We start from the raw sequence: 57,671 nt of genomic DNA, 5'->3' as shown, positions 1-57,671 counted from the left end.
CGAGGCCCGCTACCGAGCGATGCGCGAGACCGTCATGGGCGAGGCCGAGGCGACGGTCGACTCGCTGCGCTCCGGGGCGTCGTCGCGTCTCGCCACCGCGGACGCGGTGATGGCCCCGCTCACCGAACGACGACCTATCGCTGTGGCCGCCACCGAGACCGGTCTGCGCGGTGCACCCAGCGAGCAGCGTCTCACACTCGCCGCGATGATCAACCGAACTCTCACCGACATCATGACTGCGCGACCCGACGTCCTCGTGTTCGGCGAGGATGTGGCCGTCAAAGGCGGCGTCTACGGCGTTACGAAGGGCTTGCGCAAGAAGTTCGGGGCAGCACGAGTTTTCGACACTCTGCTCGACGAGCAGACCGTGCTCGGCACCGCCCTGGGTGCTGCGCTCGCTGGTTTCGTTCCGATACCCGAGATTCAGTATCTGGCGTACCTGCACAATGCCGAGGATCAGCTGCGCGGGGAGGCCGCGTCGCTGAAGTTCTTCTCCGATGCGCAGTTCACCAATGGGATGGTGGTGCGCGTCGCCGGCTTGGCCTATCAACGCGGTTTCGGCGGGCACTTCCACAACGACAACGCGGTCGCCGTTCTGCGCGACATCCCGGGCATCGTGGTAGCGGTTCCGAGTTCGGCGGCCGAGGCCGCCGGCCTCCTGAGAACCTCTGTGGCACTGGCTGTCGAGGAGGGGCGAGTGTGCGTCTTCTTGGAGCCGATCGCGCTCTACCACCGAGTCGATCTGCACGACGGCGATGGGGCTTTGCGATGCGTCGACGATTCGGAGGCCCCGTTCGGCACCGTCGGGCTTCATGGGGACGGCGGTGATCTTGCAATCGTCACGTTCGGCAACGGCGTCGTGATGAGCAGACGCGCCACATCCACGTTGCGCGGGCGCGGGATTGCGGTGACGGTCGTGGACCTACGCTGGATTGTTCCGCTACCTGCCGAGGACCTGTTGCACCGGCTCGCGCACTTCGATCGAGTGCTGGTCGCCGACGAGACCCGACACGACGGGGGAGTCGGCGAGGGCGTCGTGACCGTTCTGGTCGAGGGCGGCTACGACGGTGCCATCGGCAGGGTCACGAGCAAGAACTCGTTCGTCCCGCTCGGCGGTGCCGCCGATCTCGTCCTCCTCTCGGAGGACGAGATCGTCTCTGCGGCTGTGGAGATGGTCGAAACCGGGTGACTCAGTGCACCGGCTGGACCGGGGTTGGCTCATCCTGGTCACGACGAGCCGGGGCGCGGATGAAGAACGACGCGGCCACTGCCACCAGTGACACGGCCCCGCCGCAGAGGAATGCGGTGTGGATACCGGCCTCGGAGCCGACCACAGCCGTTGCGCCGTCGTCGATGCGGGCGGCTGCGGTGGTGGACATCACGGTGACGAACAGTGCGGTACCGGCAGCACCGGCCAACTGCTGAACCGTACTGAAGATTGCACTACCGTGCGAATACAGCTGAGTGGGTAGTGATCCCAGCGACGAAGTCATGAGCGGCGTCATGATGAGAGCGAGACCCGCCGAGAGCAACATGTGGATACCGATCACGATCGGCAGTGCGGTCTGCGCGTCCAGCACTGTCATCGACCACAGTGCAGCGCTCACCACGACGGCACCGGGAATGACCAACGGACGCGGCCCGATTCGATCGAAGATGCGTCCGACGAACGGGGCGAGCAAACCCATCAGCAGTCCGCCGGGGAGCAGCATCAGTCCGGTGTCGAGAGTATCGAGGCCGCGGACGTTCTGCAGATACATCGGCAGCAGGATCAATGCGCCGAACAGGGCCATCATCGAAATCGCGATCATGCCGAGTCCGATGCTGAAGGTGGGAGTGCGGAACGGACGCATATCCAGCAGTGCGCCGCCGCGCTCCTGACGCGAGATCTGCCGGAGGACGAACACCACGAGGGCGACGGCACCGACGACCATCGGCAGCCATACCGGCATCACGGACTCCTCGGCCGAGTGGCCCAGGCTGCTCAGACCGTAGACGATGCCGCCGAAAGCCAACGCGGACAACACGACCGACGCGGGATCGAACGACGGCCGACTGGTTTGGGTCACGTTCTTCACCAGAGCGGTCCCGATAGCGAACGCGACGAGTGCGATCGGTAGGACGAGCCAGAACATCCAACGCCAGTCGAGCGAATCGAGGATGATCCCCGAGATCGTCGGACCGATCGCGGGTGCAACAGCGATGACGATGGAGATCACCCCCATCATTGCGCCGCGCTTGTGCGCCGGAACCACGGTGAGCACCGTTGTCATCAACAGCGGCAACATGATCGCCGTGCCGCTGGCCTGGGTAACGCGCCCGAGCAGGAGCAACTCGAAGCCCGGAGCGGAGGCAGCGAACAGAGTGCCGACGGTGAACAGCGTCATGGCCGCCACGAACACCTGACGCAGAGTGAAGCGCTGGAACAGGAAGCCGGTGATGGGAATGACCACCGCCATCGTCAACAGAAATCCGGTGGTGAGCCACTGCGCCGTCGTCGCGGAGATGTCGAGGTCGACCATCAGGGTGGGTAGCGCCACGCTCATGATCGTTTCGTTGAGGATCATGACGAACGCCGCGATGACGAGGATGCCGATCAGTAACTTGCTGCCCGGCGCGAGTTGCGCGTCGGGAGCGTGGTCGGTCTCGGATGTGGTCATGTGTCGAAAACCTTCGCGTGTGGGCTCGAGGTGGGAGCGGACGTCTATGTAGACAGCTTGAATCATTGTGACAGTTACTGTCAACTTGACCATTGCTGGTAAGTTGACACCGTTAGTGCGTAGGAGCGGCCGATGGGTGGACGATGATGAGCGAACAAGTACCGGATCTGCGGGAGCGCCGTCGCCGAGAAACCCTCCTCGAGATCACCCGTGCTGCTCTCGATCTGTTCGAGACGCAGGGCTGCGCCACCACGACGGTGGACCAAATCGCACGCCGGGCAGGAGTGTCGCCCAGTACGTTCTTTCGTAGCTTTGCGTCGAAGGAAGAATCGGTTCTCGGCCTCGCCCCGGAGTTCGAGCTGGACATCGACGCCTGGCTGGCATCGACGGCACCCGAGGACATCACCCTCACTGCGATCGAAGCACTGTACGAGCGATCCGTCGAACGATTTTCCGCTGCACCGGACGAGGCGCGAGATCGTCTGCTGCGTACTAGGCGGCTGATCGGGCGCGACGACCACCTGCGGGCCGCTGCCTTCGCGACCGACGCCATGACGCTGTGCCGCGTCACCGATTCGGTGGCCGCCGCGCTCGGTGGCCACGAAACACGTTCTTACGCACGGTTGCTGATCGAGGGTGCCGGGATGGCCATGCGGATCACCTTCGACGACTGGGCCGAACGGATCGACGCCGGGCAGGACGCCGACCTGGTGGACATCTACCGAACCACGCTGCGGGATCTGCGCCGCGTCGTGGCCGGCTGAGCGTGTCGTTGTGAGTGGAACTTCGTAGCAGGGGTCGAGTTTTCGTGCACGTGGCGCGAAGCGCCTCTCACCCGAAGCGGCTGGGCGACAGGTCCGCGTCGTCGAGTCCGCGGTCGGTGACGTCGACCGGAAGTGGTTGCCGCCGTACCAGAGACGCGCCGACCCGGGCCAGCGCCGCGCACGTCTGAATGCCGTACCCGCCCTGCCCGGCGCACCAGAAGAAGCCCTCGATGTTCGGGTCGAACCCGACGACCGGGGTGCGATCGGGAACGAAACTGCGCAGGCCTGCCCAGGACGATCGAACATGCCGCCCGGTCAACGTGGTCGCCTCGGCGATGTCGTCGAACGCCCGCGCGATCTCCAACTCGTCGGGGCGGGCGTCGCTCGGCTCGGTGGGCGTCTCGTCCGCAGGCGAGCACAAGAGCTGCGCGCCTTCCGGTTTGATGTAGAACTTCTCGTCGATGTCGCTCAATGTCGCGAGGTGCGCTGTGTCGAGGTCGTCGGGTGCGCCGACCATGAACACCGACCGACGCATCGGAACGAGCCCGATGGGCTCGGCTCCCGCCATCGCCCCGAGGGCATCTGCCCACGCGCCCGCTGCGTCGACGACGAGGGGAGCACTGTGCGTCGACCCATCCGTGGTGTGGACGTGCCACAGTCCGTCGACGCGCCTCAGTGCCTTCACCCCGGCTCCGGTGTGGACTCGTCCGCCCCGTGCGCGCAGTCCCCGCACGAAGCCCTGGTGCAGTGCGTGCACGTCGACCTCCATCGAATGCGGCTCGTACAGAGCGCAATCGATCAGTTCGGGGCGAAGTGGAGGAAAGAACGTGCGCGCGTCGGCAGGGGAGACCAATTGGGCATCCGGCGTCAGCCGGCTGACGTCTGCGTACGTTTTCTCGAGCGCCTCACCGCGCCCGGTGGACGCGAACTGCAGGAGGGGGCGCGAGGTGAGTAGTTCGGATCGGAAGTGCTCCGGCGGGTGCACCAGGAATTCTCGGCTGGCTGTTGTCAGGGCGCGAATGGTGCTGTTGCCGTAGGTCTCCAGGAACAGCGCGGCCGAGCGGCCGGTGGTGTGGAAGGCCAGTGTCGCTTCGCGCTCGAGCAGTGTGACGCGTCGGTCGTTCGCGAGTTCGTAACCGAGCGAGACACCCCCGATTCCGCCGCCGATCACGATGACGTCGGTGGAGTTCTGTTCGCGCTCGGACGTAGTCATGGATTGCTCCCGTTCGTTGTCTCTGCGGTCCACTGCGCGCCGGGGCCGATCGCCTCGTCGAAGATCAGCCAGGTTCGCGTCGACAGTATCCCGTCGAGTCCCTGCAGCTTGTCGAGCACCAGATGGCGCAGGGCCGAGGTGTCGGGCGCTCGCACCAGGACGAGTGCGTCGAAGTCGCCGCCCATGAGGCTGACGTGTTCGACGAACGGGAAGGTGCTCAGATCGTCGGCGACCGCGCGCCAGGAATCCTGTCTGATGGACAGCGCCACGTACGCGGACGCTCCGAAGCCGGCCTTCTCGTATGCGATCCGCGCGGTGAACCCCTCGATGACACCTTCGTCGAGAAGACGATCGACGCGCACGTACGCGTGCGCTCGGGAAATATGCGTGGCCTCGGCCAAGGCACGCATGGACATACGGCCGTCGCGGCTGAGCTCGGTGACGATGCGTCGGTCCACGTCGTCGAGCTGGTACTCGGTCTGTGCCATCCGTCCACTCCAGGTTGTTCGAGAAGGGCCTGCGTGGACGAATTGTCACATTGTTTCCGTCTCTGAGCCATCGTTCTTCGATTGCGCCCGCGATTTGAAAGCAGGTCCATGTGCCTGCACTCTGTGTAGAACACATCGATCCGTGACGAACACACAGGAGAGGTACCGGATGACCACGACCGACACGCTCGATCACGTCACGACCTCGGTCGCACGACGCGTTCGTCGGGGATACGAAGCGGATTTCGTGGACTGGACCGACCGCGGGATGAAACTGGTCCGAACCTCTCCCGGATTCCTCGGTGGTGGTTGGCTGGGCGGTTCCGGCGAGTCGAACGACTATCACGTGGTGTACCGATTCGAGACCCACGACCACCTCGACGCATGGTTGCGTTCGGATGCTCGACGCGATTGGCTCGGCACTGGCCGACCGATTGCCGACGACGTTGTGACGCATCGGCTTTCGGGTGTGGAGGGATGGTTCGAGCCGCAGTCCGACCGCACCGACGCGGTGCGGGTGATCGGTGGCCCGCCGCCGCGGTGGAAGCAGGCAGTGTCGATCGGCGTGGCCTTCTACGCCGTCAGCCTGCTCGTCAACATCGTCCTCACGCCGCACCTGACGGACCTGAACGTGGCTGTGCGCACCGCTGTGGTGGTGATGATGTGCACGCCGCTGATGGTTTACGTGGTGATGCCGTTCGTCACCGCCCGGCTACGTCGATGGCTGGCACCACGCTCGTAGCACCACCTTCGATAGGCTCGAGTCCATGCCCGACGCCCGAGTACACGATCAATTCGCTCTCGACGGAGCGTGGAACTTCCGCGACCTCGGTGGTGTGCGAACCACGGACGGGGCGACGGTTCGGCCCGGTTTGTTCTATCGCGCATCCGAATTGAGCGCGCTGTCCGAGACCGGCCGGCGTTCTGTCGGCGACTTCGGGATCCGCACGGTGTTCGATTTCCGTAGCGGTTCGGAGATCGATCGAAGTGGTGCAGACCGAGTTCCCCCGGGCGTGGAGTCGATCTCGGTTCCCTTCGAGAGCGTTCGAGCCGTGCGCGCCCCACACGAAGCACCCATGCAGGACGAGCAGAGCCAAGTGGAATACATGATGCGGGCTTACGCGTCCTTCTCGGCCCTCGACGGTGCATCGCACGCGATCAAGCGTGTGGTCGACGCAGTAGTCGAGAGGCGCGGTGGCGTTCTGGTGCACTGCGCTGCAGGCAAGGACCGCGCAGGGTGGACCGTTGCGACGGTGTTGCGGGCGGCCGGTGTCGGCGAGGACGACATCGTCGCGGACTACCTACGCAGCAACGACGGGATCGAGCCCCTACTCGCACATGTCCGTCGAACCTGGGTGGGAGCGGCCGACGCGGAGGTCCGACCCACCGAGGCGATACTGGGCGTCCGTGCCTCCTACCTGGAGCACGGATGGGCCGCGATGGAGTCGAACCACGGATCGTTCGACGGATATCTGACGCATTTGGGAATCGATGGGGCGTTGCGTCGTCGACTGACCGCCTCCCTCGTGGAGGAGTGAGCGGTAGCCTCGCCCCATGCGAATCGGACAGACGGCCCCGGATTTCGAGCTCCCCGATCATTCGGGTGAATCCCGTGCGCTCTCCGAGCTGACGGCATCGGGCCCGGTGGTGCTGTTCTTCTATCCGGCGGCCAACAGTCCCATCTGCACCGCCGAGGCCTGCCATTTCCGGGACCTCGGAACAGAATTCAGCAGATTCGGTGCGCGGCGAGTAGGGATCAGCACCGACACCCGCGACAAGAATCAGCATTTCGCGCTGCAGAGGTCCTTCGACTTTCCGTTGCTGTCGGATTCCGACGGGGCGGTTGCGGAGCAATTCGGAGTACGGCGAGGTGGGTGGTTCACCCGGCGGCGTCGGCTTCGTGAGCTCGAACGCGGGCGGGCGCATGCGGCCAACCGTGGTTTACTGCGGCAGTTGCTGTCCGTGAAGCGGACGACATTCGTGATAGATCGGCACCGAGTGGTGCGGATGGTGGTGCAGAGCGAACGCGGTCATGTCCATGCCACCAAGGCTCTGGAGTACCTGCGCTACCTGTCGTGAGGGCTATTCGTTGGCGCCGCTGAAGAGGGCGGTGTAGACGGCAGGCTTCGAAGCCTCGGCGTGCGCATCGGTCGATGCGTCGTCGGGATGGCTGAAGAGCGCCTCGTTCTTGTCTTTGTGTTCCATTCCCCGAGCATGCCCCTGATCGACCGCAATAGCCACTCGCCGCGCTGGCTCTGCTGGGACCCGCATCCCCTCGTGCGCGTTTTGCGTAGGTCCACCTACGCAAAACGCGCACGACGGGGTGGAGCCTGCGGAACGACTGCGAAAGTTCACATGCAGCCGGGTGGGATACTGCTCGAGTGCCCGATGAATCCCTGTTCGACGCCCTGCGCCGCGAGCCCGACGCCGAGGCACCCAACCTTCATGCCGTCGACGCTGCAGACCGTCTCGTCCTCGATACCGTCGACGAGCGTTCGGGAATCGACAGAACGGCACCCATCGCGGTGATCGGCGACCGATACGGGGCTCTCACCCTCGGTGCCGTCGGGCTCGGGTTCACGAACGTGCGAGTCCATCAGGACGCCGTGACGGGCGTGCGGGCGCTGGAGCTGAACGCTGCGCGGGTTGCCATGACCGGCTCGTACACCCAGCACGCACTCGGAGCCGACCTGCTCGACGGCGTCGGCGTGGTGCTGATGCAGCTGCCGCGGGGCTTGGCCGAACTCACCGAGATCGCCGAGCACACCGCCGCGCACGCGTCGGCGGATGTCGTCGTCCTTGCCGGGGGCCGCGACAAGCACATGACCCCCGCCATGAACGAGGTCCTGCGACGATCGTTCGAGACGGTCACGGCCGGCCGCGGCCGGCAGAAGGCCCGAGTGCTCACCGCAACCGGGGCGGTGGCGTCGGGCATGACGTATCCGGTGAGCAAGCGAATTGCCGACCTGGATCTGACGGTGGTGGCGCACGGGGCGGTGTTCGCGGGTGCAGGTCTCGACATCGGGACCAGGTATCTACTCGGGTTCGTTCCGAAGATGCTCCCACGAGCCCGAGTAGCCGTCGACTTGGGTTGTGGCACAGGGATTTTGGCCACCGAGCTGGCCCGAACCAGGCCCGATCTCGAGGTGATCGCCACCGACCGATCGTCCGCAGCGATCGCGTCGGCGGCGGCCACGGCGGAGGCGAACGGAGCGCGTATCTCGGTGACGATCGACGACGCCATGTCGACTTTCGAGTCCGAATCGGTCGATCTGGTGGTGTGCAACCCGCCGTTCCACGAGGGCACAGCGGTGCACACGGGAGGCGCAAGCAAGCTGTTCTCGGCGGCGGGTCGAGTGCTGCGGCCGGGCGGACAGATGTGGACGGTGTTCAACACTCATCTGAACTATCGGCGCGAACTGGCGGACGCGGTCGGCCCCACCGATCTCATGGGAAAGAACGGCAAGTTCACCGTCGCTCGCTCGGTACGTCCGAGCGAGCAACGGTAGGCGGTCAGGTGACCGGGCCGCCGTCCTCGGGTGTGCCGTCGATCTGACCCCGGTTGCGTCCGAGATCCTCGACGAGAGTGCCCTCGACGATCTCGGCCTGGCGCTGGCCTTCCGCGTAGTCGACGTCGGGGTCCTCGTCCGACTCCTCGATGACGTGGTCGACCAGTTCCTCGGTCAGCTCGTCGTCCGGGGTCTCGGTGATCGGGCGGTCGAGATCGTCCTCGACGGCGATGTCGGGTTCTTCCTCGCTGAGCTTGAGATCCAGACTCTCGCCCACGGCGGCCTCGCGGGCCGTGGTGCCGAAGCTGTTGGCCTCGCTCCAGTGATCGGGAGGATCGACCACGGTGTCACCGTCATCGTTGCGCACCTCGTCGGAGTCGACGCTTTCGCTGGGGTCCAAGGTCTGGTCGGGTCCGTCTTCGATTGCCATTTCCTCATAGTGCCCGTTTCGATTCGGTGTCACACACGCAGTCGTCTCCGCGTGTCGAGCCCCTACCCGGTAGAGTCCGTTTTGTCCGTCGTAGAAGTTCTCCGCTTGGGAACTTTTGTCCGGATGTCAGACGTTCTACTGGTGACCGACGGGGAGATCCCCGGTGGGGATCAGAACTTACGAAGGGAAGAGACACGGTGCGCACCTCCAGCAACCCGGTGTTCCGCAACCTGCCCAAGCAGCAGGGCGGCGGCTATGCCACATTCGGATCTGCGACGGCTGGAGCCTCGCAGGCCGCAACCTTCGGCCAGCATCCCGGAACGCAGGCCGATCCGTACACCACGCAGCCCGCGCAGCGGGCCATGACCATCGACGACGTCGTCACCAAGACCGGCATCACCCTCGGTGTGCTGAGCGTCACGGCGATCATCTCGTACCTGCTCGTCCAGAACAACAACGACCTGGCCGTGCCGTTCGTCATCGGCGGTGGCCTGATCGGCTTCGGTCTGGTCATGTTCGCCACGTTCGGTCGCAAGATGGACAACAAGGCGATCGTTCTCGCTTACGCGGCGGCCGAGGGCATCTTCCTCGGAGCACTGTCCTTCCTGTTCACCTTCCCCATCCAGGGAGTCGGAGCGGGGACACTCATCTCCCAGGCCGTCCTCGGCACGTTCGGCGTGTTCTTCGGCATGCTGATCGTCTACAAGACCGGTGCCATCCGCGTCACCCCGCGCTTGACCCGTATGGTCGTCGGTGCCCTCATCGGAGTCGTCGTCCTGATGCTCGGCAACCTGGTTGCCGGCTTCTTCATGGACGGTGGACTGGGGCTGCGTGACGGCGGACCCATCGCCATCATCTTCAGCCTCGTCTGCATCGGCATCGCGGCGTTCAGCTTCCTGCTGGATTTCGACCAGGCCGATCAGCTGATCCGCGCACAGGCACCGGAGAAGGCAGCCTGGGGCGTCGCCCTCGGTCTGACCATCACCCTGGTGTGGCTGTACATCGAGATCCTGCGTCTGCTGAGCTACTTCAACAACGACTAGTACTCACGCGAAGAGCCCCGCCACTCCTTTCGGAGGGCGGGGCTCTTTTCGTCTGTAGCAGTCAGGTCAGCTGAGGCGTTCGAGCACCATGGCCATACCCATGCCGCCGCCGACGCACATGGTCTCGACACCGAACGTCTTGTCCTGTGTTGTCAGGTTGTTCAGCAGCGTGGTGGTGATGCGCGCACCGGTCATGCCGAAGGGGTGGCCGATCGCGATGGCACCGCCGGAGACGTTGAGCTTGTCCTCCTCGATGCCGAGGTCGCGCGCCGATCCGAGGACCTGTACCGCGAAGGCCTCGTTGATCTCGAACAGGTCGATGTCGGAGATCGACATGCCCGCGATCTTCAGCGCCTTGCGGGTGGCCTCGATCGGTCCGAGGCCCATGATCTCCGGAGACGTGCCGGTGACTCCGGTGGAGACGATGCGCGCCAACGGCGTCAGGCCCAGTTCCTTGGCCTTGGTGTCGCTCATGATGACCAGCGCCGCTGCACCGTCGTTGAGCGGGCACGCGTTGCCTGCGGTGATGGTGCCGTTGGGTCGGAAGACCGGCTTGAGCTGGCTGATCTTCTCGTACGTGGTGCCGGCGCGAGGGCCGTCGTCGGTGTTGACGACGGTGCCGTCGGGCAGGGTCACCGGGGTGATCTCTCGCTCGAAGAAGCCTGCGTTGATGGCTTCCTCGGCGCGGTTCTGGCTGCGGACGCCCCAGTGGTCCTGATCCTCGCGGGTGATGCCGGTGAGCAGCGCGACGTTCTCTGCCGTCTGGCCCATCGCGATGTACGCGTCGGGGAGTTCGCCGTTCTCGCGGGGATCGGTCCAGCTGTCCGCGCCCTCTTCCTGTGCCTTCTTGGTGCGGGCCTCGGCGTCGGCGAAGATCGGGTTGTGGCTTTCCGGAAGCGAGTCGGAGCTGCCGTGGATGAAGCTCGACACGCTCTCGACACCGGCGGAGATGAACACGTCACCTTCTCCGGCCTTGATGGCGTGCAGCGCCATGCGGGTGGTCTGCAGCGAGGACGAACAGTAGCGCGTGATCGTCGTTCCGGGCAGGGAGTCGTAGCCGAGCTGCACTGCGACGATGCGAGCGAGGTTGTTGCCCTGCATGCCGCCGGGCAGACCGCAGCCCAAGAGCAGGTCGTCGATGTCCTTGGGGTCGAGCGAGGGCACCTTGGCCAGCGCAGCGGCGACCATCTGAGCGGTGAGGTCGTCGGGACGAATGTCCTTGAGCGACCCCTTCATCGCCCTGCCGATCGGTGAGCGCGCGGTGGCGACGATGACTGCCTCTGGCATGAGATCTCCTTCGAATCGATACTGCTTACCTGCTCTGTTACCGCCGAGTAGGCGATGTCTCCTGACCGAACTTACAACCCCGCCCGACCGCCGCCGCCACGACGTACGAGATCCTCCGACGCCGTGACGATCTCGGCGTCGAGCTCGGCGGTTCTTCTGCGCAGGAAGCGGTCGAGTGCAGCGGTGGCGCGGGGGATGGCCTTGCGCGATTCGACGGCTGCGGACACCGTCGGCAGCTCAGGTAGTGGACCGCCGTGCCACACACCGAGTGCGGACGCGAGCACCGGCAGAATCTGCTGTGCGGCAAGCTCGTACCCGGCGGCCGACGGGTGGAAGCGGTCGGCCGAGAACATGGTGTCGGGGGCCGCCAGGAATTCGGGTGCCAGTAGATCCGCCAGAGCGACCGGATGGCCGCCTGCGCTGAGAGTCCTGGCCGTCTGGGCGTGTGCGAGGCGTCGACCCCAATTGCGGACGACGGTACGCAGGGGTTGTGGAATGGCCGTCACGACACCGAGGTCCGGACATGTTCCCACCGCGACGACGCAGCCCTTGGCTGTCAGTCGCTCCACCGCATCGCCGAGCCGCGCCGCCGAAGCCGGGATGGAGAACTTCTTGGTGACGTCGTTCGCGCCGATGAAGATGACCGCAGCGTCGGGCGGCGGACCCGCGACGAACATGGCATCGACCTGGCCTTCGAGGCCCTTGGAAGTGGCACCGGCAATTGCTTTGGTACTCAATCGGATTCGTTGTCCGGTTTCCTCGGCCAGGCCGCGGGCGAGTAGTACGCCCGGGACTTCGTCGGCGACGACGCAGCCCACTCCCGCGGCCGTGGAGTCGCCGAAGATCATCAGATGAATATCTGCTGAACTTCCCAGTCGCCACCGTTCCGGGGCCGCGCAGCCCGCGGTGTAGACGCCGTCCGCCTCCGGTGGCTTGGCGGTGGTACGCCCGATGACGCCGCGGGCCGCGGCGGCCTGCCCCATCAGATGTCGGTAGGCGGCCCAGGACGCCGTCCCTGCTCCGGAGCCTGCCAGCACTGTCGCGGCGCTCGCTTTCGCAGCGGTACGCCATCCGCCTGCCGTCACAGATCGATCCCTCTCCTCATGCCGTCCACACCATCGTATGCGGGTGTCGACGGCCGTGACCGCGAGTCGATTACCTGCATCTGGGAAGATGGAGCGATGCGCATCGCTCAGCACATTACCGAACTCATCGGCAACACCCCGTTGGTGAAGTTGTCCACCGTCATCGGCGACGGCGGCGGCACGGTCGCGGCCAAGATCGAGTACCTCAACCCGGGTGGTTCGTCCAAGGACCGCATCGCCGTCAAGATGATCGACGCGGCCGAGGCATCCGGAGAATTGAAGCCCGGCGGCACCATCGTCGAACCCACGTCCGGCAACACCGGCGTCGGTCTCGCGCTCGTTGCGCAGCAGCGCGGCTACAAGTGTGTGTTCGTGTGCCCCGACAAGGTCGGTGAGGACAAGCGCAACGTGCTGCGCGCGTACGGAGCCGAGGTCGTCGTCTGCCCGACGGCCGTCGCACCCGAGGACCCCAACAGCTACTACAGCGTCTCCGATCGACTCGTGCACGAGATCGAGGGAGCCTGGAAGCCCAACCAGTACTCCAACCCGGCCGGACCGGCCAGCCACTACGAGACCACCGGGCCCGAGATCTGGGCCGACACCGACGGAAAGATCACTCACTTCGTCGCAGGCGTCGGCACCGGCGGCACCATCTCCGGCACCGGCAAGTACCTCAAGGAGGTCTCCGGCGGCAAGGTCAAGGTCATCGGCGTCGACCCGGAGGGCTCGGTGTACTCGGGCGGCACGGGTCGCCCGTACCTCGTCGAGGGCGTCGGCGAGGACTTCTGGCCGACCGCCTACGACCCGTCCATCCCGGACGAGATCATCGCCGTGTCCGACGCCGATTCGTTCGACATGACCCGTCGCCTCGCCCGCGAGGAGGGCCTGCTGGTCGGCGGCTCGTGCGGTATGGCCGCTGTTGCCGCGATCCAGGTCGCCGAGCGTGAGGGTCCCGACGCTTTGGTCGTCGTGCTGCTCCCCGACGGCGGACGCGGCTACCTGGCGAAGATCTTCAACGATTCGTGGATGTCGTCGTACGGATTCCTCCGTTCACGCCTCGACGGCAAGACTCACGAGACCTCGGTGGGCGAGGTGCTGCGCGGAAAGTCCGGTGCATTGCCCGATCTGGTGCACACTCACCCGTCGGAGACCGTGCGCGACGCCATCGAGATTCTGCGCGAGTACGGCGTCTCTCAGATGCCCGTCGTCGGGGCCGAACCGCCCGTCATGGCAGGCGAGGTTGCCGGCAGCGTCACCGAACGCGATCTGCTCAGCGCCGTCTTCGAGGGGCGCGCAGCGTTGGCCGACCCGGTCGCCAAGCACATGAGTGAGCCGTTCCCGCTGATCGGTGCCGGGGAAACCGTCTCCGACGCCACCAAGGCACTCGGCGAATCCGATGCGCTGATGGTCGTCGAGGAGGGCAAGCCCGTCGGCGTCATCACTCGCCACGATCTGCTCGGATTCCTCAGCAAGGGTGCCTAGCCCTCGTGCGCGTTTTGCGTACCCTGAAGTACGCAAAACGCGCACGAGGACGGACCCCAATGCACTACGTCGAATCCGGAGACGGTCCGGAACTGGTGTTTCTGCACGGCAACCCGACATCGTCGTATCTCTGGCGCAATGTGACCGGTGTCGTCGCACCTGCCGGCTATCGCTGCATTGCCGTCGACCTGGTCGGAATGGGTCGTTCCGGTGCATCGTCGTCCGGCTACCGTCTGGTCGACCATATTGCCCACGTCGGTGAATTCCTCGACGAACTGAGTCTGTCCGACGTCACTCTCGTCGGCCACGACTGGGGCGCGGTCATCGCCCTCGCTCTCGCCCGCGCTGACCCGGACCGCGTGTGCGGCGTAGCGGTGATGGAGGGTCATATTCATCCCATCGATAAGTGGGACGATTTGGACGACGGCGCAAGGGAGCTGTTCTCGGCGTTGCGCACCGCGGGTGTGGGTGAGCGAATGGTGTTCGAGGACAACGTGTTCGTCGAGGCCGTGCTCCCCTCTGGAATTCTGAGGACCCTGAGTCCCGACGAGATGGATGCCTACCGTCGTCCGTTCGTGAATCCTGCCTCGCGCGCGCCGATGCTGGAATGGGCACGTGAAATTCCGATCGCAGGGGAGCCGTCGGCAGTCGTATCGATCGTGACGAGCAATCAGCAGGTGTTCGCGGACGAGACGATGCCGACCTTGCTCATGCACGGGTGTCCCGGTGCGGTCATCGGGCACATCGAAGTCGAGTGGTGCCGGATCCACGGACGCGCGATGACCATCGTCGACGTTGGTAGCGGCACGCATTTCCTCCCGGAGGATCAACCCGCCGCGACAGCCGAGGCTCTACTGGGCTGGCTGGGCACCTAGGCCTCGTGCGCGTTTTGCGTATCTGTGGCTACGCAAAACGCGCACGACGGGCGGCGCCCTACCGCACCGCGCTCGAGCCGGTCAGGGCCTGCCCGATCACCAATTGATGCACCTCGGACGTGCCCTCGTAGGTGAGGACGGATTCGAGGTTGTTGGCATGGCGGAGCACCGGGTATTCGAGCGTGATTCCGTTGGCCCCCAGGATCGTTCGGCATTCGCGAGCAATCTTGATTGCTTCACGCACGTTGTTGAGCTTTCCGAGGGACACCCGCTCGCCCGGCAGCTCGCCCTTGTCCTTGAGTCGGCCCAGGTGCAGCGCGAGCAGCTGCCCCTTACCGAGCTCGAGGGCCATGTTCGCGAGCTTGGCCTGGGTGATCTGGTATCCGGCGAGTGGCTTGTCGAACACCGCGCGGGTCTTGGAGTACTCGATCGCGGATTCGATGCAATCCCGAGCTGCGCCCATCGCACCGAAGACGATGCCGAAGCGGGCCTCGTTCAGGCAGCTCAGCGGTCCGCTCAGGCCACGGGCCTCGGGCAGCATTGCGTCGGCGGGCAGCCGTACGTCGTCGAACACCAGCTCGCCCGTGATCGACGCACGGAGCGAGAGCTTCTTCTTGACCGTGTTGGCGGTGAATCCTGGGGTGTCGGTCGGCACGACGAAACCGCGGATCTTGTCGTCGGTCTGCGCCCATACGACGGCGACGTCGGCGACCGGTCCGTTGGTGATCCACATTTTGCTCCCGTTGAGGATCCAGTCGTCACCGTCGCGCTTGGCGCGGGTGAGCATGCCGCCGGGGTTGGATCCGAAATCGGCTTCGGTCAGACCGAAGCAGCCGATCAGCGAGCCCTCGGCCATCCCCGGTAGCCACTGCTGCTTCTGCTCCTCGGAGCCGTACTTCCAGATGGCGAACATCGCCAGCGAGCCCTGAACCGAGACCAGCGAACGGATGCCGGAGTCGATCGCCTCGAGCTCGAGGCAGGCCAGGCCGTACGCCGTCGCAGAGGTTCCGGCGCAGCCGTAGCCCTCGAGATGCATACCGAGCAGGCCGAGCGAGCCGAGTTCCTTGGCCAGCTCACGCGCCGGCACCGTGCCCTCGTCGAACCAGTCGGCGATGTGCGGACGGATGCGCTCGTTGCCGAACTTGCGGACGGTGTCCCGGATCTGGCGCTCCTCGTCGTCGAGGAGTGAATCGATCGCGAACAGTTCGTCGACGCTCTGGGAGTTGGCCACGGTGCCTCTTTCCGCTGGGGGTTGTCTTCGCAGGTTACCCACGCCCCCGCCGGGCGACGCAGGCCGATTAGGGTGGAGGCCATGAGTGAGCAGCGCAGCAAGGCAGACAACACGTCCTGGCAGGGCTTTTCCACCAAGGCGGTCCACGCCGGTTACGAGCCGGATCCGCTGACCGGCGCAGTGAATGTGCCGATCTACGCCAGCTCCACCTTCGCTCAGGACGGCGTCGGCGGCATGCGCAGCGGTTTCGAGTACGCGCGCACCGGCAACCCGACGCGTCGGCCGCTGGAAGCCAATCTCGCGGCGATCGAGTCCGGCACCTACGGGCGGGCGTTCTCCTCGGGCATGGCGGCGACGGACTGCCTGTTGCGTTCGGCGCTGCGTCCCGGTGACCACCTCGTCATCCCCAACGACGCCTACGGCGGCACGTACCGGTTGATCGACAAGGTCTTCACGCAGTGGGGTATCGAATACTCGGTGGCTGCAGTGTCGGATGTCGACGAGGTGCGGGCGGCGATGCGTCCGAACACCAAGCTCGTCTGGGTCGAGACGCCCACCAACCCGTTGCTCAACGTCGGTGACATCGAGGCGCTCTCGGGTGTGGCCCACGAGGGTGGAGCCAAGCTTGTCGTCGACAACACGTTCGCGTCGCCGTACCTGCAGCAGCCCCTGAGCCTCGGTGCCGACGTGGTGCTGCACTCGACCACCAAGTACATCGGCGGACACTCCGATGTGGTCGGCGGCGCGTTGGTGACCGACAGCGAAGAACTCGATACGGCGTTCGCGTTCCTGCAGAACGGCGCAGGCGGCGTTCCCGGCCCGTTCGACGCGTTCCTGACCTTGCGCGGCATCAAGACCCTCGCGCTGCGGATGGAACGGCACAGCGACAACGCCGAGAAGATCGTCGAATTCCTCGACGGGCACCCGGCCATCTCGCAGGTCATCTACCCCGGACTCGAATCGCACCCGTCGCATGCGGTCGCCGCGAAGCAGATGCGACGCTTCGGCGGCATGGTCTCGGTGCGCCTGGCCGGCGGCAAGCAGGCGGCACTCGATTTCTGCGCGAAGACCGAAATCTTCACTCTCGCCGAGTCTTTGGGTGGCGTCGAATCGTTGATCGAGCACCCCGGTGCGATGACGCATGCGTCGACGGCGGGTTCGTTGCTCGAAGTGCCCGACGACCTGGTGCGGCTGTCGGTCGGTATCGAGGACGGTGCCGATCTGGTCGGTGACGTCGAGCAAGCTCTGGCATGATCGTCGCACTGATCGACTCGGGCCTGGGAATGGTTCCGACGGCTGCGCGGCTGCGCAGTCTGCGTCCCGAGCTCGATCTGGTGCTGATGATGGACCCCGACAACGCACCGTGGGGCCCCAAGCCCGACCGATGGGTCATCGACCGGGTGGTCGGTACCGCACAGCATGCCGTCGAGCTCGGTGCCGAGGTGGTGGTACTGCCGTGCAATACCGCGAGCGTGACGGCGCTGAGTCACGTTCGGGCTGCACTGGGTGACGCGGTTCCGGTGGTGGGTACCGTGCCGGCGATCAAACCCGCTGCGGCGGTGAGTGATCGGATTGCGATCTGGGCGACGGCAGCGACGACGGCAAGTGCTTATCAAGCGCGCTTGATCGAGGAGTTCGCGTCGCATCGGACGGTGACGAGCGTGGCGTGCCACGGTCTGGCGGACTCGATCGATCGTGGCGACGAACGTGGAATCAGTGCAGCCATCGCCGCTGCAGTGGCGTCCACTCCCGACGACGTCGAGGCGATCGTGATGGGCTGCACGCATTACCCGTTGGTGCGGAGCGAGATCGTTGCTCAGCTGCCCACCGAGGTGACGATGTTCGACAGCGCCGAGGCCGTGGCCAACCAGACGATCCGACGGGTCGACGAGGTCGAGTCCGGTAGTTCCGGCACCGGACGCGTATCGGTGTGGCTCAGTGGGGTCGAGGGTGAATTGCCTACGAGTGCCCAGCGGTATCGCGAGGGACAGGTCCTGCTCGACGTGGCCGGAGCACGCCGACTCTGAGTCCTCGGGAATGCACCAACTTCCTAGGCGTTGTCTTTCACTTAGGTAACGGTCGCGGCAGTGGAGGGACAACATATGGTCGACGTCGAAGTGCGGGGTAGTGCCGGGAAGGCTGCGGCGAGGATGCCGCATCGGTACGCCTTCTGGGTTGTCGGCGTTGCCTTCATCGTTCTGATGGCGTCATCGGCGGCACCGTCCCCGCTGTATCCGGTCTATCAGCAGGCCTGGGGCTTCAGCGCGATCACGCTCACGGTCATCTTCGCCGTCTATGCCGTCGCGTTGTTGTCGACACTGCTCACCGTCGGTAGCCTCTCGGACCACATCGGGCGCAAGCCGATTCTGATCGCATCTCTTCTGCTTCTCGTCGTCAGTCTGATCCTCTTCATGGTGGCCGACAGCGTCCCGATGCTCATCGCAGCTCGCATCGTGCAGGGAATCGCGGCAGGGGCGGCGACGGGTGCGATGAGCGCGGCCGTCATCGACCTGCAGCCGAACGTATCCACCGGGCCGCTGCTCAACAGCATCGCGCCCTCCCTCGGACTGGCAGGCGGCGCGCTCGGTGCCGGATTGCTGGTCCAATTGGCACCTGCCCCCGACGTCCTCGTGTTCGCGCTGTTGATCGTCGCGGCGCTCGTCCTTGCGGTGGCACTGCTGTTCGTGCCGGAGACGTCGGCGTTGCGCGGCTTCGATTCCCGACGCCACCTCGCGTCGACGCTGCTGCCGCGGGCGTCGATCCCCAAGTCGGTGCGGGCACCGTTCTTCCTCATCGCTCCGGCTCTGTTCGCCACCTGGTCGCTCGGCGGCTTTCACCTCTCGCTCGGACCGTCGATCATCGGCGGCGTCTTCGGCATCGACAACCACATCGTCGGCGGTCTGGAGATCTTCGCGCTGTTCGCCTCGGGTGCGGTGGCAGCTGCCGTGGTGCGCAACGGGTTTCCCCGCACCGTGATGATGGTCGGGGCGACGGTGTTGGCGGCCGGTGTCGCAACCACTCTGGTGTCGGTACAGATCGGGTCGATCGCGGCGTATTTCGTCGGGGCCGTCATCGCCGGATCGGGCTGGGGAGCAACGTTCCTCGGTGCGATGCGCACCCTCGGCGCTTTGGTCCCCGCAGCGGAACGGGGCGGGGTGTTCGCCACGACCTTCGTCATCAGCTACCTCGCGTTCAGCGTGCCCGCAGTGATCGCCGGACTGGCTGTGCACCGGTTGGGTCTGAGCACGACAGTGGAGGTGTACGGGGCATTCGTCATCGCACTCGCGCTCATCTCGGTTCTCGGATTCTCGGTGGCGCAGCGTCGAGATCGCTAGTGCAGCAATCTCGGTCGAGTGACCCCTACCGAGGATGAGCGAGTACCCCTGCCCGATCGGGTAGTTCGAAGCGTCGTTGGCAGAGTTCGCCCGGCTGGGTGTTCCCATCGCGGTGCCGGGCAGTGGAGTGTGGTCATCAGTGAGACGCCGATCACAGAGGAAGGCGTCTTCGACTCACACTCACCGAGGAGACACCGATGGTTATCGAGCTCAATCAGATCTGGGAATTTCCCATCAAGGAGTTTCATCCGCTGCCGCGCGCCAAGCTGGGAGTCGGTGCCCACGACATGATCGGTGTCGAGGCCAAGGAACTCGGGTTCAAGCGCTCATTGCTCGTCACCACCGGACTGCGCGGTTCCGGAATCATCGAGGAACTGATCGGCAAGATCGAGTACCAGGGCGTCGAGGTGGTCCTGTACGACAAGGTGGAGTCCAACCCCAAGGACTACAACGTCATGGACGGTGCCGCCCTCTACCAGAAGGAGAAGTGCGACAGCGTCATCTCGGTCGGTGGTGGCTCGAGCCACGACGCAGCCAAGGGCATTCGCGTCGTCGTCGCACACGACGGCCGCAACATCAACGAGTTCGAGGGATTCTCCAAGTCCACGAACAAGCAGAACCCGCCGCACATCGCTGTATCGACCACTGCCGGAACAGGTTCGGAGACGTCCTGGGCATACGTCATCACCGACACCTCGGATATGGAGAAGCCGCACAAGTGGCTCGCCTTCGACGAGGCGTCGACACCGACTCTGGCACTGGACGACCCGCTGCTCTACTACACCTGCCCCCAGCAGTGGACCGCGTTCTGTGGCTTCGACGTCCTTGCCCACGGTGCCGAGCCCTACGTCTCGCGTCTGGACTTCGCACCGTCGCTGGGTAACGCGATCTACTCGATCGGCCTGGTGTCCAAGCACCTCCGCGAGGCCGTGTACGACCCGGGCAACCTGAAGGCCCGCGAGGGGATGATGAACGCCCAGTACATTGCCACGCAGGCGTTCAACTCCGGCGGCCTCGGTGTCATCCACTCCATCTCGCATGCGATCAGCGCGTTCTACGACAGCGCTCACGGTCTCAACAACGCCATCGCTCTGCCACGCGTGTGGGAGTACAACCTGCCCTCGCGCTACGAGCGCTACGCGGAAATCGCTGTGGCCATGGGCGTCGACACCAAGAACATGACCACCGTTCAGGCCGCCGACGCTGCCGTCGAAGCCGCAATCCGCCTCGCCAAGGACGTCGGCATTCCCGACAACTTCGGATCGATTCGCTCGGCGACATACGACAAGAACCGGATGAACACCGGCAAGTACGCCGGCAAGGGCGACGTGATCAAGGGCGACGAGAAGTCGGTTCTGAAGATCTCCGAGCACATCCAGGAAGACTGGTGCACCCCGGGCAACCCCCGTGAGGTCACCGTCGAATCGATGATCCCCGTCGTCTCGCACGCGATCAACGAGTCGTACTAACCGCCACCCATGTGAGCGGAACTTCGTAGCAGGGTACGAAGTTCCGTTCACGTGCGGCGAAGCCGCCTTCCGAAGGGAAACACATGACCTCGCTGTCGACAGTGCGTAGCGACGACACCGGCACCGTTCGATTCACCGACGCGGCCGATCTGCAGCGCGCGCTCGGGGAGCAGAACTACATCGCCGACGACGACCTCGCCACCGTGGTGCATCTGGCGACAGCGCTCGATCGCCCGCTGCTGCTCGAAGGCCCCGCGGGCGTCGGCAAGACCGAGCTGGCCAAATCCCTTGCTGCAGCGAGCGGTCGGAAGCTCGTGAGGTTGCAGTGCTACGAAGGTCTCGACGACAACCGAGCCCTGTACGAGTGGGACTACGCCAAACAGCTGCTGCACGTGCAAATGCTGCGCGAACACATCGGTGCGCTCACCCAGCACGTCACCGACATCGACGACGCCTCGAAGATGCTGGCGGCCAAAGACTTCGGCCTGTACTCCGAACCGTTCCTGTCGGTACGGCCCCTGCTGGAGTCGGTGCTGTCCGAGGAGCCGGTCGTTCTACTCGTCGACGAGGTCGATCGCACCGAGGAATCCATGGAGGCACTGCTGCTCGAAGTGCTCGCCGAGAAGCAGGTGACCATTCCCGAGGTCGGTACGTTCACAGCACGCAGCGATCCGTGGGTGATATTGACCTCCAACGACACTCGTGAGCTGTCGTCGGCCCTCAAGCGGCGCTGCCTGCATTTCCATCTCGATTACCCGACCGCGGCGCGGGAACGAGAGATCGTCACCGCTCGCGCTTCCGAGGTGACCACACAGATCGCGGCCGACATCGTCCAGCTGGCACATGAATTGCGCGAACTACCGCTACGCAAGAGCCCGTCGATCTCGGAAGTGATCGACGCGGCTCGTATCGCGTCGGTCCTCGGCCACACCGACGAGACGCGCAAGTACCTTCTCGCTGCGCTGGTCAAGTACTCGTCGGACATGAAGATCGCGCTGGCCGGACCGGTAGCAGAAGAGCCCTCTGCACCGACATCGCTCGGCGCGGTCGTCAACACGACCGCGACGGCCTTTCGTGGGCACGGCGGACGCGACAAGGGTGGCATCGGAATACGACGATGACTGTGCACCGGACGTTCTCGGCATCGGTGGTGCTGGATGTGTTGGCGGCGGTCTTCGGTCGAATTCTGCGTCGCTACGGCGTTGCCGCGTCGCCGGCCGAGGTCATCGAGGTACGACGCGTCCTCGGTCTTCTCGGGGCCCGTGACCTGGCGGTTCTGCGCGCGGCGTTGCGCGCGACGTGTGCGAAGTACGACCATGAACAGCGTGGCTTCGATCTCGCGTTCGAGTCGATGTTTCGGGACGCGGCAGAAAGCATCGTGGACGAGCATCGTTCGTCGGTCGGCGCGCAAGTGGCCGGCGGACTTCCCACGGACCTGGACGTGGGAGCGGACCAGGAGGCGGCGAAATACGCCGAGTACAACGAGCGTGCCGTCGAGATCGGGGATCTGCTCGACACGCCCGAGGCCGACAAGGGATTCAACCCGCACAAGGACGACGACGACATCAGTCTGTCGTCCGAGGATCATGATCTGTCCATCGATACCGACGGTGACATGGGCCGACGAGGCGTCACCTACACCGTGGACCTCGAGCGTTCCGGGTCGACGGCGGCCGGGGAGTTGGCGTCGAGTACCAGTGGAGCGGTTGCAGGACAGCTGAACTGGGAAGACCCGGCCGGAATCCTGGCGTGGTTCGACGCCTACGATCCGCGCAGCGTCTACGGTGACGGCAATGATTCCGGCGAGCTGAGTGCCGCAATGCTGGACCGGATCACCGATGCCGTCGAGGCGTTCGTGGCGGCGCTGGGGGATGTGACCGGGACGATGTCGTCGCCGGTGCCGGTCGACGGCGCGGCGCAGGCGCTCGGCCGGCATGCCGAGATCGAGCGTGCGAGCCACGAAGTGCTCAGACACATGCGGGGAACTCCTCGCCCGCGGCCGCGCGAGCATTCACGGGGTCCGCTCGACATGCGACGCACCGTCCGTTCCAGTCTGCGTACCGACGGAATTCCCTTCCGTCTGGTGACGAAAACACCTGTACCCGACAAGGTCCGACTGCTCGTACTTGCTGATGTTTCGCTCTCGGTGCGGCCGATCACCGCATTCACGCTCAGACTCGCGCAGGCCATGCATTCTCGCGCGCACCGGTGCACGGTGATGGGGTTCGTGGACGCGCCGGTGGATGTGACGACCACCTTGCGCGGTAGCACCGGCGACGGCGCACTGGCTGCCGTACTAGCGGACGCCCGCCTGGACCTCGAAGCCAGCAGTGACTACGGCAAGACCTTCGCAGGTCTCCTGGACTCGCACGGGGACGTGCTGAACAAGCGCACTGCCGTGATCATCGTGGGAGACGGTCGGTGCAACGGACGGCCGCCCGGACTCGACGCGTTGGCGAAGATTCGGTCCAAGGTGCACCGCATCGCATGGATCACCCCCGAGGCCCGCCGTTACTGGGCGCAAGCAGCGTGCTCGATGGAGGACTACGAGCAGATCTGCGACCGGGTGGTGGTCGCGCGGGACGGAGACCAGTTGACGGCGCAGGCGGCCGAACTGGGGCACGCGCTGTCCTGACCTGATCGCACCGGTACCTACCCGGTCGGGTAGGTACGAACCTGGCCCGGCGCTGGTGGGATCGCACCCGTCACGCTCGTAAGGTTGTAACCTGAATCACAGGTCCGGATGGTGTGGACCGAAGACAGCGAGGGTGTGAACGGTGGACCAGGCAGCTACGGCGAACGTCGGCAAGGCGCTGCACGACCTCGATGCGCAGCGCAGCAGAGCCGAGACACCACGAGTCCTCAAGTTCCACGCGCCCGAGATCGTGTTCGGTCCGGATTCGCTGGGCGAGGTCGCGCACGCGACGCGCCGCCTCGGCGGGGTACGGCCGATGCTCGTCACGGACCAGGGTTTGATCGACAGTGGCTGGGCAGGGCAGCTGGTCGATCTACTGGTTGCGCAGGGACTCGAGCCCCAGGTCTGGAGTGCGTTGACACCCAATCCCAAAGATGTCGAGATCGAGGCCGGGCACGGCTGCTACGCAGACTTCGGCTGTGACGTGTTGGTGGCCATCGGCGGCGGGTCGGTCATGGATGCGGCCAAGGGGATTGCCATCCTTGCGGGCAACGGCGGCCGAATCCTGGACTACGAGGGGGTCGATCAGGCCACTCGGCCGATTCCGCCGCTGGTGATGGTGCCGACGACATCCGGCACTGGAGCCGACGTCTCGCAGTTCTGCATCGTCACCGATACCGCACGCTCGACGAAGATCACCATCCTCGGCCGGGCGCTGGTTCCGGACATCACCGTGATCGATCCGATGTTGCTCACCACGATGCCCGAATGGCTCAACGCGGCAACCGGTTTGGATGCGCTGACGCACGGAATCGAGGCATTCGTCTCGCTGGGTCACAACCAACTCACCGACCACCATGCTCTCCGAGCCATAACCATGGTGATGTCACAGTTGGCTCGCACGATCGACGAGCCCACCGACATGGTTGCGCGCGGATCGATGGCCCAGGCAAGTCTGGAAGCGGGCCTGGCCTTCACCAACGCCATCCTCGGTGCCACACATGCCATGAGCCATCAGGTGGGGGGACTGCTCGACCTCCCACACGGCGTGATCAACGGGGTACTGCTACCGCACGTCATTCGCTTCAACGCCGCAGAGGATCCGTTGCCGTACGTGGCCATTGCGACGAGTCTGGGGCTGGCCGAAGGCCGCGCACGGCCGGAGGAGGCAGCGATGGCCGTGGCCGATCGGGTGGACCGCCTCGCTCGTCAGGTAGGTGTTCCCGCTGGCCTGGCCGAGATCGGCGTCAGCGAGTCCGATCTCGATGTGTTGGCCACCAACGCCTTACGCGATGCCTGCATGTCCACCAATCCTCGCTCCGCGACGCATCGCGAGATGGTCGATCTGTTCAGGAGTGCGCTGTGACGTCCGGACCCGACCTCTCGTTGCTGACGGGACTGCGTTCGGGCAAGAACACGTTCTACCCCCAATACCGCGGCGCAGCCGAACGTTTGGAACGTGTTGTCTACGCACTGGAACTCATCTCACGAGCGCTGGTGCGCACGGTCGACGGTCCGGAAACACTGGTGTGCGCTGTGGCCGAGGCCGCGCGCGCTCATCTGAGTGCACGCTGGGTCGTCTTCGCTCTTGCCGATGGTGCCTTGCCGGACGCAGGGCCTCGTCGGCTGGTACTCGGTCCCGACGCGACGCCGTTTCTGGTGGACAACGTCGAGGGGCCACCGCTGCCGGACGATGTCGTCGACTGTCTCGAGTCGATCCGGACGTCCACCTGCGGCGACGGACTTACTCCGGTCATCTCTGCTCATCATGCCTTCGTACCCATCGCGTTCGACGGCGGTGTCGTCGGTGCGTTCGCGGCGTGGACCGGAGAACAACGAGTGCTGGACGCCACCGACGCCGCGGTGTTGAGCATTCTTGCGAGCCAAACTGCGGTGGCTCTACAGAATTCGGCACTTTTTCAAAGTCGGCGGCAACTGCTCGAGCGTACCGAGAGTGCCTATGCCGAGGCGAACCGGACAGCGGCCGATCTTGCGGCCCGCAATGCCGAACTGTTGCTGACACAAAGACAACTGGGTGCCGCGCATCGCCATCAGGTGCTCGACGACGAACGTCATCGCATCGCTCGTGAACTGCACGACAGCGTGACTCAGGCCGTGTTGTCCGCGGGTATGCAGATCGAAGTGTGTCGCAGCGAGATCTCGGCCGAAGAACGTAGTGACAGGTTGGATCTGGCCAAGGACTTGACGCGTCGGGCGGTGGACCAGCTGCGGTCGGCGATCTACGCCCTCAATCACCCACAGGACGCCGACCGTACGTCGCTTCCCGAAATGCTCGAACAGCTTTCCGTGGTCCACATGCCCGACGAGTTACAGGTGTCGCTGCGTGTGGAGGGAACTCCAGTGGAGTTGAGCAGCGAGTGCGAGCATGCTTTGCTTCGCATCGCCGGCGAAGCGCTGTTCAACACAGCGGTGCACGCGCATGCCTCGCGAGCAATTCTGCGTCTGACCTATTCGCCCGATCAGATGCAGCTGTCGATTGCCGACGACGGTGACGGCGATCCCGCCCACCTGCGCATGATGCTGCACTTGGCCGAATCCACAGACGTCGACGGCCGTCACCGCGGACTGGCGAACATGGCGGCCCGCGCCCGCGAACACGGCGGGGTCCTCGAGATCCGCCGAGCCCGAACCGGTGGAGTGCGGGTGGCGGTGCGCATTCCACTCCGAGAACGATCCGAGAAGGGCGAAACACAGTGAGTGTTCCGACGGTTCACACAGGCGCAGGGCAGTTGGCGGCACCCACGGTCCGCATCGTGCTGGTCGACGACCACGCAATTCTTCGCGACGGGCTGCGTTCGGTACTCGAACGCGAGTCGGATCTGACGATCGTGGGGGAGGCGTCCACCCGGGAGGAGGGTTTGGCCGTCGTCGCGCGGGTCGAGCCCGACATCGTGTTGATGGATCTCAAGCTCTCGGCCAGCTCGGACTACGAGGGCTTGGCTCTGTGCGCACAGTTGGCCAAGGCGCACAGCGGAATCGGGCTGCTCGTATTGACGACGTTCCTCGACGACCGGCTTGTGGTGGAGGCCGTGCACGCAGGTGCCCGAGGATATGTGGTCAAGGACGTCGACACCACAGAGTTGGTTCGTGCGATCCGCGCCGTCTCGCGCGGGGAGAGTGCCTTCGATTCACGCAGCGCCTCGGCTGTCGTTCGATCACTCAACGGCACACCGAGCAGTATCGAGCGGCTCACCGAGCGCGAACTCGAAGTGCTCCGCCTACTGGCAACGGGTCTGTCCAACAACATGATCGGAACCCAACTGTTCATCTCGGCCACGACAGTGAAATTCCACGTCAGCAACATCATGCGCAAACTCGCGGTGTCGAGACGAGCCGAGGCGGTGTATGCCGCGAGCAAACAGGGGTTGATCTGAGCGACGCGCGTACGGCACCGAGCGCAAAGTAGTCGGCGCTCAGCGTCCTGTCGGATGGGTCTGCGAGGTGCAGGCTTCGGATAACACACACCAGTGATGTCCACGCCGAGGAGCCACCCATGACGACCGTTCAGGAAGACACGCGCCCACACGACGCTCCCGAAGACCGCCCGACGGAGCTCACCGTTCTCGGTGCCTGCGGCCAGGATTGTCCCGATTCGTGCTCGATGGTGGTCACCGTCGCGGACGGTGTGGCCACGAGCGTGAGCGGAAGCAAGACCAACCCGTACACCAACGGTGGGCTGTGCGTGAAGGTGGACAACTACCTGGACAAGGTCTACAGCCCCGAGCGAGTTCTTTACCCGCTCAAGCGATCCGGACCCAAAGGCTCGGGAATGTTCGAGCGGATCTCGTGGGACGAGGCCGTGGCCACCATTGCCGAGAAATTCACCTCCATTGCCGACGAGTTCGGTCCCGAGGCAATCATGCCGTGCAACTACCTCGGCACTCAGGGGATCACGCAAGGCCTGAACGTGGGGGATGCGTTCTTCAACCGGCTGGGGGCGACCGTTGCCGAGCGTACGTATTGCGACGCGGGCTCCTGCACTGCCTACGCGATGACGGTCGGCGACACGGCGGGTGTCGATCCCGAAAGCTTCGTCCACTCCAGGTTCATTCTGATCTGGGCGTCGAACATCATGAGCACCAATCTGCACCTCTGGCCGTACGTCGCCGAGGCCAAGAAGCGCGGTGCCAAGGTGGTGGTGATCGATCCGGTCAAGACCAGAACCGCGAAAGCTGCCAGCTGGTACATCCCCATCCGTCCCGGCACCGACGGCGCGCTCGCCCTGGCGATGATGCACGTGATCATCGACGAGGGTCTGACCGACGCCGACTACATCGAGCGTCACACGATCGGCTTCGACGAGTTGGCCGAACGGGTGAAGCAGTACACCCCGCAGTGGGCATCGGAGGAGACGGGCATTCCCGTCGACGACATCTACACCCTGGCACGAGAATACGCGCAGAGCCAGCCGGCTGTGATTCGCATCGGTGTCGCGATCGAGCGAAGCGCGGGAGGCGGGCAGAGCGTCCGAGCGATTTCCTGCCTGCCGTCGTTGGTGGGTGCCTGGCGCAAGCCCGGCGGCGGAATCCTGCAGCTACCCCTGTGGGCTTTCCCGGTGAACTGGCCCGAGTTCCTGCAGACGGATCTGCAGACTCCAGGCACGCGCGTGATCAATCTGTATCAACTCGGCGAAGCGCTGACCGGCGGGCTGAATCTGGACACGCCCCTCAAAGGTCTGATGGTCTACAACTCGAATCCGGTGGTGGTGTGCCCGGATCAGAAGCGAATGATCGACGGCCTCAGCCGCGAGGATCTGTTCACCGTCGTCAGCGACCATTTCATCACCGACACAGCCGATTACGCGGACATCATTCTGCCGGCCACCACTCAGCTCGAACAGGACGACATCAACTTCTCGTGGGGCCACCTGTTCGTCACCTACAACAATCGTTCGATCGAGCCCCTCGGAGAAGCCGTTCCCAACACCGAGCTGTTCCGGCGACTGGCCGCGGCGATGGGATTCACCGAGCCGGTGTTCTCCCGAACCGACGAGGAACTCATCGCCCTCTCCTACGACTGGAATGCCCCGGCGATGGAGGGCATCACGATCGAGTCGCTCAAGCGGCTGGGCTGGCAGCGACTCAACCTTCCCGGGCCCGACGAGTACGCGCCGCACGCGGACGGCAGCTTCAGGACGCCGTCCGGGAAGACCGAGTTCCTGTCCTCGGCCGCGGCGGGTGGCAACTTCGTGCTGCCCCTCTTTCGGCAGGGGTCCAACGATCACCAGCCGGGGCAACCCGTCGATCCGCTACCGCACTACATCGCACCCCGCGAGTCGCTGCGAACCAATCCCGAACTGGCGCAGAAGTATCCGCTCAACCTGCTCACCCCCAAATCGCACGCGTACCTGAACTCGAGTTTCGGAAATCTCGACATGCATCGCAAGGTGCAGAAGGAGCCGACGCTGCTGATCAACCCTGCCGACGGCGAGCGTCGGGGAATCGCCTCGGGCGATGTGGTGAGGGTCTTCAACGATCGCGGCGAATTCACCGTCGTTGCCAAATTGGACAAGTCGGTCATGGAGGGCGTCACGGTCTGTGCGATGGGCGCGTGGCGCAAGAACATGCTGTCGCTGTCGACTCCGGCGTCGCTCAACCCGACCGTGTTCGCAGACCTCGGAAACGCCCCGACGTTCTCCGACACACTCGTTCAGGTCGCAGCGCTCGAGGTCTGACAACTACTGTTACTTCTACGAATACGAGGATTTCGACATGGCCTACGTCGTTACCGAAGCGTGCATCGACCTGCTGGACAAGGCGTGCACCGAAGAATGTCCCGTCGACTGCATCTACGAGGGCGCTCGGATGATGTACATCAATCCCGACGAGTGCGTCGACTGTGGAAAATGCATGCCCGCCTGCCCCAACGACGCCATCTTCTGGGAACACAAGATTCCGGACGAGCAAAAGCGATTCGTCGATATCGCAGTCGAATTCTGCGAGGACGCCGACGCGTCGGGCGGGGCCGAGGACCTCGGCCCGGTCGGCCACGACCATCCGACCATCGAGGAAGTGGCGAAGAAGTGAGTGACTCAACGGTTTCCGAGTGCGACCTGATCATCGTCGGCGCTGGTCCGGCAGGTCTCTACGGTGCCTACTATGCAGGCTTTCGAGGGATGACGGTCACCGTCATCGATGCCCTACCGCACCCCGGTGGCCAGTTGGCTGCGTTGTATCCGGAGAAGAAGATCTTCGACGTGGCCGGCTTCCCGGCGATCAAAGCGCAGCATTTGGTCGACGCGTTGGTAGAGCAAGCCGAGCAGGCGAAACCGACGTATCTCATGGGACACGTCGCGACAGAGCTCGAAGAATCCGACGACGGCGTTCGGATCACGACGGACAAGGGTGCCACCGTTGTCGGGAAGGCCGTACTGGTGGCAGCGGGGATCGGGAAATTCACGCCGAGACCGCTACCGACGGGATCGGAATTTCATGATCGTGGGCTCCGTTACTTCGTGCCGAGGCTGAACGATCTGGCCGACGAACATGTGATGATCGTCGGGGGCGGTGATTCGGCGGTGGACTGGGCGCTGAGTTTGGAGCCGATCGCGAAGTCGGTGGTATTGGTACACCGCCGCAACGAGTTTCGGGCTCATGCTCACAGCTTGGGACTGTTGGAGCGGTCGAGTGTCGATGTCCTGACTCCGTACGAAGTCGAGGAGATCGCGGGATCGGGCACCGTCGAATCGGTGACGATCGTCGACGGTGCCGGAACCGAACGCCGTCGACTGGCAGTATCGAGTGTTGTTGCTGCATTGGGGTTCAAAGCAGCGCTCGGTCCGATCGGGACATGGGGGCTGGACAAACACCAGCGCGATATCGCCGTCGACCGAACGATGCGAACCAACCGGCGACGGGTGTTCGCCGTCGGTGATGTTGCCGGACATCAGGACAAGGTCAAGCTGATCGCGGTCGGGTTCGCCGAGGCGGCGACCGCGGTCAATCACATAGCACCGCTGGTGGACGGTTCGGCACCGATCGTGCCGGGCCATTCGAGCGACTCGATCCACTGAGCCGAGTCGCTCGTCGGGTCAGTACCGCTGTTCTCGGTCGGTCGGTCGCGTCGAACGCGTCACCGCACGTGGGTCGTCGGACCGGGCGCAGACACTGGCTCGGTACTGCCGCGGACTCATCCCGTATTGCTCCCGAAAAGCGCGGCTGAACACGGCGAGGTCCGCGAAGCCCCATTGCCGACTGATCTGCCCGAGAGATCGGTCGAGGGTGATGCTGCCGATGATCTCGCGGCGACAGCGCTCGAGTCGTTTGGTTCGGATGGTGCGGGCCACCGTCGTGCCGCTCGAGGCGAACACTCGATGCAACTGACGGGTCGACACCAGCATCGCCGACGCGACCGACGTGGGTGAGAGCTCGGTGTCTGCGAGGTGGTCGTCGATGTATCGCTGCGCTGCTCGCACCAGTGCCACGCCGGGTGAGCCGATGGTCGGATTCGTCGTGGTGTTGCGGGCGATCACACTGACGAGGTCGCCGACCTCGTCGGCTATGGCCTGCGCTCCGGTGATGTCCAGCGACGACCGTGTCGAACTCAGGTCGTGGAGGAACCGGCCGAGGAGCCCGCTGAATCCGGCAGATCCGTCGAACGCCATCGCCGTCATGTCGCTGGACTCGCGCGCATCGAGCCGAAGCATGTGACGGGGCCAGGTGAAGACTTCCAGTTCCCACTGATCGTCGTCGGGATGGCCGTCGATGATCCAATCGAACGGGCGCGAGGTGTCGTAGATGGCGAAGTCGCCGCGTGAGAGCACACATTCGCGCCCGTCCTGCACCACGATCGCGCGGCCTCGACGGATCATCCCGATCTGAACGTATTCGATCCGGTCCTTCTCGATGAGCGAGTCGGTGCGTGCGATGCGTTGTGTCGTGGACCGAACACTCGAAACCTGAAGGTGGGCAAGAGACATCGAGCGAACTGCGCCGGTGAACCGGCTGTCGGCAACGTCTGCGACATCGAGTGCCACGAAATGCTCGTTCAACATGTCGCACCAGTCGCCTCGGCTGGTCGTCCGAGTCGGGATGGAAAATCCGGAACGAGACAGCATGGGGACCCCTTGTCGTAGACGCTCACGGCGATGCAGGAGCTTTCTTCGAGATTAACCCGCAATGTTTCCGGTTGATGCGCTGTTCGTAACAATGCCGGAAAGTGCGATCACATCTGCATGCGGCAGTCTCTGCAGGTCAACTAACGGTCGCTGGCGGTCAAGTGACGTGCACATGTCTCGACCATCCTGAGGTAGGACGAACGAAAGGGGTGCGCCGTGGGCGAAGTCGACACTGTCCTACACAGCGACGAGAAAACGAACGGCAGCGAATCCCGTGCGGCTGACGTGCGTGTCGCCGTGACCTCCGACGAGCTGTCGGTCGAGGCCGCGATCGAGTGGGCAACACTGCCGCGGTGCGGAGCCCTGGTCACCTTCACCGGGGTGGTTCGCGAGTACTCGAAGGACATCGCGGGTCTGCGTGCAGACGGGGTCGTGGCGATCGACTACCAGTCCTACGAGTCGGCCGCTCGTGGGCGGCTACTGGAGATTGCGGAGGTAGCCCAACGGCGTTGGCCCGGAATCGGACGCATCGCCCTGCTGCATCGGATCGGATCCGTCGCAGTCGGTGAGGCCAGCGTCCTGGTCTGCGTGTCCTCGGGCCATCGCGTGGACGCATTCCTGGCGGCCCAGTTCTGCATCGACGTTCTCAAGGCGTGCGTTCCGGTGTGGAAGCTCGAACAGCGCGCCGCTGCCCAGTCTTGGGTGGAGTCAGGTGTGCAGATCGAGACTGTCGAACAGGCAGCCTCGCAGTGGTCGCCGCTCACGTGCGGTGTCGCTTCGTGAGTGACGTCGGGCCCGGCACGAGAGACGTTCGAGGGCGACCACTTCGGGATCTACGTATTTCCGTCACCGACCGGTGCAACTTCCGCTGCGTCTACTGCATGCCCCGGGCCGAATTCGGTCCGGACCACGAATTCTTGAACAAAGGGAAATTGCTGTCGTTCGACGAGATCGAGAGAGTCGCCCGCGCCGCCGCCGCCATCGGTATTCGTAAAGTGCGCCTGACCGGTGGCGAACCTCTGCTGCGCGCCGGAATCGTCACGCTCGTCGAACGATTGAGTGCCATCGACGGTATCGATCTGGCGATGACCACCAACGGTTCTCTGCTCGGTGCCCACGCAGCAGCCTTGGTCGACGCGGGTTTGGGGCGCGTGACCATCAGCCTCGATTCGACGGATCCGGCAACGTTCGCTCGGATGAGTGACACCCGGGTACCCGTGCAGACCGTGCTCGACGGAATCGACACGGCGGTGCGGGCCGGAATGTCGCCGGTGAAGGTCAATGTCGTGGTGCGTCGCGGAGTCAACGAAGGTTCCATTCTGGCTCTGGCCGAGCGGTTCAGAGGCACCCGCGTCGTGGTGCGCTTCATCGAGTACATGGACGTGGGGGCAACGAATCGGTGGGAGTTGTCCGAGGTTGTCGACGTCGACTCGATAGTGGAGACGATCGGACAGGTCTATCCGCTGGCACCGGTCGATGCGGAGTACGACGGCGAAGTGGCGACTCGGTACCGGTATCTCGACGGTGGCGGCGAGATCGGTGTGATCGGGTCCGTCTCGGAACCGTTCTGCGGATCCTGCACTCGTGCACGGTTGTCCGCGGATGGAAAGGTGTACACCTGTCTGTTCTCCTCCACCGGCACCGACCTACGTGCGTTGCTGCGCTCGGAGGCGTCGCAGGACGACCTCGTCGAACGCCTGTCCACGCTGTGGCTGCAACGCGATGATCGCTATTCGGAACTCCGAGCGGGAACGAACGACGGGCCGGTGCGAGATCGCATCGAAATGTCCTACATCGGTGGATGATCGGAGACTGGTGATCGTATGGCCGAATTGGTGATGTTCGCTGCGGCACGTCAGATAGCAGGTGAGGCGTCGCGGGAGATTCCCGGATCGTCGGTTCGAGAGGTGCTCGACTCCGCCGTCGGAAGATACGGCGCATCCTTTGCGGATGTGCTGGCCGTGTCCAGGATCTGGATCAACGGGCAGTCTCTCGCGCGGGCAGAGGATTCTCCGTGCTGCGATACCGATGAAATCGCGGTCCTACCCCCGATCTCCGGCGGATGATGTCGACGACGGTCGACATCGTTCCTGCCCCTCTCCGAACGGTGGACCAACATCGTTGTGCGATAGGGAAACTGGGAATAGCTGCGAAGGCACGTTCCGTGCCGATCGGCGACGCGGTGGGTGCGGTGCTGGCCGAGGATGTCGTTGCCGACCGCGCACTGCCGGCATTCGACAATTCGGCGGTCGACGGATTCGCCGTTCGTGCTGCCGATGTCGTCGGTCCGGAACGTCTGCCCGTCCGGTTGCTCGTCTCCGCGTGCAGTGTCGCAGGGAGACAACCGGCACCGCTACACGTTCGTTCGGGCGAGTCGGTACAGGTCATGACCGGTGCCGTAGTCCCGCTGGGAGCAGACATGGTCGTTCCGGTCGAAGTGACCAGCGGGTTCGTCGAGGCGTTCGGAGTAGAGGAGGTGACGATTCACTCGGTCGACTCCAAGAGCAACGTCCGCAGTCGTGCGTCGGACTTCGAGGTCGGCGACCTTGCCGTCAGGGCCGGCACGGTGGTGACTCCCGCGCAGGTCGGTGTGTTGGCTGCCCTCGGCCGCACTCGTGTGCTGGTCGAGTCGGCCCCGGTCGTGGCGGTGCTCTCGACAGGATCCGAGATTCGAGCTGTCGGGACAGAACTCGAGCGGGGCGAATGCCACGACGTCAACTCGGCGATGCTCGTCGCCGATCTGCTTCGGTGTGGTGCCGACGTTCACCTCGAACCGGCCGTTGCCGACGACGTGAACGCGTGTCGGGCGGCACTGGCCCGATGCGCCGAGGTTGCCGACGTCATCGTCACCACCGGCGGGATCAGTGCGGGTACCGAAGAGGTGATTCGGCTCGCACTGCGGGGCCAGGAGGTCGAATTCGTCTCGGTAGCAGTGAAACCGGGCAAACCTCAGGCGTGCGGGAAAGTCGACGGAACGCCGATCGTGTGTCTGCCCGGAAACCCGGTCAGTGCGTTGGTCTCGTACGAATTGTTCGTCCGGCCGGTGATCGTGGCGGCATTGCGAAACCCACAGGCGGACAGAACGATGAGAACGGTCAGGGTGGATGGGGAGACGGTTCCCGCCTCGCCGATACCTCGGGTGATGTTGGGCGTCGTCGACGGTGAAAGCACCGCGATCATTCGATCGCACTCGGTCGGTGCGCTCGCCCATGCCAACTGTGTGATCGTGGTCCCGCCCTCCGACGGCGGCCTCGGCCCTCCGGGCGAGTATCCCGCATGGATGCTGGACTCGGTCGCGTCGACGCGGCGAGGTACCTGCATCTGAAGGCGCGGGGAACCTCTCCGCGACTCTCGCGTCGGTGTGAGGAGAGTGCACGAATTTAGTAACGCAAACGCCTCGGATGGCTTACGCCCAAGGCCTACCGTGGGTGCACTCGAACCTAGCGCGGAGTGCATCATGACGTCATATTGGACAACCAGGGGACTCGGTCCGGCCGATCAGATGAGCTATTGGGCCGACGTCCTCTGCCAGGCATTCACCCCGCTGGCGCCGTGGCGATCCCGGGACCACGTCGAACGCAGTTTCTCGAGCTCCGGACTTCCCGGGTGGGTGCGCTCGGCGGCGATCGGGGGTGGCAATGCAGCGGAGATTGCTTCCTGCACACAGCGAATCGACCACGGAAAACGTGAGGTTGCCCGAGCCGACGAGGACGTCGTTTTTGTCAACCTGCAATTGGACGGGCAGTGCACGACCACTCAGGACGGGCGGCAGTGCACCGTCTCCCGAGGCGAATTCGCCATCGTAGATTCGACTCGCCCGTACCGGCTCGAGTTCGTCGAGCCGGGTAACGACGAACTGTGGCGAGTGCTGTCTTTCCGACTGCCGCGCCCTCTGCTGGCAGACGTGGTCGGCCCGTCGGCAGCGACTACTGCGCGGCGTTTTTCGAGCTCGTCGGGCTCGGCTCGCTTGCTCAGCTCGTTGATGGTGGAGACCTGGCAAACCGATTCCTCGCTGCAACCCACCGAGCGACAGATGGTCGGTGCCGCCCATGTCGATCTGCTCCGTGCGGTGCTGGGAGGGACGGCCGAACGGGGTGCCGGATCCTCTGTGCAGACCGACGAAGTACTCCGGGTGTCCGCAGTTCGATACATCGATTCCCGGCTTCCCTTCGGCCGAGTTCCCGCCACCGAGGCAGCCCGCCACGTAGGGGTATCGGTTCGCACCCTTCATGCCCTGTTCGAGAGGGCTGGAACGACTTTCGGTGCTGTCGTCCGTGAGCATCGGGTCGAAGCGTGTCGTCGTGAGCTTGCCGATTCACGTGACGATCGATCGATCGGCGCGATCGCTGCAGCGTGGGGATTCTCGGATTCGGCGCATCTGGCCAAGACCTTTCGATTGCGCTTCGGATGCAGCCCGGTCGAATATCGCGCGTCGGTGAGGACAGGGGAAGTACTGCAGCTGGCTCAGGGATGACGCTCTGTCCGAATGTGCAGAACGGTACCGATCATGGCGCAGTCCGATACAAGACCCGGACACGTCGGCCCATGAAACATGGTGTGCAGGGCAGCGTCGCCCGATTCCGTTCTTCACCCCACCAGGACAGACATCGAGGAGTCTCACATGACCCTGAGTTTCGAGCTCAGCCCCGAGCAGATGGCCGTGCGCATGCAAGCGCGGCAAGTGGCAGACGACATCCTGAGCGAAGTGGCGGCCGCTATCTCATCCTTGCCGCGGCCGGAGGATCGCTTCTACGCACTGCAGCCGGTCTACAAGCAGTTGGCAGGTCTCGGATTCGTCAAGGGACTGGTTCCCGATCAATACGGCGGCGCGTACTTCGACAACCTGACCTTCGCGCTCGCGGCCGAGGAACTCGCTCGGGTCGACATCAACACTCCCACTGCGTTGCTCGGCACCGGATTGGGACTCAACCCGATCATCAATTTCGGCACCGAGGAACAGAAGAATCGCTGGCTCCCGCTGTTCTGCGACGGCGAGCCTCGACTGGCCGCGATCGCATACACCGAGGTGACCGGTGGGGCCAACTACGACTCGGAGGACCCGACCGTCGGAATTCGGACCTTCGCGCGACTCGAGGGCGACGAGTGGGTCATCAACGGTGCCAAGCACTACACCACCAATGCTTCCGGCTGGGACGGTCAGGGTGCCGACTTGATCAGCGTGGTGTGCCGCACCGATCCTGCGCTGCCACCGTCGGAGTCGCTGGCCGTCATCGTCGTGGAGAAGGGAACGCCAGGGGTCGAGATCACCGACATGATCGACACCATCGGACACCGCGCCACCAACTCGCCGCGGGTGGAATTTCGCGACGTGCGGGTGCCGGTCGGCAACCTCATCGGCAAGCCGGGCGACGGGTTGGACATCGTCGCCACCGCCTTCTCCTGGACCTGCTCGTCCATTGCTGCCGCGTGCGTGGGCAGGATGCGAGCTGCGTTCGACTGTTCTCTGCAGTTCGCCAAGACCGACCATCGGTCAGGTCCGGTACCGGTCATCGAGTATCAGAACGCCGGATACATGTTGGTGGACATCAAGACTCGCATCGAGGCGGTCCGCTACTTTGCGTGGAAGGCAGCCGATCATTTCGACCGTACCGGCGGGCGTGACCGCGAATTGGCCAACGAGGTAAAGATCTTTGCATCCGAGACGGCCGTGCAGGTGGTGTACGACGCCATGCGTCTCGTCGGCGTCGATGCATACACGAACCTGACACCGATCGCTGCGATCATGGAAGACGTCCTGTGTTTCCCGGTGTACGACGGAGGCAACATGGGCGTCCGACGGCGCAACGTCCACAACCTGCTCAAGGCAGACGGATTCGACTCACTCGCCGCAGCCGAGAATCGACTGTCTGTACCCGAGCACGCCTAGACCGATGGCGATCGTGGTGTCAGGATCCGATCGATCCTGACACCACGACCTGTCTCTCTCTCGGATCCGGGCCGATACAACCACCGGTGAAAGATCGACTGAGCCTGTACTTCTCGGTTATCTCTGTTGGGATCTTCGCGAGCGTGCGGGACTCCAGGATCTTGGGTGGACACTGTGGTGGTTAGTCGGGGGAACGAGCACGCGAACGATTGCAGAGCAGACGCTGAACGAGGTGGGCAAGGCGACGGGTACCTCGCGTATGGCCCGCCTGTTCGGGACGGCCGTCGATGTGATCGATGTAGAGGCTCAGGTCACGACGTTCTGAGTTCGACCTCGGCTGATTTGTCCTGCTCGGGGTGGTGAGTAAGACCTGCCGAGTCTGCGCTTCCGTTTCTGTCGGTGGCCCGGGTTAGTCTTCTTTCAGTTCGAACGCACGTTCTGAAATGTTGCTCACCGGGGGGTGAAAGATGGGTGCACTGCCAGCTGTGTCACTGGAGGCGTTGACCGCGGCCGCGCGTGAGGAGAATCGGCAGGCGGCCCGCAAGATCTCCGCCTGCTACGACGTCCATCGGAGTTGGATCAGCCTCGACACCAAGCACAAGCATTACAGCCGATACGGGCGCACCGAAATGGCCATCGCATTGGGATGCTCCGCAACTGTCGCCGAATCGTACGTCTCCGTCGCCGTCGCCTTGCACACCCGACTCCCGCTGCTGCGGGCGGCGTTCGAGACCGGTGAGGTCGACCTTGCGCGGGTGCGGACCGCATGCCGGATCCTCGACAACCTCTCCGACGAGATCGTCAGGTCGGTCGAGAACGAAGTGGTCGAGGCGGCCCGCCGGTCGTCACCGGGCCCGCTCGAGAAGGAGATCTGGGACATCCTGGTGCGGGTCGCGCCCGAGGAAGCAGCAGCGTTGCGGGAGTTCGCGAACAAGTTCCGCACCGTGACCTACACTCCTGCTGGGGAACTCACCCGGATCCGAGCCGAGCTGACTGGACCCGAAGCCGCCGCCGCATGGCAACTCCTCGAAGAAATGGCCGACACCCTGTGCCCGAAAGACCCCCGCGGTAAACAAGAGCGCCTGTGTGATGCGTTCATGGCGCGCATGCACGGTGAACCCCGACTGGAATGCCTGTGCCAACGGGAGGATTGTCCGAAAAAGGATGTGGCATTGCCGGATCGTCGGGTGCCGTTGACGATGATCACCGTCGATATCGCCACCCTCATCGGGCTGCTCGCGAACCCGGCGTATCTGGCCGGTCATGGTTCCATCGACCCCGACCTCGCCCGAGAACTTGCACGCAACAGTCAGTGGCAGGTCCTGCTGACCGAAGCGATCACCCTCGCCGAGAAACTCGGACTGGCTGTTCAGAACCCGGAAACGGGGGATTGGGAACGGACACCGAGAGATCCCAAGCAGGAGTCGGACTCGAGGTCGGATCCGGACGAAGATGCTGATGCGGCGACAACGAACGCGGACACGGACACGGACGCCGACTCGGCAACGGCATCAACGACGAGCACCGACTCGACAACACACGAGGCAACGGACCGCACGATCACCGACACCGGTTCGCCCGAGACGCGGGCAACGGTCACCGAGACCGAGGCCGGGTCCTGCGCAACCACGGGCACCGAGACCGATACCGGTGCGAGCACCATTCCGAATGCGGAACCGGCGAGCGAATCCGCCACCGCAGCATCGCCTACCCCTGCGCCCTCTCCGACAGGCGCGCTGGTAGCGAGCGCGACCACCTCACCCTCGCCCTCGCCCTCGCCCTCGCCCTCGCCGACCAGCGTGACGGCAACCGCATCCACGCCTGCATCAGCACCGCCGACGGCAGCGGGATCTGCGTCCGACCCGGGAACAGATCCCGACCGTGGCTCCGATCCAGCACCATCGCATGCAGCATCGGCGCGAGGTGCGGTCGGCGCATCGAGTTCGACACCCGTCCCGACCGGCGAATCACATCGAACACCGGATCCTGCACAAGCACCTGCGTCGATACCGATGCCGGAGACCGGTAGATCATCCGATCGAACCGAAACACGCTCTGCTTCAGATCGACCCGAGCAAACCAGGACGGTCCCGTCGACAACTGGACCATCACCGACTTCAAGCCCCACTCAGGGAACAGTTCTCGCGCCGGAACCGGAGACAACGCCGTCACCGGATCCGATGAAGGGCCAGACGGAGGACACCCCTGCCCATTCAGCGTCCGATCCAGCTCCACCCGAGACCGGAGGATGCGCAGACAGTCCACGACGAACACAGTCACTGACCTCCGCCGCAGCCTTGTTCTGCACCCACACCCCAGTCGGCAGGGGCACACGGCACAGCTCTGCCCTCGACCTCTCGACACGGACCCGCGCCGCCCTGAACCGCCCTGCGCTGAATCACGCTGGCCTTGGGCGTTCAGGCAACCGAACCGGCTGCACCGCCTCCGGCATCTACCTCGGCACCGCCTCCCTCGCCGCTGCACTCGAAGCCGCCATCGCCGCCGACCCCACCCTCGGCACATCAGTACCCCGCGACCCCCTCACCGACCGGGCCCTGATCTACCGACCCGATGCCCTCACCACCGCAGCAGTTCGCCTCCGCGACCGACACTGCCGCTTCCCCGGCTGCCACCGCCCCGCCGACCGCTGCCAGCTCGACCACATCATCGCCTTCGACCACGCCAACCCGTTAAGCGGCGGCTGGACCACCGTCAACAACCTCCAGTGCCTCTGCGAGTTCCACCACACCGGCAAAACCGCCGGCTACTGGAAAGCCGTCATGCTCCCCGGCGGCGCAATACTCTGGCGATCCGCCTCGAAGACCACCCGAATCACTCTGCCCGCCAACGGAACAGTCGTACCCATCCTCGGCAACGACCTGAGACCACACATCCCCACCACACCGAGACGATCCGGCATCATCGCCTACCCCGACCCGCCCGAGAGCCCGGAGCCGGAAACAGGACCAATCGCCGAAGAAACCGATGAGCCGCCGTTCTAGGTTCGTTCGGGTGCGACGCCTGGGCGCGAAGCCTGTTCAGGCCAACTGGGGTGTCGAGGCCTTGTCGATCACGAGCCACCCGCCGTGGTGCTCCGATGTCTCGAACCGCGCACCGGACGAGCGACCGAGCTCGATCAACGACGTCTCGTCGAACGTACGGATGTGTCCGTGACAGGCGGTTGTCTCGGTCTCGAAGGGCACGGCGACCACGACACGAGTGCGCGCGATGCGTAGTGCTTCTTCCACTATGCGGGAGCCGGTCTCGGCGTCGACATGCTCGAGGAGGTGTAGTGCAGTCACAGTGTCGACACTGCCGTCGGCAACGGGAACATCTGCCGCGTTGCACACCACCGTGTCGAGTGTGATTCCGAGATGCGGGGCCACGACGGCGAGCAACCGCATGGTGCCGGCGGAGAGGTCCGTCGCAGTCACCGAGTGGCCCTTCATTGCCAGTCGTAGTGGAAAGAAGCCGAAGCACGATCCCATGTCGAGCACTGATCCGACGATCAGGTTCTCCGCGTGTTCGTGGACGGGAGCGAAATCGGCGGCGCCGGAGAGCAGTTCGTCCAGGGAATTGCGATAGTAGGTGGTCCAGGCGTCGACCGGATCGGCGACGGTGGTGCGGACGATCCCGACCAACACCAACTCGAATTCCCGCTGTGAAAGACCCACATGACGTGCCTGCGCGGTCACGATCGGAACGAGGCGTTCACCGATGTCTCGAGACGTCAGGCCATGGCACACCTGCACGGTCGATCCTGTTCGGACCGCGTCGAACTCCAGTCCGGGAAGACGCCGAACGACCACGTTCTCGTGAGCCCACACTCCATCCGGGCTCGGTGCCAGTGCATCCAGCTCGGTCATCGAAAGCCATTCTGTTCGTCGGACGCCGGGAGTGGCGGCCCCTTCGGTGAGGTCGAGCGTTCCACACATCGGTGGACGAATCGGCCGCTCCCGAGCAGGTCGGGCCGCCCGGACGCTGTGGACCCCGCATGCCGGACGGGACGATACCTACCCATTTGGACGGTTGATCGCGACGGCCGACCAGTTCCTCCCGGCACGCCGGTGCCGAGTCGTGATCGGCCGCTAGCGTGGTGATCCGAGACACAACCAATCGGATTGTGACCGAGCATATTTCGTAGGAGGTTCCAGATGTCGAAGAAAAATGAGAATGCTGTGGTCGGCACGGCTGTCGTCGAGTCCGATCTGGTCGAAGAGTCGTTGGTCGAGGAAGTGTCGATCGACGGCATGTGCGGCGTGTACTGATCATGACCACTGCAGTACGCGACGACCTCGACGAGTTCGATCTGGATGCGCCGTGGGCTCTGCATCCGCAGGTGGCGTTGCGTCCGGAATCGTTCGGGGCGTTGTTGTATCACTTCGGAACTCGCAAGCTCTCGTTTCTGAAGAACCGCACGATCGTGGCGATCATCGAATCGCTGCCGGAACACCCGGACATGCGTTCGGCGATCGCGGCCGCAGGGATCACCGAGTCGCAGTCGGCCCCATACGTGACAGCGCTCGCAACGTTGGCCGACTCGAGCATGATCACCCGCCCGTAAAGCCTCACCCATTAGTAGAAGAGGACTTCCGCCCATGACCTCCACCCTCGAAAGACCCGCTCCGGTAGGCAAACTGGTCGACCAGTTCGAACTCGGACTCGACGCGCCGATCTGTCTGACGTGGGAGTTGACCTACGCATGCAATCTGTCGTGTGTGCACTGCCTGAGCTCGTCGGGTCGCCGCGACCCTCGCGAACTCAGTACCGAGCAGTGCAAGTCGATCATCGACGAGCTGCAGAAGATGCAGGTTTTCTACGTCAATATCGGTGGTGGGGAGCCGACGGTGCGGTCGGACTTCTGGGAGCTCGTCGATTATGCGACGGCGCATCAGGTGGGTGTGAAGTTCTCCACCAACGGAGTCAAGATCGACAAGAAGGTGGCCGCGCGGCTGGCGGCGTCGGACTATGTCGACGTCCAGATCTCCATCGACGGCGCAACTGCCGAGGTCAACGATGCGGTCCGCGGACCGGGTTCGTTCGACATGGCGTGCCGAGCGTTGGAGAACCTGAAGGAGGCCGGTTTCCGGGACGCGAAGATCTCGGTCGTCGTCACCCGGCACAACGTGAGTCAGCTCGACGATTTCAAGGCATTGGCCGACAAATATGCTGCGACACTGCGTATCACCAGGTTGCGGCCGTCGGGTCGCGGCGCGGATGTATGGGACGATCTGCACCCCACGGCCGGTCAGCAGCGAGAGCTCTACAACTGGCTCGTCGCCAACGGTGAAGGTGTGTTGACGGGGGATTCGTTCTTCCACCTGTCCGCGTTCGGGGACGCCCTGCCGGGGCTCAACCTGTGCGGCGCGGGACGGGTGGTGTGTTTGATCGACCCGATCGGCGACGTGTACGCCTGCCCGTTCGCCATCCACGAGAACTTCCTCGCCGGCAACATCGTCCGAGACGCCAAAGACGGCATGGGTGGTTTCCAAGCGGTGTGGCAGACATCGGAGTTGTTCCAGGAACTCCGGTCACCTCAGACCTCGGGCGCGTGCACCAAGTGCGCCCACTTCGACGCGTGCCGCGGCGGCTGCATGGCGGCGAAATTCTTCACCGGACTGCCGATGGATGGTCCGGACCCCGAATGCGTGATCGGTAACGGTGAGATGGCGTTGGCGACGGCGGGGGAGATCCCCAAATCGAGTGTCGATCATTCACGTACCGGTCAGCGCAAGACCCCTCGAAAGTCGGTGCCGCTGACGTTGATGATGCGTCCGCCGGCAAAAATCTGCGACGAGAACCCGCTCGCAGGAATGGAACAGGAATAAGAGCTATGGCGAAGAGTGCGTGGTTCGAGACCGTTGCCGAGGCGCAGCGGCGTGCGAAGAAGCGTCTACCGAAGTCCGTGTACGCCGCGCTGGTGGCCGGCTCGGAGCGCGGACTGACGATCGATGACAACATGGCGGCGTTCGGTGAACTCGGATTTGCCCCGCACGTGGCTGGGTTGTCGGACAAGCGGGATCTGTCGACGACGGTGATGGGGCAGTCGCTGTCGTTCCCGGTGATGATCTCCCCGACGGGTGTGCAGGCGGTGCATCCTGACGGTGAGGTCGCCGTCGCGAGAGCTGCGGCAGCACGGGGCATTCCGATCGGGCTGTCCTCGTTCGCGAGCAAGTCCGTCGAAGAGGTCGCGGCGGCGAACCCGCAGACCTTCTTCCAGATGTACTGGGTCGGATCGCGGGAGATCTTGCTACAGCGGATGGAGCGGGCCCGCGCTGCAGGTGCTGTCGGGTTGATCATGACCCTGGACTGGTCCTTCTCCAACGGCCGCGATTGGGGTAGCCCCTCGATCCCGGAGAAGATGGACCTCAAGGCCATGGTGCAGTTCGCACCCGAGGGCATCACCCGTCCGAAGTGGTTGTGGGAGTTCGCCAAGACCGGCAAGATCCCCGATCTGACGACGCCGAATCTCACCCCACCGACGGGTGGTCCTGCTCCGACGTTCTTCGGGGCGTACGGGGAATGGATGGGTACTCCGTTGCCGACGTGGGAGGACGTGGCGTGGCTGCGTGAGCAGTGGGGCGGACCGTTCATGCTCAAGGGCGTGATGCGCGTCGACGACGCGAAGAGGGCTGTCGACGCCGGGTGCACGGCGATCTCGGTCTCCAACCACGGAGGCAACAATCTCGACAGCACCCCGGCTCCGATCCGGGCTCTTCCTGCTATCGCGGAGGCGGTCGGCGATCAGATCGAGATCACCCTCGACGGCGGAATCCGGCGGGGTAGTGATGTTGTGAAGGCGCTGGCTCTCGGTGCGCGGGCGGTGTTGATCGGGCGGGCATATCTGTGGGGTCTGTCCGCGGGTGGTCAGGCAGGTGTGGAGAACGTGCTCGACATTCTGCGCGGCGGAGTCGATTCCGCTGTCCTGGGGCTCGGGCACACCTCGGTGCACGATCTGTCGCCGTCGGATGTAGTCATGCCGGCCGGGTTCGACCGCAGGCTCGGCGTCTAGGGCGCTGTGTGTTCACCGAGTCGGGGTGGTTCGAGTCCGTTGCGCAGGCCCAGCGGCGCGCGAAGAAGCGGCTTCCGAAGTCGGTGTACGCCGCTCTGGTCGCGGGATCGGAACGCGGAATCACTGCCTCGGATAATACGGCTGCGTTCGCTGAACTCGGGTTCGCCCCGCACGTGGCGGGTCTGTCGAACGAGCGGGAGTTGTCGACGACGCTGATGGGGCAACCGCTGTCGTTTCCGGTGATGATCTCGCCGACGGGTGTGCAAGCCGTGCACCCGTCGGGTGAAGTCGCGGTGGCGAGGGCTGCAGCGGCGCGGGGGATCTCGATGGGATTGTCGTTGTTCGCGAGCAAACCCATCGAGGAGGTCGTCGCGGCGAACCCGCGGACGTTCTTCCAAGTGCACTGGGTCGGATCACGGGAATTGTTGGCGCACATGCTCGATCGCGCACGCAGTGCGGGTGCCGTCGGGTTGATCGTCACCGTGGACTGGTCGTTCTCCGAGGGCCGCGACTGGGGGAGCCCGGTGATTCCGGAACGCCTCGACGCCAGGGCGATGCTCCGATTGGCACCGGAAGCACTGGCGCGGCCGCGATGGCTGGCCCGGTGGGCGCGCTCGGGTACCCTCCCGGATCTGACTGCGCCCAACCTCGCTCCACCCGGAAAGCCCGCGCCGACGTTCTTCGCCGCATATCGCGAGTGGAAGTCGACCCCGCTGCCCACGTGGGAGGACATCGCCTGGCTACGCGAGCAGTGGGACGGTCCGTTCATGCTCAAGGGCATCTCGCGGGTCGACGACGCACTGCGGGCCGTCGACGCCGGTGTCACCGCGATCTCGGTGTCCAATCACGGGGGCAACAATCTCGACGGTTCCCCGGCCTCGATTCGGGCGCTGCCCGCGATTGCCGAAGCAGTGGGGGATCAGGTCGAGATCACCCTCGATGGTGGTATCAGGCGGGGAAGCGACGTGGCGAAAGCGCTCGCGCTCGGTGCGCGAGCAGTGCTGATCGGGCGGGCATATCTGTGGGGTTTGGCGGGCGACGGTCAGGCCGGCGTCGAGAACGTGCTCGATATCCTGCGCGTCGGCCTGGATTCCGCGGTGCTCGGACTGGGGCACGCATCGGTGCACACGCTCGGACCATCCGATGTCGTCGTGCCACCTGGCTTCGCTCGCGCCGATCGACTCGCCGGTCCGGTACACCCGACGCCAGATCGGAGCAGTGAATTCGTATCCGAGAAGCTGATTCGCGCCCGGCCATCTCGCGAGGGGTAGTCGAATCGGTGGTCACCAATCGGACAGGTGAGTGTGACCGTCCTGCAGTGCGCGGGCGAACAGGGCTGCCTTCGTCGGGGCGTTGCGGCCCACTGCCGCGTATTTCTGTCGGACACGGGTGATGTGCGTGTTGATCGTGCCCACCGAAATGTAGACGGACCGAGCCGCAACCGTCTTCGAGTCCGAGGCGAACCAGGCGATCATGACCTCGATCTCGCGGGCGCTCAGCGCGGGCTTGGGGCGATGCGGGTCGGGCGGTGTGGGGAGTGCCCCGGGTGCCGACTGTCTCGGCCTCCGGAACGAGTGATGTACCGCCGATGCCGACGTCTGCTCGAGCACGAAAATTTCCCCCTCGTATATCCATCCATCCCTGACCTCAGCGTCCATCGTCGAAGGAACGGCGCTGCGGATCCAGCTGTACGAGGAAGTCCATACAAGGTCAATACGGTCGGATCCTGATTCGACATATGCGTCATTCAAACGAAGCAATTTGCTGTTTGTGCTGCTCAGGGGGTGTTCGAGTGCATGGGCGGATGATCTTCCGGACCTATAGTTTTCGCCCATGACCTCCGATCGCCCGGATCCCTCGTCGATCTCGGATCGCACCGAATTCGCCGCGGGGCTGCGCGCCATCAGGATCCAGGCGAATGCCACTGTCCGCGACATCGTCGAGCGTTCCGGTGGCCTGCACGGCACCATAAGCGGCTGGTTCTCCGGTCACCACGTACCGACGAAGGCCAGCGCCGAGATGTTCTCTGCCGTCCTCATCGCCTGCGGAGTCGACGACGAGGACGAGCGGTCACGGTGGTGGGACGCGGTGTCGAGGGTGCGGTCCGTCTCGGGCAGGCGCACGGTCGACCCGGTGAAGGGCGACCCCCCGTACAAGGGCTTGGAGGTGTTCGAGTCCGCCGATGCGGAGTGGTTCTTCGGACGCGACGATGTGATCGAGCGTCTGAACACGCGCGTGCGCGAAGCCCTCGACCTCGGTGGAGGCATTGTGGTCGTCGTCGGGGCGTCCGGCTCGGGCAAGTCCTCGCTGCTGCGAGCCGGCCTGGCACCGAGATTCGCCGGCTCGGCACTCTGTTCGGGTGTCGGCGACATACGCGCTTTCCCCGCGCGAACAGCGTCGTTGGCACCGGGTTCGGTCGTCGTTCTGGATCAGGCCGAGGAGTTGTGGACGCTGGCGACGATGCATGAGCGCGAAAGCTTTCTCCGCGCGGCATCGGCGTCGACCGACTCCGGGTCGGTCCTCGTCATTGGTCTGCGGGCCGACTTCTATCAGAACGCCGTGTCGGAGGATGCTCTACTGGCCGGACTGTCCGACAACCCTGTGGTCGTCGGGCGGCTCACCGAAACGCAACTGCGGGACGTCATCGTGTCGCCTGCCGCGAAAGCGGGCGTCACCGTCGACGATGCGCTCGTGCAGGTGTTGGTCGGCGAATTGGGTCCGCGTGGTTCACAATTCGCTCACGACTCCGGTGCCCTGCCGCTGCTTTCGTATGCATTGCTGACCACCTGGCAGGTGTCGAGCGGCAGGACGCTGACCGTCGCGAACTATCTTGCAACCGGTGGGATCGGAGGTGCGGTGGGGCAGAGCGCCGAGGAAGTGTTCTCCGCCTTGACTTCCGAACAGCAGCGCGAAGCACGACGCATCTTCATGCGTCTGGTCAATCTCGACGACGACGTGGTGACTCGTCGCCGCGTCGATCGTGTCGGGCTGTTCTACGGCGACGAGGACGTAGACGCCGTCACCGACGTCGATGTCGTGGTCGAGCGCTTTGCCGCGCGCAGATTGCTGACCGTCGAAGAAGAGACGGTTCAGGTGACCCACGAGGCGTTGCTCACAGCGTGGCCGCGGCTCGGTGAGTGGCTCGACGCCGACCGTCAGTGGCTGGTCGAGCACCGTCGGCTCACCCAAGCGGCAGAACTGTGGAAGCACAACGACCGAGACGACGGTTCGCTGCTGTCTGCGTCGAGGCTGGCCCTCGTGCAGGAATCTGTCGGGCCGGTACGCCGGAGAGATCTCAATTCCATCGAAAAGCTCTACCTCGAAGCAAGCGCGAATCGAGTCGAGGAACAGAATCGAAACGACCGACGTCGACGACGCACCCTCGAAACGCTCGTCACTGCACTCGCGATTCTGACCGTGCTTGCCGTGACACTCGCGGTGACTGCTTTCGTAGCCCGGTCGGACGCGAACAGCCGGCGGATCGATGCCGAGAATGCTGAGGCAGAGGCGGTGTCTCGTCAGATTGCCGGTGTTGCAGTGCAATTGAGAGACCGAGATCCCGGTCTGGCCGCATACTTCGCGTTGGCGTCGTACGAGGTCGACCGAACGGCGGAGGCCCAATCTGCGTTGCTCGACTCGTCCGCGATTCACGCTCCTGTGCGGTTACTCGGCGTGGAGGGCGGAGCAGTGACCGCGGTCGATTCGCGCGGAAGCATCGTGGCAACAGCCGGATCCGATGGACACGTTCGAATGTGGTCTCTCACGGACGGTCACGCGAAGCTCGGCGACATCGTCTCCCGTGATGCTTCGGCGCTGACGTTCGATCCCAGGGGTGGCGTCCTCGCTGTCGGAGGGTTCTACGGCGTCGAACTGTGGGATGTATCGGACCCGACTGCACCGACACTGTTGTCGTACAACGATTTCAGCGAGGTGCGGAGTCTGTCCTACTCTCCTGATGGCCGCTTGCTTCTCGTCGGGACCGGGTCCGAGTCGTTGCCGCTCCTCGACGTCGGAGATCCCGCCCGGCCGACCGTGGCGGCCGAAGTGGCTCAACCCGGTTCGCCGACAGCCACCGAATTCAGTCCCGATGGTAGGTACCTGGTGACGGTCGGCCCCGGGCGCGCGATGCGGGTGTGGGACGCGAGCAGGCTGCCCGTCCCCACCGTTCCGCTGATCGACGTTCCCTCGGACGGATCGACCTACACTGCGCAACAGCTGGCCTTCTCTCCCGACGGTACGACGTTGATCGCAGGCACTACCGGTCGCGAGGTTCTGCGGTGGGCTGTCGACGCCGGCCGGTTGTCTCCTCTGCCGGCGTTGACGGGATTCACCAGCTACGTCAACGATGTGGCGTTCAGCGGGGACGGGACTCTGATCGCTGCGGCGAGTTCGGACAATTCCTCGAAGGTGTGGGACGCGGCCTCGGGCGCAGCGCAGCTCACGCTGCCGGGTCCTTCCGTGGTGAGTTCACTGGCGTTCGCCCCGAATCGGTCATCGATCGTGACCGCCAGCGGCGACGGCATCACCCGGATCTGGCCGCTTCCCGGGCCTGCCCTCGCCGATGCCGGTGACACGATCTTTCAGAACCCCGTCGGTGCGTCGGGCACGCGTCTGCTCGTCGGTGCAGGCACCCGGGCCTCCGCCACGACGCTCTGGGACGTCTCGGATGTGGACCATCCGGTGGCGTCGAAGCCGTTGGTCCTCGGCGACGGTATGGACCAGACAGGTGCGGTGGCGCTCACGGCCGACGGCAACCGAGCCGCGGCCGGCACGGCAACCGGGGGATTTCAGCTGTGGGACACAACCGATCTCGACGATCCGGTGGCCCTGGGCGTCATCCGAAAGGCAACTTCCAGCCTGACTGCAGTGCTGGCCTTCGATTGGACGGGGACCGTGCTCGTCGTGTCCGGTCAGAGCTCGAACGACGTGTCGGTGTGGTCGTTGGTCGACCCCTCCACCCCGCGTCTGTTGTCGACTGTGATCGCGGGAAATTATCCGGCGGGAATGGCCCTGTCGCCCGAAGGGTCCGTACTCGCCGTTGCCAGCGTCGGTGGCGTGGTCGAGCTGTGGGATCTCGGCGACCCCACCGAGCCACGCCGAATGGCGACGCTCGAAGGTTTCGAAAGTAGCGTTCAGGCCGTAGCCATCTCACCGGACGGGAGAACTCTCGCCGCAGGAAGCGCGGATCGTTCGGTTCGACTGTGGGACATGACCAGTCCCTCCGCGCCGCAACACTTGTCTCGTATCGTCGGGCCGTCGAGCCCGATCTCATCGCTGGCATTCGATCGGTCCGGCATGCGGTTGGCTGCAGGCGACGGGGGCTCGACGGTCTGGCTGTGGAACGTGGAGGACCGCGCGGCACCCGAGCAGTACGCCGCCCTCTCCGCGTACGGTCAGCGCGTCAACGATGCGGTCTTCGGCGCAGACGGACGGGTGGTCTTCGGCGGTGGCACGGCCCGCGATGTCCGCATCTGGCGCACCGAGCCGGAGGAGGTGCGCAGTCGCCTGTGCGTATCCGGAGGATCGGTGGTGACGGAGGCCGAATGGGCCCAGTACCTACCCGGCGTTCCCTACCGAGAGTTGTGTAGCAGCTGACCGAGTGGGGATGGTGTACTTGCGCAATGACCGACAAGTTTCCGAGAAGCGCTACGGCGTCCGCTCTCGTCGCGCTTGCGGCCTCCTGCGTCGTGATCTATGTCGGGTTGTTCGATGACTCGATGTCCACGGCCCTGCAGGTTGTGCTGCTGCTCGTCGGCGTACTGGTTGCGGGCGGAGCAATCGGTTACACGGTCGCCTCCGTTCGTCGCTGAATTCGACGGTCATGGGCGTAGCCTCCCTGCTGATGCTCGGAGCAGATCGATCAGATCGGAGTCGTCCGTTCGTAGTCGGCCGGTCCTACCGATCGCGGCGAGACATCCACTGACCGAGCCCAATTCGTCTCGAAGTGGTACCGCAATGGCGGAACGACCGATTCTCATCTCGTCGGTTTCGGTGGCGAGGTCCGACGTGCGGACCCGGGTCAGCTCCAGGGACAGTGCGTCGCTGTCGGCAATCGTGTGTGACGTGAAAACGCGAAGCTTCCCGGTCGGGAGAATCTCCGAGCGACGTGCCAGCATCATTTTCCCGATGGCCGATGCATGGGGATGTGTCAGTATGGCGCTCTCCGCGACCAAATCGTGGTCCGGATCTCGATCCACCAGACTGATGCGGCCGCCTTCGTACGACGCGAGGTAGACACCGAATCGAATGTGGGATCGCAGACTGTCCAATACGTCGCGGCGAATGGAATCAGGATCGTGACCGGGATCGGGTCCCGCGAGTTCGCGCGTACGTCGACCGAGCGCGAACCCGGAAAGGTCGTCGATGCGTACGAGGTACCCGTCTGCGACCAACAGATTGAGCAGTCTGTATGCAGTTGCGGGCGCAACCCCTGTTGCCTGTGCGATCTCCTTGGCGCTCGCCCCTGGTCCGATGTGTGCGACGGCTTCGAGGAGAGCGAGCGCTTTTTGTACTGCGCGCGGCTCGTGACCCGAGACCTCGGCGAACCGCGGTGTACGCACGGCCACGGTCATTGCTCCCTGTGCTGCTGTTTGACCAGAGCGACAGCGCCACGGGAGTTCTCACCGTAGGACGCGGAACCGGGCAGCACGTCCGTGCTTTCCGCGCTGTCGAACACACCGATGGAGCGCAGGCCGAGAGGTGAACGTGCACGCAGCCACGATGCCCATATCGTTCCGGACAGTGCGATGACCGAGAACACCGAGATCAGAACGAGGTTGTCGGTGATCCCGTCGGTGAACAGCAGCAGTATCAGAACCCCGACGCCGCAGCTCGAGGCGAGCGCGGCTGCGATGACAACAGGTGTCTCGAGTTCACCGATGCGGCGCAGGAACAGTACGGCAGCGACCGCGACGAGAACGTATCCGACGATCAGGGCAGCGCGGGCAGCAAGTTTGACGTTGTCGATCAGCGGACCTCCCGACCCGACCGCGAAGAGGGTACTGGCCGCAGCCAAGCCGACGACCACACAGACCAGCGCCACGGACGGAGTGCGGAATCGTTGGTGAACAGAGCCGAATACGCGGGGTATCACCCTCTCGATCCCCAGCGTGTAAACCAAGCGAGATGCTGCATTGGACGAGGCCATCGAGGACGCCAGCCACGAGCAACTCAGTCCTACGTTCACTGCGATCACAAGAGATGGATCGATTCCGGTGGACGACCCGTGCAGGTACGCGTTGATGAGAGTGCTGCCTCGGCCGGACCACACAGCCCACGCGGCCAATGTGAACAGCGTTCCGCAGATGATGGGGGTGAGCATCACGGTGCGAGTGACGTTGACGAGCGGGCGACGTGCCTCGGGAGCAAAGAACGTGGCGCTCTCGAAGCCTGCCAGTGAGAACAGTGCTGCCAGCGCGACCAGCAGCATCCCGTGCGACGACTCTGCGGTCTCCACATCGACTGGTCGGCCCGCACCATCGGGAATCATCAGCAGCACGAGGATGAAAACCAGTGAACATACTTCGACGACGAGTATGGCCGTTGCGGCGAACCTGACGCCGCGCAGTAGACATGCCAGGATCGATGCGGCGATCAGCAGGTAGATGGCGATCGTAGAAATGTCTCCGCGCGCATCAATGTGGAATTGATCGAGCACGGTCATGACGGCCTGGCCGCCGCTGTAGAGGGTCAGCGCTCCACTGGCGCAGTACTTCACGAGCATGGCGGTACCGACGGTGAGCGCAGCGCGAGCTCGCGCACCGTGGAAGGTGAAGCTGTACAGCCCTCCGGATGCAGCGAGCCTGCGGGTGAACTGCGAAATACAGAATGCGATGAGCGATACGACGATCGTCGCCGCAGCGATCGTCAACACACCTCCGAGCATTGTGTCGTTCGTCAGCATGGCGATGGGCAGCACCACCATCGATGCCGCGGGTGCAGTAGTGGCGATCGACTGGGCGAGTACCTCGACCCCGGACAGCTGTCGCCTTCCGAGCGCGCGGAGAGGTGACAGTGCGGGTTGCGCCGGCTCACCGGCAGAGAACGACCGGGCGATCGCGTGCTCGAGTGCGGACATGGTTGCCGAAAATAGTGGGCGCATGTTGCACGGGCATTGCGAACATGAATCGGCTGGAACCGTACGAGTGGGAATGCCTCGTCCGAAATCCTGTCCGTTCTCACTCGCGCTTTCTCGATGGTTTCCCGAGGTTGATCTTCCCGAATCACCTGCCGTTCAGGATTGCACTCGAATCTTTTCGATCCCGGACCACCGAGGCACCGGGCAGCACGAATGGGAGCATGAATTGCCAGTCACACGGAGATCGTTCATGCGAGGTCTCGGAGTCACGGGAGGAGCCGGGCTCGCCTATGGAGCGATGTCGACGATCGGCCTCGCCCCGTCCGCTCAGGCGGTGCCCACACGGTTCAGACCGCCGGCGATGTCCGACCTGATCGGGAGGGTCGAGGGGAGTCCTTCGGTGGTCGTGCTCGGCGGTGGTCCTGCAGGACTGTGTGCGAGTTACGAACTCCGCAAAGCGGGATATTCGGTGACGATTCTCGAAGCGAGGAACCGGCCGGGCGGCCGTGTGTGGTCTGTTCGCGGTGGTGCCGAGGAGACGGATCTGAACGGGGAAACTCAGACGTGCACGTTCTCCGACGGCCACTTCTACAACGTCGGCGCGACCCGAATTCCACAGAGCCACATCACGATGGACTACTGCAAGGAGCTCGGTGTCGAGCTCCAGACATTCGGCAATCAAAATGCCAACACCGTAGTCAATTACAAGAGCGACACGGCGCTGAATCAGCAGTCGGTGAGCTACCGGGCGGCGAAAGCAGACACGTACGGATACATGTCGGAACTGCTTCAGAAGGCCGCAAACCGGGGTGCTCTGGACGACGTGCTCAGCCGCGACGACAAGGACGCACTGTCCGAGTTCCTCAGCGATTTCGGTGACCTGTCCGATGACGGGCGGTATCTCGGATCGACGCGGCGCGGCTATTCGTCCGAACCGGGCGCAGGTGTCGACTTCGGAGCCGAAACGAAGCCGCACGGCATGTCCGACGTCATTCGCAGCGGGATAGGCCGCAATTTCAGTTTCGAGTTCGGTTACGACCAAGCGATGTTGATGTTCTCACCCGTCGGTGGCATGGATCGAATCTACTACGCGTTCGAGGAGTCGATCGGCGTCGACAATATCGTCTACGGAGCCGAGGTCACGTCGATGAAGAACGCCGGAGAGCGCGTCGACGTCGAATACACGAAAGACGGAAAAGCGGAGTCGATCGACGCCGAGTACCTGATCTGCACGATTCCCCCCAACCTGATCGGGCGCCTCGATACGAACCTCCCCGCGGACGTGTTGGCGGCGAACAGAGCGGCCAAGCCGTTCTCGTCGGGCAAGCTCGGGATCGAGTATTCACGCCGATGGTGGGAGACCGACGAGCGCATCTACGGCGGTGCCAGCAACACCGACCTCGACATTTCACAGATCATGTTCCCGTACGACCATTACAACTCCGATCGCGGTGTCGTCGTCGGGTACTACAACAGCGGCAAGAGGCATCAGGCCTTCGAATCCCTCACTCACAAGCAAAGGTTGGCGAAAGCAATCGCCGAAGGATCCATGATCCACGGCGACAAATACACCCGCGATATCGTGAGTTCCTTCTCCGGCAGTTGGCGTCGTACCAAGTATTCGGAAAGTGCGTGGGCCAATTGGGAGGGGTCGGGTGGTTCGCACGGTGGTGCCGCGACGCCGGAATACGAGAAACTGCTCGCACCCGTCGAGCGAATCTATTTCGCAGGTGATCACCTGTCCAATGCCATCGCCTGGCAGCACGGTGCCTTCACATCGGCTCGCCAGGTCGTCACCGCTCTGCACGAGCGTGTCACCACGTCCTGATCGAAATCCCATACCTGTCGAAAGGCCCCACGTTGTCACACGTCACTCGCTCACTCGTTGCCGCTGCAGCAGCGGGAACCATTCTGTTCACCGCAGCATGCTCCTCGGATTCCGAGGCCTCCGGCGACACAACCGAAATCACCTCGGGTGCAAGGCCTGTGATCGAACCCGGTGAGGACAACCCGATGATCGCGCAGGGTGTCGAGATATCCGGCGATGCAACTGTGTACAAGACAAGTGGTATCGGAGGTACGGCCATGAACGACGCTGCTGCGACCGGTACCCCCGAGTCCTACATAGACACCGAAGAGTTCCCGGGTGGGACTCTGCCTCCAGGCGTCACAGTCACCGAAGCGCAAGGCATCAACGTACTGAAGAAGATCCGCGACAATCTCGAACAAGAGGGCTACACGCTCGAGGATGTCGTGACGATGCGCGTGTTCCTCGACAACGCGCCCGGCACGGACATCGCCGATTACGCGGGCTGGAACCGCGCTTATCGGCAGTTCTTCGCGAATACGAATCTCGATACGGATGAGACAGAACTCGTTCCGCTCGGTACCGCGGAGCCTGCGGCACCGCTGGAACGCAACTCCGCGAGACCCTCCCGATTCGCGTTGGAGGTCGCCTCGCTTCCGGTTCCGGGTTGGCTCGTCGAGGTAGAAGTGGACGCGGTCAAGTAGTTGTTCGAGTGCATCGATCTTGCGATCGGATCGAGAAATTGCACTCCAGTGGATTTCGGGCGCTACTGCCTACTGAAACCTTCGAGCATTCCCGTGTAGAGCTTGGCCGGTGGCGTAGCGAATTCGCCGCGCTTTCCGGTGCTCAGTCCCAGGGTGATCATCGACTGCACGAACAACGTTCCTGCGGCGACACCGTCGACCACAGGTACTCCGATCTCGGCCGAAATGTGTTGGCAGAGATCGGCCATGCCCGCGCAGCCGAGAACCACAGCATCGCTGCCGTCCGTCTCGACGGCCACGCGACACGCCTCGGTGACGATCTTGCGGGCGTCGGGGTCGGTCTCGAGATCGAGGACCGGCAGGTCGCAGGCATGGATACCGAGACAGTGGCGGCCGAAGCCGTAGTGATGCGCCAGATCCTGTGCTCTGCCGACGGTGCGGCCCAGGGTGGTGACGACACTGAATCCGCGGCCCAGGAAACTCGCGGCGTGCATTGCCGCTTCCGCGATACCGATGACCGGTCCGGACGCGGATTCGCGGGCCGCGTCGATGCCGGGATCGCCGAAGCAGGCGATGACGTAGCCGTCGACCCCCGCGGCTTCGCCACTGGCGATCTCGGCGAGAATGCCGGGGACACTGAGGGCTTCGTCGACGTGACTTTCGATGGATACCGGCCCCATCGAGGGACTGACCGCATCGATGACGGTGCCCGGGCCTACTACGGCCCGGGCACAATCACCGATTGTTGCGGTCATCGAACCGGTGGTGTTCGGATTGATGACCTTGATGAGCACGTACGAAATCCTATGCCTTGGCTGGAACGTCGAAATTGGTGACAGCGAGCTTGGTCTTCGTCGCCAAGTAGTAGTACATGACGAAGCCGATGCCGCAGCCGATGAACCAACTGTACTTCGACGCAGTCGACATTCCGGCGATCTCCATGCCGTCGATGGCCCCGTTGAAGAGCACCGTGAACATGGCCACCAGTGCGCCGACGATGGTGGAGTACACCGCCGCCGGGTTGTAACCCTTCGAGTACCAGTACAACCCGGTGGGCGACATCGAGAACAGCTCGTCGACGACGACTTTCTGCTTTCGGACCAAGTAGTAGTCGGCGATCAGGATGCCGAACAACGGTCCGATGAATGCGCCGAGAGTTTCCAGCGTCAGGTGAATGACCTCGGGATTGTTGTACAGGTTCCACGGGGTGATGAGCACCGAGCCGATCGCGGCGATCATGCCGCCTGCACGCCAGCTGATCTTCTGGGGGCTGACGTTGGAGAAGTCGAATGCCGGCGAGATGAAGTTGGCGACGATGTTGATGCCGATCGTGGCGATCGTGAAGGTCAGGGCACCGAGGACGATGGCGAAGGTGCTGTCGATCCGGGCGACGGTCTCGACCGGATCGGTGATCAGCTCACCGAACACCGGCAGGGTCAGGGACGCGGTGACGACGACGAGAATCGAGAACACCAGGAAGTTCACCGGCAGTCCGAGGAAGTTGCCCTTCTTCACCGCCGCGTAGGACTTGCCGTAGCGCGAGAAGTCGCCGAAGTTGAGCATCGGACCGGAGAAGTAGGACACCACGAGAGCGATGGCACCCAGCATCACCGGGATGGAGCTCAGACCCGTGTGCTCTACCTCCTGGAGATTGAGATCGATTGCGCCCCAGCCTGCTTTCCAGATCAGATAGCCGCACAGCATGAACATCACGACGTATACGGCCGGGCCACAGAAGTCGATGAACTTGCGAATGGACTCCATGCCGCGCCAGAACACCGCAGCCTGAACGACCCAGAGGAACAGGAAGCTCGCCCAGCCGAGCAACGAGAGTCCGACGAAACCGTAATCGGCCGTGACGGCGTACGGAGCCAGCGACGGGAACAACTTGATCAGCACGATATCGAGTGCGGCCGATGCCAGGAACGTCTGGATGCCGTACCAGGCCACCGCGATCAAACCGCGGATGATGGCCGGAATGTTGGCACCGAGGACGCCGAAAACACTGCGGCAGATCACCGGGTACGGAACTCCCGACACCTGGCTCGGTTTGGCTACGAGGTTGCAGAAGAAGTAGACGATCGAGATGCCCACCAGCAGAGCGATCAACACCTGCCAACTGGCCAACCCGAGCGCGAACAAGCTGCCCGCGGTCACGTACCCACCCACCGAGTGCACGTCCGACATCCAGAATGCGAAGAGGTTGTACGAGGTCCAGGTCTGCTTCTTCAGCGGAGCAAGGTCCTCGTTGGTGAGCCGCGGGTCGTAGCTGTCCTTGATCAGTCCACCGCCGACGGGGTGGCCCGCGGCTTCCACGAGATCTCCCGTTTGAGCGGGACCGTGCGCTGTATCTGTCATCGATGCTCCTGACGGCATGGCATATGAGGTGAGCGAAGAAGGTGAACGGGTGAATGAGCAAAAGCTAGCGGCGAAGTGTTGCGCACTCGTGACGAGAGCGATATATCTTTGCGAGTCGTTCCTGCAGGCCGCACTCCCGTCTCTTTGCGGGCGTGCTTTCGGCCCTATTCCGACGGCGGGTCGGCAAACAATCCGTGGTCGTTCGACAGTGTCGAAATGACCGAATTGAGACGCGTGTGGTGA

At 64.1% G+C, this 57,671-nt stretch carries 53 protein-coding genes (2 of these 53 cut by a window edge); 37 read left to right on the top strand and 16 right to left on the bottom strand.

Features of this window, described 5'->3' with window-relative positions; genetic code table 11:
• Window positions 1-1,189 carry the 3' portion of a thiamine pyrophosphate-dependent enzyme gene (locus CH275_RS22985; RefSeq protein ID WP_094680527.1) on the top strand. 959 nt of this gene lie to the left of the window's left edge, so the window shows 1,189 of its 2,148 coding nt (coding positions 960-2,148); its start codon lies beyond the left edge, outside the window; its stop codon occupies window positions 1,187-1,189.
• Window position 1,190: 1 nt separating this feature from the next.
• Here the strand turns inward: CH275_RS22985 and CH275_RS22980 are convergent, their stop codons facing one another.
• A complete protein-coding gene (locus CH275_RS22980) occupies window positions 1,191-2,660 on the bottom strand; it encodes an MDR family MFS transporter (protein WP_094680526.1) in 1,470 nt (489 codons plus the stop codon).
• 146 nt (window positions 2,661-2,806) lie between these two features.
• Here CH275_RS22980 and CH275_RS22975 point away from each other — a divergent pair, with 146 nt between their 5' ends.
• A complete protein-coding gene (locus CH275_RS22975; RefSeq protein WP_256991179.1) occupies window positions 2,807-3,424 on the top strand; it encodes a TetR/AcrR family transcriptional regulator in 618 nt (205 codons plus the stop codon).
• Between the two features lie 67 nt (window positions 3,425-3,491).
• Here CH275_RS22975 and CH275_RS22970 read toward each other — a convergent pair whose 3' ends face one another.
• Complete coding sequence (locus CH275_RS22970) at window positions 3,492-4,637, bottom strand: NAD(P)/FAD-dependent oxidoreductase (protein ID WP_094680524.1); 1,146 nt, start codon at window positions 4,635-4,637, stop codon at window positions 3,492-3,494.
• Window positions 4,634-5,125, bottom strand: coding sequence for an Lrp/AsnC family transcriptional regulator (locus tag CH275_RS22965; RefSeq protein ID WP_094680523.1), 492 nt, complete (start codon window positions 5,123-5,125; stop codon window positions 4,634-4,636). The genes CH275_RS22970 and CH275_RS22965 overlap by 4 nt, the downstream gene beginning before the upstream one ends.
• Window positions 5,126-5,294: 169 nt before the next feature.
• On the opposite strand from CH275_RS22965, the gene CH275_RS22960 reads away from it, so the two are divergent.
• Genes CH275_RS22960 through CH275_RS22950 form a run of 3 tightly spaced genes read left to right on the top strand, consistent with a single transcriptional unit; the run spans window position 5,295 to window position 7,204 of the window.
• A complete protein-coding gene (locus CH275_RS22960) occupies window positions 5,295-5,867 on the top strand; it encodes an antibiotic biosynthesis monooxygenase (RefSeq protein WP_094680522.1) in 573 nt (190 codons plus the stop codon).
• Window positions 5,868-5,892: 25 nt separating this feature from the next.
• Window positions 5,893-6,663, top strand: coding sequence for a tyrosine-protein phosphatase (locus CH275_RS22955; protein ID WP_094680521.1), 771 nt, complete (start codon window positions 5,893-5,895; stop codon window positions 6,661-6,663).
• Window positions 6,664-6,679: 16 nt separating this feature from the next.
• Complete coding sequence (locus CH275_RS22950) at window positions 6,680-7,204, top strand: peroxiredoxin (RefSeq protein WP_094680520.1); 525 nt, start codon at window positions 6,680-6,682, stop codon at window positions 7,202-7,204.
• 3 nt (window positions 7,205-7,207) lie between these two features.
• Here CH275_RS22950 and CH275_RS30160 read toward each other — a convergent pair whose 3' ends face one another.
• Window positions 7,208-7,330 (bottom strand): hypothetical protein, encoded by a 123-nt coding sequence (locus CH275_RS30160; RefSeq protein ID WP_254925592.1) that lies wholly within the window; start codon window positions 7,328-7,330, stop codon window positions 7,208-7,210.
• Window positions 7,331-7,506: 176 nt separating this feature from the next.
• Between CH275_RS30160 and CH275_RS22945 the strand changes: the two genes are divergently transcribed.
• A complete protein-coding gene (locus tag CH275_RS22945) occupies window positions 7,507-8,634 on the top strand; it encodes a class I SAM-dependent methyltransferase (RefSeq protein WP_094680519.1) in 1,128 nt (375 codons plus the stop codon).
• Between the two features lie 4 nt (window positions 8,635-8,638).
• Here the strand turns inward: CH275_RS22945 and CH275_RS22940 are convergent, their stop codons facing one another.
• Complete coding sequence (locus CH275_RS22940) at window positions 8,639-9,064, bottom strand: hypothetical protein (RefSeq protein ID WP_094680518.1); 426 nt, start codon at window positions 9,062-9,064, stop codon at window positions 8,639-8,641.
• A gap of 197 nt (window positions 9,065-9,261) precedes the next feature.
• On the opposite strand from CH275_RS22940, the gene CH275_RS22935 reads away from it, so the two are divergent.
• Window positions 9,262-10,107 carry a Bax inhibitor-1/YccA family protein gene (locus CH275_RS22935; RefSeq protein WP_094680517.1) on the top strand — a complete coding sequence of 282 codons (846 nt, stop codon included), beginning with the start codon at window positions 9,262-9,264 and terminating at the stop codon, window positions 10,105-10,107.
• A gap of 66 nt (window positions 10,108-10,173) precedes the next feature.
• Here CH275_RS22935 and CH275_RS22930 read toward each other — a convergent pair whose 3' ends face one another.
• The gene (locus CH275_RS22930) at window positions 10,174-11,394 is read right to left on the bottom strand and encodes an acetyl-CoA C-acetyltransferase (protein WP_032376585.1); all 1,221 of its coding nucleotides are present in this window, start codon (window positions 11,392-11,394) and stop codon (window positions 10,174-10,176) included.
• A gap of 71 nt (window positions 11,395-11,465) precedes the next feature.
• A complete protein-coding gene (locus CH275_RS22925) occupies window positions 11,466-12,479 on the bottom strand; it encodes an SGNH/GDSL hydrolase family protein (RefSeq protein ID WP_094680516.1) in 1,014 nt (337 codons plus the stop codon).
• A gap of 96 nt (window positions 12,480-12,575) precedes the next feature.
• On the opposite strand from CH275_RS22925, the gene CH275_RS22920 reads away from it, so the two are divergent.
• Complete coding sequence (locus CH275_RS22920) at window positions 12,576-13,961, top strand: cystathionine beta-synthase (RefSeq protein ID WP_094680588.1); 1,386 nt, start codon at window positions 12,576-12,578, stop codon at window positions 13,959-13,961.
• 59 nt (window positions 13,962-14,020) lie between these two features.
• Window positions 14,021-14,836, top strand: coding sequence for a haloalkane dehalogenase (locus CH275_RS22915; protein WP_094680515.1), 816 nt, complete (start codon window positions 14,021-14,023; stop codon window positions 14,834-14,836).
• Window positions 14,837-14,894: 58 nt separating this feature from the next.
• On the opposite strand, the gene CH275_RS22910 is transcribed toward CH275_RS22915, so the two are convergent.
• Window positions 14,895-16,067 (bottom strand): acyl-CoA dehydrogenase family protein, encoded by a 1,173-nt coding sequence (locus CH275_RS22910; RefSeq protein ID WP_037176497.1) that lies wholly within the window; start codon window positions 16,065-16,067, stop codon window positions 14,895-14,897.
• A gap of 81 nt (window positions 16,068-16,148) precedes the next feature.
• On the opposite strand from CH275_RS22910, the gene CH275_RS22905 reads away from it, so the two are divergent.
• The 12 genes from CH275_RS22905 to CH275_RS22850 all read left to right on the top strand — a co-directional run bounded on the left by CH275_RS22905 (window position 16,149) and on the right by CH275_RS22850 (window position 30,539).
• Window positions 16,149-17,321 carry a cystathionine gamma-synthase gene (locus CH275_RS22905; RefSeq protein WP_032376589.1) on the top strand — a complete coding sequence of 391 codons (1,173 nt, stop codon included), beginning with the start codon at window positions 16,149-16,151 and terminating at the stop codon, window positions 17,319-17,321.
• Window positions 17,318-18,094: a glutamate racemase gene (locus CH275_RS22900; RefSeq protein WP_094680514.1), complete on the top strand. Its 777-nt coding sequence runs from the start codon at window positions 17,318-17,320 to the stop codon at window positions 18,092-18,094. The genes CH275_RS22905 and CH275_RS22900 overlap by 4 nt, the downstream gene beginning before the upstream one ends.
• A gap of 75 nt (window positions 18,095-18,169) precedes the next feature.
• Window positions 18,170-19,402, top strand: coding sequence for an MFS transporter (locus CH275_RS22895; protein ID WP_094680513.1), 1,233 nt, complete (start codon window positions 18,170-18,172; stop codon window positions 19,400-19,402).
• A 197-nt stretch (window positions 19,403-19,599) separates the two neighbouring features.
• Entirely contained in the window at window positions 19,600-20,871 is a 1,272-nt protein-coding gene (mdo, locus tag CH275_RS22890; protein WP_032376592.1) for an NDMA-dependent methanol dehydrogenase, read from the top strand.
• Between the two features lie 83 nt (window positions 20,872-20,954).
• Window positions 20,955-21,992, top strand: coding sequence for a MadB family AAA-type ATPase (locus tag CH275_RS22885; protein ID WP_094680512.1), 1,038 nt, complete (start codon window positions 20,955-20,957; stop codon window positions 21,990-21,992).
• Entirely contained in the window at window positions 21,989-23,506 is a 1,518-nt protein-coding gene (gene madC / locus CH275_RS22880; protein ID WP_094680511.1) for a MadC family VWA domain-containing protein, read from the top strand. The genes CH275_RS22885 and madC overlap by 4 nt, the downstream gene beginning before the upstream one ends.
• Before the next feature lie 178 nt (window positions 23,507-23,684).
• Window positions 23,685-24,872, top strand: a complete 1,188-nt coding sequence (locus CH275_RS22875) for an iron-containing alcohol dehydrogenase (RefSeq protein ID WP_256991186.1) — start codon at window positions 23,685-23,687, stop codon at window positions 24,870-24,872.
• Complete coding sequence (locus CH275_RS22870) at window positions 24,869-26,224, top strand: MadS family sensor histidine kinase (protein WP_094680509.1); 1,356 nt, start codon at window positions 24,869-24,871, stop codon at window positions 26,222-26,224. The genes CH275_RS22875 and CH275_RS22870 overlap by 4 nt, the downstream gene beginning before the upstream one ends.
• Window positions 26,221-26,901 (top strand): MadR family response regulator transcription factor, encoded by a 681-nt coding sequence (locus tag CH275_RS22865; RefSeq protein WP_306436965.1) that lies wholly within the window; start codon window positions 26,221-26,223, stop codon window positions 26,899-26,901. The genes CH275_RS22870 and CH275_RS22865 overlap by 4 nt, the downstream gene beginning before the upstream one ends.
• 119 nt (window positions 26,902-27,020) lie before the next feature.
• The gene (locus CH275_RS22860) at window positions 27,021-29,201 is read left to right on the top strand and encodes a molybdopterin-containing oxidoreductase family protein (protein ID WP_094680508.1); all 2,181 of its coding nucleotides are present in this window, start codon (window positions 27,021-27,023) and stop codon (window positions 29,199-29,201) included.
• 37 nt (window positions 29,202-29,238) lie between these two features.
• Window positions 29,239-29,553 carry a ferredoxin gene (gene fdxA / locus CH275_RS22855; protein WP_094680507.1) on the top strand — a complete coding sequence of 105 codons (315 nt, stop codon included), beginning with the start codon at window positions 29,239-29,241 and terminating at the stop codon, window positions 29,551-29,553.
• The gene (locus tag CH275_RS22850; protein WP_094680506.1) at window positions 29,550-30,539 is read left to right on the top strand and encodes an NAD(P)/FAD-dependent oxidoreductase; all 990 of its coding nucleotides are present in this window, start codon (window positions 29,550-29,552) and stop codon (window positions 30,537-30,539) included. Before fdxA ends, CH275_RS22850 begins: the two co-directional genes overlap by 4 nt.
• An 18-nt stretch (window positions 30,540-30,557) precedes the next feature.
• Here the strand turns inward: CH275_RS22850 and CH275_RS22845 are convergent, their stop codons facing one another.
• Window positions 30,558-31,583 carry a helix-turn-helix domain-containing protein gene (locus CH275_RS22845; protein WP_094680505.1) on the bottom strand — a complete coding sequence of 342 codons (1,026 nt, stop codon included), beginning with the start codon at window positions 31,581-31,583 and terminating at the stop codon, window positions 30,558-30,560.
• Between the two features lie 216 nt (window positions 31,584-31,799).
• On the opposite strand from CH275_RS22845, the gene CH275_RS22840 reads away from it, so the two are divergent.
• The 7 genes from CH275_RS22840 (at window position 31,800) to CH275_RS22810 (ending at window position 40,472) form a co-directional block, all read left to right on the top strand.
• A complete protein-coding gene (locus tag CH275_RS22840) occupies window positions 31,800-32,366 on the top strand; it encodes a molybdenum cofactor biosynthesis protein MoaE (RefSeq protein WP_094680504.1) in 567 nt (188 codons plus the stop codon).
• A complete protein-coding gene (moaA, locus tag CH275_RS22835) occupies window positions 32,249-33,388 on the top strand; it encodes a GTP 3',8-cyclase MoaA (RefSeq protein WP_306436964.1) in 1,140 nt (379 codons plus the stop codon). The genes CH275_RS22840 and moaA overlap by 118 nt, the downstream gene beginning before the upstream one ends.
• Before the next feature lie 18 nt (window positions 33,389-33,406).
• Complete coding sequence (locus CH275_RS22830; protein ID WP_094616439.1) at window positions 33,407-33,649, top strand: MoaD/ThiS family protein; 243 nt, start codon at window positions 33,407-33,409, stop codon at window positions 33,647-33,649.
• The gene (locus CH275_RS22825; RefSeq protein WP_094680502.1) at window positions 33,646-34,908 is read left to right on the top strand and encodes a molybdopterin molybdotransferase MoeA; all 1,263 of its coding nucleotides are present in this window, start codon (window positions 33,646-33,648) and stop codon (window positions 34,906-34,908) included. Before CH275_RS22830 ends, CH275_RS22825 begins: the two co-directional genes overlap by 4 nt.
• 132 nt (window positions 34,909-35,040) lie before the next feature.
• On the top strand, window positions 35,041-36,057 hold the full coding sequence (locus tag CH275_RS22820) for a helix-turn-helix domain-containing protein (RefSeq protein ID WP_094680501.1): 1,017 nt from the start codon (window positions 35,041-35,043) through the stop codon (window positions 36,055-36,057).
• Window positions 36,058-36,204: 147 nt separating this feature from the next.
• Window positions 36,205-37,470: an acyl-CoA dehydrogenase family protein gene (locus CH275_RS22815; protein WP_094680500.1), complete on the top strand. Its 1,266-nt coding sequence runs from the start codon at window positions 36,205-36,207 to the stop codon at window positions 37,468-37,470.
• Window positions 37,471-37,937: 467 nt separating this feature from the next.
• Window positions 37,938-40,472, top strand: a complete 2,535-nt coding sequence (locus CH275_RS22810; protein WP_094680499.1) for an HNH endonuclease signature motif containing protein — start codon at window positions 37,938-37,940, stop codon at window positions 40,470-40,472.
• A 36-nt stretch (window positions 40,473-40,508) separates the two neighbouring features.
• Here CH275_RS22810 and mftM read toward each other — a convergent pair whose 3' ends face one another.
• Complete coding sequence (gene mftM / locus CH275_RS22805; protein ID WP_094680586.1) at window positions 40,509-41,336, bottom strand: mycofactocin oligosaccharide methyltransferase MftM; 828 nt, start codon at window positions 41,334-41,336, stop codon at window positions 40,509-40,511.
• A gap of 288 nt (window positions 41,337-41,624) precedes the next feature.
• Here mftM and mftA point away from each other — a divergent pair, with 288 nt between their 5' ends.
• The 5 genes from mftA to mftD (CH275_RS22780) are packed head-to-tail and all read left to right on the top strand — an operon-like array spanning window position 41,625 to window position 45,753.
• Window positions 41,625-41,738, top strand: a complete 114-nt coding sequence (gene mftA, locus CH275_RS22800) for a mycofactocin precursor MftA (RefSeq protein WP_080730438.1) — start codon at window positions 41,625-41,627, stop codon at window positions 41,736-41,738.
• 2 nt (window positions 41,739-41,740) lie between these two features.
• Complete coding sequence (gene mftB / locus CH275_RS22795) at window positions 41,741-42,034, top strand: mycofactocin biosynthesis chaperone MftB (protein ID WP_094680498.1); 294 nt, start codon at window positions 41,741-41,743, stop codon at window positions 42,032-42,034.
• Window positions 42,035-42,068: 34 nt separating this feature from the next.
• Entirely contained in the window at window positions 42,069-43,298 is a 1,230-nt protein-coding gene (gene mftC / locus CH275_RS22790) for a mycofactocin radical SAM maturase (protein WP_094680497.1), read from the top strand.
• A gap of 5 nt (window positions 43,299-43,303) precedes the next feature.
• Window positions 43,304-44,482, top strand: a complete 1,179-nt coding sequence (gene mftD / locus CH275_RS22785) for a pre-mycofactocin synthase MftD (protein WP_094680496.1) — start codon at window positions 43,304-43,306, stop codon at window positions 44,480-44,482.
• 8 nt (window positions 44,483-44,490) lie between these two features.
• Window positions 44,491-45,753 carry a pre-mycofactocin synthase MftD gene (gene mftD, locus CH275_RS22780; RefSeq protein WP_094680495.1) on the top strand — a complete coding sequence of 421 codons (1,263 nt, stop codon included), beginning with the start codon at window positions 44,491-44,493 and terminating at the stop codon, window positions 45,751-45,753.
• Window positions 45,754-45,765: 12 nt separating this feature from the next.
• On the opposite strand, the gene CH275_RS22775 is transcribed toward mftD (CH275_RS22780), so the two are convergent.
• Window positions 45,766-46,092: a LuxR C-terminal-related transcriptional regulator gene (locus tag CH275_RS22775; RefSeq protein WP_256991178.1), complete on the bottom strand. Its 327-nt coding sequence runs from the start codon at window positions 46,090-46,092 to the stop codon at window positions 45,766-45,768.
• Between the two features lie 223 nt (window positions 46,093-46,315).
• Here CH275_RS22775 and CH275_RS22770 point away from each other — a divergent pair, with 223 nt between their 5' ends.
• Both CH275_RS22770 and CH275_RS22765 read left to right on the top strand, forming a co-directional pair.
• Entirely contained in the window at window positions 46,316-50,077 is a 3,762-nt protein-coding gene (locus tag CH275_RS22770; protein WP_094680494.1) for an nSTAND1 domain-containing NTPase, read from the top strand.
• A 26-nt stretch (window positions 50,078-50,103) separates the two neighbouring features.
• Entirely contained in the window at window positions 50,104-50,292 is a 189-nt protein-coding gene (locus CH275_RS22765; RefSeq protein ID WP_094680493.1) for a hypothetical protein, read from the top strand.
• 9 nt (window positions 50,293-50,301) lie between these two features.
• Here CH275_RS22765 and CH275_RS22760 read toward each other — a convergent pair whose 3' ends face one another.
• Both CH275_RS22760 and CH275_RS22755 read right to left on the bottom strand, forming a co-directional pair.
• The gene (locus tag CH275_RS22760) at window positions 50,302-51,048 is read right to left on the bottom strand and encodes an IclR family transcriptional regulator (protein WP_256991177.1); all 747 of its coding nucleotides are present in this window, start codon (window positions 51,046-51,048) and stop codon (window positions 50,302-50,304) included.
• A 2-nt stretch (window positions 51,049-51,050) separates the two neighbouring features.
• On the bottom strand, window positions 51,051-52,559 hold the full coding sequence (locus tag CH275_RS22755; protein WP_094680491.1) for an APC family permease: 1,509 nt from the start codon (window positions 52,557-52,559) through the stop codon (window positions 51,051-51,053).
• 250 nt (window positions 52,560-52,809) lie between these two features.
• On the opposite strand from CH275_RS22755, the gene CH275_RS22750 reads away from it, so the two are divergent.
• Together CH275_RS22750 and CH275_RS22745 are read left to right on the top strand one after the other, a co-directional pair.
• Window positions 52,810-54,387 carry a flavin monoamine oxidase family protein gene (locus CH275_RS22750; protein WP_094680490.1) on the top strand — a complete coding sequence of 526 codons (1,578 nt, stop codon included), beginning with the start codon at window positions 52,810-52,812 and terminating at the stop codon, window positions 54,385-54,387.
• 32 nt (window positions 54,388-54,419) lie between these two features.
• Window positions 54,420-55,070 carry a Rid family hydrolase gene (locus tag CH275_RS22745; RefSeq protein ID WP_094680489.1) on the top strand — a complete coding sequence of 217 codons (651 nt, stop codon included), beginning with the start codon at window positions 54,420-54,422 and terminating at the stop codon, window positions 55,068-55,070.
• A gap of 62 nt (window positions 55,071-55,132) precedes the next feature.
• On the opposite strand, the gene CH275_RS22740 is transcribed toward CH275_RS22745, so the two are convergent.
• From CH275_RS22740 to CH275_RS22730, 3 genes are all read right to left on the bottom strand, one after another.
• Window positions 55,133-55,864 carry an aspartate/glutamate racemase family protein gene (locus CH275_RS22740; protein WP_094680488.1) on the bottom strand — a complete coding sequence of 244 codons (732 nt, stop codon included), beginning with the start codon at window positions 55,862-55,864 and terminating at the stop codon, window positions 55,133-55,135.
• A gap of 10 nt (window positions 55,865-55,874) precedes the next feature.
• Window positions 55,875-57,428, bottom strand: a complete 1,554-nt coding sequence (locus CH275_RS22735) for an NCS1 family nucleobase:cation symporter-1 (RefSeq protein WP_094680584.1) — start codon at window positions 57,426-57,428, stop codon at window positions 55,875-55,877.
• Between the two features lie 164 nt (window positions 57,429-57,592).
• Window positions 57,593-57,671 carry the final stretch of a GntR family transcriptional regulator gene (locus tag CH275_RS22730; RefSeq protein ID WP_094680487.1) on the bottom strand. Its footprint extends 638 nt past the window's final position, so 79 of the gene's 717 nt are visible here — the last part of the coding sequence; the start codon falls outside the window, past its right edge — the gene reads right to left on this strand; its stop codon occupies window positions 57,593-57,595.

The organism is Rhodococcus sp. 06-235-1A (assembly GCF_002258785.1).
Lineage (GTDB): Bacteria > Actinomycetota > Actinomycetes > Mycobacteriales > Mycobacteriaceae > Rhodococcoides.
This window is presented reverse-complemented; position numbering and strand designations above follow the sequence as displayed.

Excerpts from the sequence above, each read along its gene's own strand:
- CH275_RS22980 (WP_094680526.1), bottom strand. The coding sequence starts at position 2,660 with ATGACCACATCCGAGACCGACCACGCTCCCGACGCGCAACTCGCGCCG.
- CH275_RS22975 (WP_256991179.1), top strand. The coding sequence starts at position 2,807 with ATGAGCGAACAAGTACCGGATCTGCGGGAGCGCCGTCGCCGAGAAACC.
- CH275_RS22970 (WP_094680524.1), bottom strand. The coding sequence starts at position 4,637 with ATGACTACGTCCGAGCGCGAACAGAACTCCACCGACGTCATCGTGATC.
- CH275_RS22965 (WP_094680523.1), bottom strand. The coding sequence starts at position 5,125 with ATGGCACAGACCGAGTACCAGCTCGACGACGTGGACCGACGCATCGTC.
- CH275_RS22960 (WP_094680522.1), top strand. The coding sequence starts at position 5,295 with ATGACCACGACCGACACGCTCGATCACGTCACGACCTCGGTCGCACGA.
- CH275_RS22955 (WP_094680521.1), top strand. The coding sequence starts at position 5,893 with ATGCCCGACGCCCGAGTACACGATCAATTCGCTCTCGACGGAGCGTGG.
- CH275_RS22950 (WP_094680520.1), top strand. The coding sequence starts at position 6,680 with ATGCGAATCGGACAGACGGCCCCGGATTTCGAGCTCCCCGATCATTCG.
- CH275_RS30160 (WP_254925592.1), bottom strand. The coding sequence starts at position 7,330 with ATGGAACACAAAGACAAGAACGAGGCGCTCTTCAGCCATCCCGACGAC.
- CH275_RS22940 (WP_094680518.1), bottom strand. The coding sequence starts at position 9,064 with ATGGCAATCGAAGACGGACCCGACCAGACCTTGGACCCCAGCGAAAGC.
- CH275_RS22930 (WP_032376585.1), bottom strand. The coding sequence starts at position 11,394 with ATGCCAGAGGCAGTCATCGTCGCCACCGCGCGCTCACCGATCGGCAGG.
- CH275_RS22920 (WP_094680588.1), top strand. The coding sequence starts at position 12,576 with ATGCGCATCGCTCAGCACATTACCGAACTCATCGGCAACACCCCGTTG.
- CH275_RS22915 (WP_094680515.1), top strand. The coding sequence starts at position 14,021 with ATGCACTACGTCGAATCCGGAGACGGTCCGGAACTGGTGTTTCTGCAC.
- CH275_RS22905 (WP_032376589.1), top strand. The coding sequence starts at position 16,149 with ATGAGTGAGCAGCGCAGCAAGGCAGACAACACGTCCTGGCAGGGCTTT.
- CH275_RS22900 (WP_094680514.1), top strand. The coding sequence starts at position 17,318 with ATGATCGTCGCACTGATCGACTCGGGCCTGGGAATGGTTCCGACGGCT.
- CH275_RS22895 (WP_094680513.1), top strand. The coding sequence starts at position 18,170 with ATGGTCGACGTCGAAGTGCGGGGTAGTGCCGGGAAGGCTGCGGCGAGG.
- mdo (WP_032376592.1), top strand. The coding sequence starts at position 19,600 with ATGGTTATCGAGCTCAATCAGATCTGGGAATTTCCCATCAAGGAGTTT.
- CH275_RS22885 (WP_094680512.1), top strand. The coding sequence starts at position 20,955 with ATGACCTCGCTGTCGACAGTGCGTAGCGACGACACCGGCACCGTTCGA.
- madC (WP_094680511.1), top strand. The coding sequence starts at position 21,989 with ATGACTGTGCACCGGACGTTCTCGGCATCGGTGGTGCTGGATGTGTTG.
- CH275_RS22860 (WP_094680508.1), top strand. The coding sequence starts at position 27,021 with ATGACGACCGTTCAGGAAGACACGCGCCCACACGACGCTCCCGAAGAC.
- fdxA (WP_094680507.1), top strand. The coding sequence starts at position 29,239 with ATGGCCTACGTCGTTACCGAAGCGTGCATCGACCTGCTGGACAAGGCG.
- CH275_RS22845 (WP_094680505.1), bottom strand. The coding sequence starts at position 31,583 with ATGCTGTCTCGTTCCGGATTTTCCATCCCGACTCGGACGACCAGCCGA.
- CH275_RS22830 (WP_094616439.1), top strand. The coding sequence starts at position 33,407 with ATGGCCGAATTGGTGATGTTCGCTGCGGCACGTCAGATAGCAGGTGAG.
- CH275_RS22825 (WP_094680502.1), top strand. The coding sequence starts at position 33,646 with ATGATGTCGACGACGGTCGACATCGTTCCTGCCCCTCTCCGAACGGTG.
- CH275_RS22820 (WP_094680501.1), top strand. The coding sequence starts at position 35,041 with ATGACGTCATATTGGACAACCAGGGGACTCGGTCCGGCCGATCAGATG.
- CH275_RS22815 (WP_094680500.1), top strand. The coding sequence starts at position 36,205 with ATGACCCTGAGTTTCGAGCTCAGCCCCGAGCAGATGGCCGTGCGCATG.
- CH275_RS22810 (WP_094680499.1), top strand. The coding sequence starts at position 37,938 with ATGGGTGCACTGCCAGCTGTGTCACTGGAGGCGTTGACCGCGGCCGCG.
- mftM (WP_094680586.1), bottom strand. The coding sequence starts at position 41,336 with ATGACCGAGCTGGATGCACTGGCACCGAGCCCGGATGGAGTGTGGGCT.
- mftA (WP_080730438.1), top strand. The coding sequence starts at position 41,625 with ATGTCGAAGAAAAATGAGAATGCTGTGGTCGGCACGGCTGTCGTCGAG.
- mftB (WP_094680498.1), top strand. The coding sequence starts at position 41,741 with ATGACCACTGCAGTACGCGACGACCTCGACGAGTTCGATCTGGATGCG.
- mftC (WP_094680497.1), top strand. The coding sequence starts at position 42,069 with ATGACCTCCACCCTCGAAAGACCCGCTCCGGTAGGCAAACTGGTCGAC.
- mftD (WP_094680496.1), top strand. The coding sequence starts at position 43,304 with ATGGCGAAGAGTGCGTGGTTCGAGACCGTTGCCGAGGCGCAGCGGCGT.
- CH275_RS22770 (WP_094680494.1), top strand. The coding sequence starts at position 46,316 with ATGACCTCCGATCGCCCGGATCCCTCGTCGATCTCGGATCGCACCGAA.
- CH275_RS22765 (WP_094680493.1), top strand. The coding sequence starts at position 50,104 with ATGACCGACAAGTTTCCGAGAAGCGCTACGGCGTCCGCTCTCGTCGCG.
- CH275_RS22755 (WP_094680491.1), bottom strand. The coding sequence starts at position 52,559 with ATGTCCGCACTCGAGCACGCGATCGCCCGGTCGTTCTCTGCCGGTGAG.
- CH275_RS22750 (WP_094680490.1), top strand. The coding sequence starts at position 52,810 with ATGCGAGGTCTCGGAGTCACGGGAGGAGCCGGGCTCGCCTATGGAGCG.
- CH275_RS22735 (WP_094680584.1), bottom strand. The coding sequence starts at position 57,428 with ATGACAGATACAGCGCACGGTCCCGCTCAAACGGGAGATCTCGTGGAA.